Origin of the sequence: Nostoc sp. MS1, assembly GCF_019976755.1 — a bacterium.
Taxonomy (GTDB): Bacteria; Cyanobacteriota; Cyanobacteriia; order Cyanobacteriales; family Nostocaceae; genus Trichormus.
Window position 1 is genome coordinate 6,759,574 of sequence record NZ_AP023441.1, and the last position, 57,671, is coordinate 6,817,244.

The window sequence follows — 57,671 nt, forward strand, 5'->3', positions numbered from 1 at the left end:
ATTTTCAAAAGTTTGGGTAACTTCCACCCGCGAAATATTACCAGTAACTTTGGCTTGTACTTCTGTATGTTTGAGGGGAAAGGCGATTTGCTGTTGTTCCTGGGTTTGAACATACAAGCCAGCCGCTTGGAGTTCTTGGGTTGGAGTCATATTAGTAACCTCACGCTTTTTTCTATGTTTCTAGCGTAGGCGCGTTCACTTGGCAGATATGCTCAGTTTTGTGTTCAGTTCATGCTCAGTCATTTTTTAAAAAGAAAAAGATGACTATAAATTAATTTACCCCTAAATCTTACTTAAAAAATATTTTTTATACAGTGTACTATAAATTATAGTATTCTTGTACTTACATGCTTATTGTGTGTGAGCTTAAATCAGAGATATAAACCATCAAAGCTCATTCTATATTTTTTTGAATATAAAATTATGCATACACAATCAGGAAAGCCTTTATTAGAGCTAGCGACAGCATATAAGTCTTTGAGAGATTCTGGCTTCGATTTCTCAACTGCTGTTGGTGAACCAATTGATAACGCGATTCAAGCACAGGCAACTAAAATACGTGTAATTACAAAAACAATAGAAAGAGATAATCATAACTCTAAAAAGAAGTTACCTGTTATTCAACAGGTAGCTATTGTCGATAACGGTTATGGTATGAATGCAGACGTGCTTCATGGGTGTCTTCAGCTAGGTTATTCGACAAGATATAACGATAGAGAAGGTATTGGTCGTTTTGGTGTAGGAGCTACTCTCGCCGCCATTTCTCAGTGTAAGCGAATTACTATTTTTTCACGTAATAAATCTACAAGTAGTTTTCTTTCAACCTATATTGACATAGATGAAATCGCTACATAAGACCAGTCAGAAATACCGTATCCTACTACAAAGAAACCAGATAAACACTTAGATTCTCTACTAAATGAGAGTCCTGGAACAATGGTTATATGGGATAAATGTGATCGACTAGCAACCGATCCTAATGGAAGACCGATTAGTGCTGAAATACTTTTGAATGAACTTAAGGAGTGGATATCACGTGCATATAGATATTTTTTATGGGATAAAGTTGAAATTTACTTAAATGAAGAGAAAATAATTGCTCATGATCCACTTTATATCAATCCAAAAGGTACAAAATTTATAAATGATGAGCCAGCAAAGAAAGCATTTTCTCATTTTCTAGAGTGGCCAGTTCCAAGTAATCCTAATAAAACTTCTAAAATAGAAATTACTTTAACACTGCTACCAGAAAGTTTAAGACCCAGACGTTTTGTCGGTGGAGAACTTCCCGCCGTAGAACGCAGAATTGATAAAAATGAAGGTATTTCACTTCTCCGACATAGAAGAGAGGTAGCATTTGGTAACTTTTACCCAATGCTACCTAGTGTGATTGAAATAGATAGATGGTGGGGATGCGAAATTAATTTTGAGCCTGAGTTAGATGAATGCTGGGAAGTAAGAAATGTTAAGCGTGGCGCTCGCCCTATACCTGAACTCAGAGAAGCGATAAAAAGACTAAGTAAGTCGTGGAGAAAATTTATAAGTATGTAACAAAGAATTAAGCAGAAGAATAAGAGTTAAATTTTACACGTTGCGTACTGTAGTTTCCCTTTTCTCCTCTATTTTGAACTCCATCAATGACAGCATAGGCAAGGTCTAATTCATCCTCAAAACTTTGAGAAGCTAGTTCATTTTTTTTCAGGTGTTGCCACTCCAATTCAATTGGATTCATCTCTGAGCAATATTTAGGTAAAAAGAAGATGTACAAACCCATCTCTTCCCACTTTGTCCATAATTGCTGAACTTCTTTGCACCGATGTATCGGGCCGTTGTCCTGAACGATGACTCTGATACGACCTGCTTTTTGGGCTTCAAGTGCTTCAAGCTCCATCATTTGAATATAGGATTTGCGTGAAACGCCACCAATCACTAGACCGTACACAAAACTAATTAGGGGTTGAAGAAACCCAATAATACTTAACCTTCGACCCCGACGCTTACTCTGCTCCAGGCGTTTTTGCTGACCTCGGAAGTAGTAACTGTAACTGGGTTCACTCCAGGCACAAAACCCTGATTCATCCATATACTTTAAATCGATTTCTCCAGCAGCAGCAGATAATTCCAACATCTCTAAGTCTGCCTGTTTGATTTGCTGCAATACTTTGTCTTGCTTTCCTTTGTGGCTTTTTCTAGTTCGCTTCCAAATGACCCCCTTTTTTTGAGTACCTGCCTTAACCAGTCAGGACTCAATTTCACGGAGCGTTCTTGCTCTAATTTTTGGGCTAATTGAACACTATTATATGTACGTGGTTCTTGCTCCAAGCATTTTTCTAAGAACGCCATGTCAGCTTCTGCCCACCTTGATTTTCCTCCCCGCCCTGCTTTCTCCCACAGTCCTTCTAGACCTTGTTTTTCCCATCTATGCAAAACTTCTCTTACTGTTTGGGCAGTCCAGTCAAAGTGATCTGCTATCTTCTCTACGTACCAACCATGTGCGCTTAATCTGATCACTTCGGCTCGGTCTTTCACTTTCTGGGGTACATCTGCCGTTCTCAGGTTGAACAAAATTTTATCTTGCTTAGGAGTCAGAAATACCCTTAAACGGCTGCCCATATCCCTGTTACCTTGGTAGACACATTTATGTATTTACTTATCTTTACACACTTTGGTTTTTTCACCTTGTTCTACTTACTCAGTAAAAAAGTTCTTGATTTAAGGAAAGAAATTCAGGAATATTGGAAGAGAGTCGATGCTGCGAACGCTCAAGAAAAAGGCGTTCACACACCAGCAGAAGATATTGTTAAAGAAGTTGAAAAAACTGTTAAACCTGCTGTTCAGGCAGGAAAAGTTTTATCCCCAGAACAAAAGGAAGAGAAGCGAAGAGAAGTTATTGAAGATCCCGAAATTCCTGAATATGAGAGAACTGTATTGCGCCAAAAAGTTGTTGGGCCCACTCCCCTACCAATATCAATTAAATCAAAAGCAATGGCAGGTGCAGAGTTTATGGAAACAGATCATATAGGTAGTGGTCAAATTGTTCTTACTTTTAATAAGGAACATCCATTTTTTAGTGAAATTTATAGCAAGCTAGAAGAACTTGAGCAATCGGTTGATGAAAATACACAATCTACAGCTCTAGTTATTAGATATGCTATTGATTTACTACTTATGGCTTATGGACGAGCTGAAAGTATGATTGACCTAGATAATCCAACAATTAATGAAGTAATGACAGAGCTTAGAAGCTATTGGGGCGTTCAATTGAGGAAATATATTAAAAAGCTGGCTGATGATCAGTATCAGTAATGGAAAGAGCATATCAAATAGAGGCAAACATCCTACGGAGTTTAATTCCAAAGGATAAGATTGGTGTTTATGTACTAGGAAATATCAGTCTTAGCCGTTTTTATCCAATTTATATAGGTCGCTCTGATAAATGTTTACTGACTAGATTATTGACTCATAATTATAAAGATAAAGCAACTCATGTGGCTTGGCGGTTGACATCATCAATACGTCAAGCATTTTACCAAGAGTGTTGCTTATACCATACGTATGAGGAACAGGGTTTTCTAAATGACATTCATCCAGCAAGCCCCAAAGGTAGCAGGCTAATCTGTCCAGTATGTTCTTATACAAATATGGATATCCAAAGCCTTATAAGTAACTAAAGAAATATAATCCTAATAAGCAACTAATTTACTTAAACATGAACGTTAATAACTATACATTTTGATGTGCAATTACCAGTATAATAAGGACTATTGCGAAAAGCAACTGCTGTGTGTGAAGTTGTTAAACGTAAACTGATTGTACTGTATTAAAAATCCTTGAGGAATACTGTAGGGAAACCTCAAGGACAGAAATTGATGTTTTGAATGAGTTGATTAACGAGCTATCACATCAAGTTAAGCATCAATCATACCTGTTGTTTAACTATGAAAAGTTTTCTTATTGGAGAAATTCTGTTTTAAGATTTTTGGTAGCCAAAAAATATAATCATATACTTGTTGTGCTTGGCTATACATTGAGAATAGTTGTGCTTCACTGAATAAAGTATATGGTTGAACTGCTTTGAGAACTGCTGTAAATTTATCTGTTTTTTTAGATTGAACTGTACCACTCACAGTATAAGACTGTAAGTGTGGAGGCAAGTGCCAGTTAATTGTATGATCTGGTTGATGTATTACAGGCTCAACATTTCCCCGCCATGCAACACCCATAATCTGCATAGTTTGATAAACCATTGTCTGCCAACCTTTAGCTCTCAAATAGTCCAATCCTTGACCAACATCAGGCGAACTTAAATCATGAAATAAAATTAGCGCATCGTCTTCTGCGAGTTGTTCACAAATAATCGTATCATTGAGCGGTGCTGGTGCTTCGTGATGACCATCTATAAATATTAATGACCATTTACGTTGTAAATTATTAGCTATTTCTTCTACAGTTTGAGGGCTATATCCAGGAATAAGATTCACTGAATCTTTTACTCCCGCACGCTGTAATGAATCTGTAACACTTTCGTTAAATAATGGTTCAGATAACATAGGGTCGATAACATCTAGCTCTACCCCTCCTAGAGCTAAATGACAAGCAGACCAACCCATCCAACAACCTATTTCTAGAGCTTTTTTACCAGAAAATTTTAAAGCTGTGTTGTAGAGAATATGAGCTTCATCTCGGCTGACGAACCCAACATAAGATAGTCGTTTATCTACATACAAATTATGAGGAATATTTCGCCGCAAGTAAAGCCAAGAAGAATCATATCTATTTCCTAAAACCATATTCGGAAAACATAAATCTGGTTGCACAGTAAAAAATCCTGGTGAAACATAATCTCCCTTGGGAAATGAATTAGATTCAATCTCTTTAACCGTTACTTCGCTCATTTAGCACTCTACTTTAATATTTGAAATTATTGAGGCAGGCAACTCTTTTGAGCTTTAGGATTTCCAGCCAATATCTGAAAATCCTAAAGCTCAAAAATTCTTTACAATTAAAAACTCACGTTGCTATTCGTTAGTTTGTTGAATAATACGTGCTTATTACTCAAACTTAATTTTTAATTGACAATCCAGCTTACAATTTCCCTCAACATTAAACTAGGTAATTAAATGAATCTTAAAGGTTGGTAAATTTTGTTATTAATAGCTATTAATTTTAATTTTTACTTAGTCTCTCAATAGCTATAGAAATTTTGACAACTTGCCTTGGAGCTTTTATTTCTGTAAATAAATGAATTGCTTGCTGAAAATATCTTTGACCTTGATTATTATTTCCTAGCTTCTCATAAGTCAAGCCTAACTGGAAATAAGCTTCTGCTAAGTCACATTTAGCACCTATTTTATCTAATAAATCTATTGCCTGTGTCTGATGATATAGAGCTAATTGATAATTTGCTTGTTGACGCATGATTTCTGCTAAACCATTCAATGTTTTAGCTTTAACCTGCATATAATGACTCTCCTCAGCAAAGGACAAAGCTTGTTGAAACATTTCTTTTGCCTTAGTGAAATCTCCCAAGTTGACATAAGTTTGACCTAATATTTGGATGAAATAGGCAAAGCTGCCACTTTTGACTAGTTTCTCGTTTTGAATATTTTGATATGCTATATCTGCCAACGTATAGGAAGCGTCACAGAAACCTAAGTATGAATTTGTTAAAGCTAAACATACAGAAGCTTTTTCTGACCAGCGATGATGGTCTGTATTTTGTGCCAGATAAATTACTTCTTGAAATAACTTTGTAGCTGTTTCTAGTTCCCACAAATCTATTTTGTACAAACCAATACTTAGAAGTGAATCTACCTCTAACATTCTGAGATAATAGACTTTATGTTTATTCTCTGGCTGAGGTACGAGTGATTTAAGTGCCTGGGTTGCCTGAGTAATAGTCCTTTCTTGGCAAGCGATCGCCTGACCAATATCCCCAGTTATCCAATACAAATCACCCAAAATATTATATAATTCGATAATGTTTTGGTCTTGCTCAATATTATTAACAACTTGATTAATCGCAGTGAGAATTGGCTGAATTAACCCCATACGATACAATGTACTCCCAAGGGGTAAAAACTGTTGCCATTGATTATGACGACTTTTGAGAATAACCTTACCCGCTAACTCAAATTCATGAATTTCTATATAGTGATAATATGCTTCTAAAGCTTGCAAAGCATCTTTAAATGTTGCAATTTTAGGAACACTAGCTGTCCAGAACTCTGCTGCTTTATGGTTAGCAATTTCCCACTCATCACTATTGCGTAAACGAGCGATCGCCTCAGCACGAATCACTGGATGCAGCCAATATTCGCCTTGATAGCACTCTACCAAAGAGCGGTTTTTCAGGGAAGCGATAACTTGACGATGTTCAGCAGGCGGAACATCCCACAATAAACAAAGCAGTGCAGACGAAGGGATAGTGGCTATATCTTGATAACGATAGCAACCCAAACGACAAAGCAGGCCATAAGCTTGTGGGTCAAGGGTTTGCAGTCGGTTAATTTGACTGACTGCTAAATTTTTTAAATCCGTTGCGGCTAAAGGATCAGCGTGATTTTCTTGCCAATATAACGACATATCACCGCCAAAGTCCTCTTGCATCGCACCGCAGAGAATACCCATTGCCTTGGCATTACCGCCGTAGGTACGATGTATCTGTTGCAGTGCAGATAAATTGATAGTGACCCCACGATCGCTAAAATACCTCAGCCATGCCTTTTGATCCAAACCCGGCAGCCGATAATGATGTACATTTAACCCAGGTTCACACAAGCGATCGCGGCTGGTAATTAGCGTTACAGATTGCACCCTCGCATCAGCCAAAACCCGCAACAATTCTACATAACTGCGGTGTGACAGAATTATCTTTCCTTGTTGGTCTAAAGCTGGTTCAAGATTGTCAATTAATACCCCAATCCGCCGATTATGTAGTTGGCGCTTGAGTCTTCCCAATGTTACCCCAAACTCTACCCCTGGTTCTTCACCAAAGTCTTGTTTTAGCCATTCCTCTACTACCCGTTCCGCCGAGGTGATGTTCTGGGTTTCCTTCGCCATCAACAGTTCTAAAACTAATTCAAAACCTTGATGAAGATATTGCTGCGCCAGAGTAGTTTTACCTAAACCCCCCTCACCTTGGATAACAATCACCTTCGACCCTTGATTTACTAACGTATTCAGGTGTGCGATCGCATCTTCTCTACCCAAAAAATTGCTATCCTCTGGTTTGCTAGGGAAAGATTGAGCCAATTTTGGGTAATCAATCAGGACTGAAATAGCCGTAGTTTTCCTGAGAATCCGTTCTAAAGTGGCTCGACAATTATTTTTAGTAATTTTCTCCCGCAGTACCTCAGACAGCAACTTCCATAACTGTGACCCAACATCCTTAGCGTGTCCTTCCGTACAACCATAAGCATGGGCAATATCCAAGTATTTTCTACCCAACCAAACCTGCTGAAGAATAACTTTTTGCAAATCGCTCAACCGTTCCCCGGTCTGAGCAGGAATTATGGTATCTAACCATGCTAATGCTGCTTCAGCGTCCATGATGTAACGATGAGGGTAGTAAAATTTGAGAACTATAAATTAATCTACAATTCCTCTATGCCAATTTTCAGATAAGATTTTGTAAATCCGACTTTTTTCCCTACTTTTGTGACCAATAGTTCCTTGATGGTACAAGCCCCCCATTTCGCTATGGGGTCAAACAATTTTAGATTTTGGATTGACGATTTTGGATTGACTGCATCCCCTTGTGGGTGCAGCTTGGAGATTTTGGATTGACGAAGCAGCGCGATTTGTTCCGCCCACCAGGGGCAGGGCTTGAACCAAAAATAATCCAAAATTCAAAATTTAAAATCTAAAATTAGTACGGTCAATCCAAAATCTAAAATCTAAAATCCAAAATTGTTTGACCTCACAGCTATAACCATCGCTGTTGTTTAGCAAACGTAATACTACCAAACACAATTAATAAGATAATCACAATCACAGCCGGATAAGCCCAAGGTTGTTCTAGTTCTGGCATATGTTGAAAATTCATTCCATAAAAACCAGTAATAAAAGTGATTGGTAAAAATATACTTGAAAGGATAGTTAAACGATTAATACGCTCACTAGTTTTACTAGCAATATTATCACGTTGAATTTCCATTAACTCTGACATCCAAGCTCTCAAAGCTTGATATTCTTGCCAGAGATTATCAACTTTATAAACTAATTCTTGATTAAATAATGCCTTTACTGGCTGACTAATCCATTGAAAATCTTCATAGTTCATCCGAGCTACAAGAGACTTGATATTTTGAAAATTACGCCGACCAGAACGAGTGGATTGCCTCATGGCAGCAATTTTATGATAAGTTGTCTCATCAGCAGAATTAGCTAAAACTTCATCTTCTAAATCATCTAGTTGTCGAGAAATATAATCAAATATAGTATGGTAATTATTCAGAATATCTTTAAAAATTAAATATAGGATGTAATCAACTCCCCATTCCTGAATATCTATAATTCGCTTTTGAATATTATTGATTAATATAGTTAAAACTTTTATTTCTATGATTTCAAACGTTATAATAAAGTTTCTACCCAATACAATACTGCCACGAGCCACTTGAAACTCTCGGTTTTTTATTTGATGAGTTAAAATTTCATAACCATCAAATAAACAATCTTCAATATCTTCATCAACTCCTATAATGGAACGGTTGAAAATCATATCGGTACGAGATGGATCGAGTTGAAAGTAGTTGACAATTTTGGCAGTTCCAGTGCGATCGCGGAAGTTAATACAGCGCAACCAAATATTATGAGAATTATCGATTCTCTTCAAAACCGTATCAACATCTTTACATGAGAATAATTCAAGGTGATTTTGAGAAAATGTTAAAAGAATTAGCATATATCGATTTTAAATAAGCTAGCTTATCTGATACCCAATAGCTCACACAGTAAATGATTTCCGTCAACGACAATTACACGACCATATCAAAAAATAGCGACAACATTTCACTAATCTCAAAATACTGGTTACAGCAACAACTCTATTGATAACTTCTGGTTTCACATTGCTGTCAAAATAGTATCTCATATATTAATTTTGTTACTTATTCGCCTTTTATTTAAGTCATATTAGGAATATATTTAGATTTGGGTTGTAGATGTATAGACGCGCACATCAGACAAAACTGCCGACTTCAACCGACTGACAAACTAAAGTGCGATCGCTTAGGCTATGAGGTATAAATCATAGTATAAAAATTATGCTTCATACCACCAGCTTACAGAGAGAAGCATCGACAGCACAAAACTACTCCCAGACTAACTATTGGCAAACAAAGCGTCGGCTTCGTTCCCTAATAGATAACTATCTTGCTACTGAAAAACTACATGACCGCCTGCAAGATTTACTGATACAATTTACTAATCCTCAAGCTCGTCCTTGGCAGCCTATTGATTGGCAAGCCATTAACCGCAATCAAATTATTGGTATAGAACCAGAAATATTTTTATCTATCTTAATAGGTGCAATGGACACAGAAGCACCCATTCGTGATTACACCCAAACCAGTCGCCAGTATTTAGAGAAATTACATCCGCAGATGGCGCGGTTTGTTGGTGGAATAGTTAGTAAAAATGACGAACTTCAAGAAATTGGTTTGTGGGAGAAAGAAGAACGTCAACACACACCCGCGTTAATCAAAATTTACACCCAACTAACGGGTGAAAAAATTACCCCCAAACACCGCGTTGTCAGAGGCTACCTACCTACAGATGATCCTCATGAAGACTTATATCGCCACGGCTTACACCGCGTAGCCACAGAATACAGTGCAACCTGCCTTTACCTGTGGCTAATGGCTCATACAACAGGCGCACTCCAAGAAGTTCTCGAAGAACTAACTAAAGACGAAATCAACCACATGACCAAATTTTGGGGCTTTGGAGTTTGGGCTTACCCCGATACTGGACTAATACGAGTAACAAACACTCTCATCAAAACCCGTTCCCAAACCTATCAACGCAACAACCTCATCCGTACCCTCCGCCGCATGATGGGTACACTCAATTGGAATGCTTGGACTTACACCAACAAAGCCACCTTACTATACACCTTCACCTACACTATGCACCGCCTCTGGAAATGGCACAATAGCCTCACCCCAGAGTATCTCAACAGTATCCTGGGTTAGTTCAGTACTTTCGCCACCAAAAATTAAGGGTTTTGGCAAGAGTATAGCGCAAAGTTTGAAAGTACTCATTTATTAACTAGAATACTTACCTGTTAATTTTCTAGTCATCAACAAAGCGATCACCAATATCACTTCAATGGGAATAAATGAAAATTTCAGGCTACAGCATAACCAAAAGAAACCTACCAATAGCAAAACTACTTGCCATAGTTGATTAGTCATTTTAAGGCTAATCGCTACAAAAAATATAGCTAATCCTAGAGTGATGAACGCAGTCAAGAGCATGATTGTCCTACCTAGAGTAATTGTTTAGTTGATGTATCCTATAACAGAGAGCTTTTATCTCTGTAACACTGTGTGTTGGTTCGCGTCTTAATTAATTAAAAGAAAAGCGTAGATGGAAAGTGAAGCGAAAAATCCCATCTACGTTTATCGATTTCTAACCAATATCAAGCACAAATAAAACCATTACAAAGATTATACAACAACTTCTTCCCGATCTTGTTGTAGAGCCTTACGTAACCAAGGTGGAGGATTATCTTTTAAAGTTTGTAAGAGCTTATTCAAAAGATAAGTAATATCCTCCTTGTCTGAACGGGGTTTAACTGGCATTACACCTTTTTTAATCAACTTAGCAGCAGCAGTACCACCGATTGAAGCTACATACACAATTGTACAGTCAGATAAAGCCGCTATCTTTTGAGCCACTTTATCATTACTTTCGCCATCTTTGGCTTTCGGTTTTACAGCTTCTTCCTTTTTCGCTTTTTTACAATCACTCTTCCCGTGTTTGCACCCACTTTCTTTTTGCGTTGTATCTTCAGTAGGCTGAGAAACTTCTTGATTAAAGGAGAGAGTTTCGAGAAATTCATAACCACTCTCTGAAATTTCATAAACATCAATTTCCTGCGCCCAGCCAAAGTGAGCATTGACATTTATCCTGTCACTTGTAGCGAATGCTATTTTCATGTCTATTTCCTTTGTTCATCAGTCACAACTAATTTCTGAAGCGTTCTTTTGCTCAATTGGCAATAATTTTTCCGCCCATAAACAACACTTGCCAATACCTTGATAAGTAGCTATACTCGCTATCCAGAATAAGCTACTTAAACTTAGCTCTTATTATTTATCTTAGGCTTAATTAATTAATTGTGGTGATTAGTCATTAGTCCATAGTCATTAGTCATTAGTTCTTCTCCTCTCCTCCCCCACTCCCTCATCTCCCTCATCTCCCCCACTCCCTACTCCCCACTCCCCAATATTTAGGCGACAAATTGCACTCCTAACATGATATTGGTATTACAGCGACTTTTATCTCTATATGTCAGTTAACAAACATTGTGTGGTGTACAAATCTAGTCATTGCCTCTGGCGGCTAGGTTTGCCATCGCAGAGATAGCCAACAAGCTACAGGGACGCTGTAGTAATAGTGTTGTCTCGATTGAGATTGAGTCTTGTTTAATTAGCTGTGTTGAGCGTCAAAAACTTTAAGGGGAAACATGTTTAGAAGACTTATTGGCGTTGTTGTGGCTACCTTTTTACTGACTTTTGGGTTGATTGTTGGTAGCGCAACGGCTGTGGAACTGGACGAAGCTACCCGGACATTACCACTAAATGCTGATGGTGAAACTATCACTCTCAGCCTTAAACAAGTAAAAGAAGGCAAACGTTTATTTCAATACGCTTGCGCTCAATGTCATGCTGGTGGTGTTACCAAAACTAACCAGAACGTGGGACTTGAACCAGAAGCTCTGGCATTAGCTACACCCAACCGTAACAATATTGAAGGTTTGGTGGACTATATGAAGAATCCCACTACCTATGACGGTGAAGAGGAAATTTCCGAATTACACCCCAGCATCAAGAGTGCAGATATTTTTACAGAGATGAGAAATCTGACCGATGATGACCTAAAAGCGATCGCTGGTCATATTCTCCTACAGCCAAAAATTCTTGGCGACAAGTGGGGCGGCGGTAAAATCTACTACTAAAGCCAGTAATCTTGTATAAGTGCTGAGTTCTGGGTGCTGAGACTATGGAATCTATTGATTATCTTATTTTCCAGAGTATACAGGACTCAGAACACAGCACTCAGGATTTTTCTGATTTATACAGTTGTTAGCTTCATCATGCTACGTCAATTTTTCGCTCGGTTGCTGATTTTACCTATTTGTTTGATGGTCTATTGCAGCAGTAATTTACAAGCTAACGCCGCCACGATAGACCCTTATATAGTTAGATACTTACATATCACTGAACCAATCACTCTGGATGTTGACGAACAAGGTAATCAGCGTTTATTCTCACCCCAAGAATTATCTTTAGGTAAAAAACTTTTCGAGAGTAACTGTATCAATTGCCATGTTGGTGGTGCGACCTTGCCAGATCCTCAAGTATCTCTATCTCTGGAAAAACTCCAGGCGGCTAGTCCTCGTCGAGATTTGCTTGATAATCTGGTAGCTTTCATGCGCCAACCCATGACCTACGACGGTACTCAAGAAACCTATTGGTGTCGTCAATTGTCTCCCAGTTCCGTATCACAACAACAAGTGGAAAGTTTAGCTGCTTTCGTGCTGACAGCCGCACAAAAAGCTCCAGGGTGGGGTACAGACAGTTTTTAATATTATTAATTCTTCCTGCAATTTAGCAAAACTAAGAAAAATTACATTAAGAAAAACTAAAATTTTTTAAAAAATTGTGTAAGATTATCATTTTTCCTGTAAAATCACAGCTTCACGAAATTAAGCGTTTATCAAGCGATCGCCCAATATTTTTGTTTGATTTATAGCTTGCAAAAAATTTTTTTTTCTGATCTACGACAGATTGTCATATTTGGTGTTGATTTTATTTAAAATGAAATAGGAAAAATAAAAACTACTGGTTAGGAGAACGTGATGAAATTTATTGCGGCAAGCTTGCGGCGCTTTAGTCTAGCTGTATTAACCGTTCTTTTAGTTGTTAGCAGCTTTGCTGTGTTTACACCCTCTGCTGCGGCAGAAACACACACAATCAAACTAGGTAGCGATAAAGGTCTGTTAGTATTTGAACCTGCAAAATTGACAATCAAGGCAGGCGACACAGTGGAATTTGTAAATAACAAAGTTCCTCCACATAATGTTGTGTTTGATGCTGCTCTCAACCCATCTAAGAGTGCTGATTTAGCTAAGTCTTTATCTCACAAACAGTTGTTAATGAGTCCTGGTCAAAATGTAACCACCACCTTTCCATCAGATGCACCCGCAGGCGACTACACTTTCTACTGTGAACCTCACCGTGGCGCTGGTATGATTGGTAAAATCACCGTTGCAGGCTAAAAATAACAGTAGGCATGAGGAAGTTTCCTAGCCTTCTGTTACCACTGTTTTATTGTCAACTGCTAGAAATTTCTTAGCTCTGTGCTAAGTCAAAAGCCAAACCCCATCATTAATAATGGTGACGAGTCCTATCCAGCCAAGAGTGACAAATGCCATGTAGCGAAGTCAGGAATGGACTTGTCACCGTAAATTTTGGGTAAATTGTCACCCCATCATCAATCATAGAAATTAAAGTATATACTCTCCATAGAGTCTTAATTTCCAGAATCGACTACCCATAGCGGTATAGATAATTCTGGTGTTTCTGGCATCAGTTCCTAGAGACTGATTGAGAGGAAAATGCTTTGAGAATAATTTTATTAATATTACTGTTGGCGATCGCTATATTTAAACTTATATTCACTAATCCAGCTTTAGCCGCCGAACTTCCCACAGGAGCAAAAATTTTTGATAACAACTGTGCTTCCTGCCATATAGGTGGCGGAAACATCCTTATAGCTGAAAAAACCCTCAAAAAAGAAGCATTATCAAAGTACCTAGAGAACTATGATACAAGTTCCATCCAGGCCATTATCCACCAGGTACAATACGGCAAAAATGCCATGCCTGCTTTTAAAGACAAGCTAACCAACGAAGAAATTCTAGAAGTTGCAGCCTACGTTTTTCAAAAAGCAGAGCAAGATTGGCCTACCCCTGAGAAAGAGGGGTAGGGGAGATGGGGGAGATATAACTTTCCCTACTTCCTACTCAGTACGCGCTAAACGCGCCGCCACCGCTAACAGCACTCCCCTCTCATCACTCCCTATTTTTCTTGAGAATCTTGCCTTTGCTGTTGTTGTCTAGCTGCACGCAACTTTTCTAGAAGTGTTTTACTAGAGTCTGTTGTTGAAGATAGCTCATTTGTGTTAGTTGCAGGCTCAGGTGAAACCTCAACATTTGGTGTTTGTGTAGGCTGAACTTTTCTTAGTGGTAGCTGTGTTGAGGGCTGAGGAGTAGTTTGTCTTAGCTGTAGTTGGGGTAAAGGTCTGGGGGTCGCTTCTCTCAGTTGTAGTTGGGGTAAAGGTTTAGGAGCATTTACACTTTGATTGCCATTGCCCAACTGAGTAGAAACTGGTTTAGGAGTTACTACGTTAGGAGTTTTTTCTTCCGTCGTCGCCCCCGTTACATTGCTGTTCCCTCGGATACTTAAGCTAAATGGATAACGGCTGATTTGCTTGTCTCCCTTGGGAGCATTTTTCGTGAAATATTCCCTTGTCTTTAATTGCAATTCAGGGGAAATCGTTTTGTCTTGGAATTTGATATCTAAAACTTTGCCTTCTGTATCAACTACCAAGAAACCTAAAACTGTACCCTCAACGCCGGGTTTATCTGTAGCAACTGTGCTACGAATAACCGCTTTCTCTTGAGAATTTGGGTATTCTTGCTGAAGCGCTTTACGTAGGTCTTCGTAGGAGTTAATCTTAGCAATCAGTCCTGATTCTGGTCTTTGCTGAGTATTTTCTAAAGGTAAATCAGGTGTCCTGAGTGTAGAGCCTTGCTGCCATTTAGGAACACTCTCACCAGCAAAAGCTAAATCATCTCCTACTTTGGGAGTTTGAGCGATAGGAGCTACTTCACTTTGTTCTGGAGCTACTGTAGCTGCATTATTAATATCGCTTACTGGTGGAGTTGTATTGCTGGGAAGATTTGGCGGTAAATCATTAGGAAGTTTTGCCGCATTTAATTCTGGTAACTTGTCTACAGGCAGAGGCTTAGATGCTTCTGGTATTACTTCCTGATTATTAAAACTAGGAGGAGTTGTTGGTGTTAATTTATCCCCATCGACCTTAAAAGAGTTATTAAATCGGAAATCCCTTCTACTCAATTGCCGCAGAGGCTGAGTTTGAGGTAAAGAAGCAATTCTATAATTTCCAGGTGTTGTGTAAACGGGTGGTAGTGCGATTGGTGGGGTTATTGGTGGAGGTAAAGGTGGTAAGGTGGTTGACTGAGCGTTTAGGTTAGGTAAATTACCCAGTTGTGGCTGTTGTGGAAACTGTGATTGTAGAGGCAGTTGTGCTTGGAAACCAACTGGATTTGGATTTTGGCTTTGTGGCAGACGGCTTTGGTCTGCTTGACTAAGTTGTAAAACGCCAACAGATTTTTGTGATGATTGATTAGATTTATTAGAATCTACTGGCATCAATGGCACAATCAACGCAATAGCACCGTGGATACCAAGAGAGGCTATTGCTGCTATCCCAGTTGGCTGGACTAATATTTCTGGTATATTTTTTAGCAGGGAGACGTAAGACATAACAGTTATCGTTCACTCAGCTCAGTTGCAATTGAATAGCAGAAAAAATTTTTATCTCGAATGCAATAAATGCGCCCTTTTAAAAATGATAGCGGTCTACGTAGCTACTTAACGGATGATAATCGTCTCTTTGTTAATTTTTTATGTTTGACCTCAACAATATTAAATTGCCAAGGGATCTGCACAATCCGAGTTTACACATAAAGTAGTTACCTACTAGAGCCATCGCATCCATCTAAATGTATATACTTGGCAGAAGATACCCTAGCCGATAGTTTTTTATTTCTGATAAATTTTTGGCAAGCCGCGATATATTACTACATATAATTTCTGGAAAGTGTAGCCTGCTTTGCTTTAACTCTTTTTTCCCACTACTCAAACACCAGAAATTCTCGCTCAAAATGCCATTACCTACCATTATCATCCCTGGATATCTAGAAAGTGCGATCGCCTATCAGCAACTAGCAGCATTATTAGCAAAATCAGGCTTTCCCACAATTACAGTACCTCTAAGACGGCGGGACTGGTTTCCCTTAATTGGTGGTAGAACCGTCGCGCCCATTATACAGCAACTCAACCACACCGTCAAACAAGCTTTACAAGAACATAACGCTACTCAAGTTAACTTAATTGGTCACTCTGCCGGCGGTTGGATTTCGCGTATCTATCTTGGTGAAAAGCCTTATCCAGCAACGGGTAAGCTACAATCTCTCTGGAATGCCCATTCATCAGTTGCCACTCTCATTACCTTGGGTACACCCCACATCAGCCAAGAACGCTGGACACGCTGGAATCTTGATTTTGTCAACAACAACTACCCCGGAGCCTTTTACAAAAATGTGCGTTACGTTTGCGTAGCGGGGAAAACCATCTATGGTGAAAGGCGGCGCGGTAGTTGGTTAGCTTACAGCAGTTATCAGCAAACTTGCGGCATAGGTAATACTTGGGGCGACGGTATCACACCAATTACATCAGCTCATCTAGCAGGCGCAGAGAATTTAACTATTGAGGGTGTCAAACATTCCCCCAGAAGCCCCGGTATTTGGTACGGTTCACCAGAAGCTTTGAAAAACTGGGTGGAGTATTTAAGTTGAGGAACTGAGGAGTGAAGGAGCAGGGGAGAAAAACTAATGACTATGGACTAATGACTAATGCCTTTAAAAAACTAAATTATTTTTATGAGAAATACAAATATATTAATATTTCTTAAGTTAAAATTTAATAAAAGTACATACTAGCAAACGATAGGAGGGGTGAAATATGCAAACCACCCAGTTTGATAGGATTTTGCGGCGAATCGCCACGGTATTATCGGTTGTAATTCTTTCCCTGTGTCTGATTTATATATCTACAGGAATCTTATTATCGTTTTATTACGAACCAACAGCAGGCGGGGCGTATAGATCACTGAGAATGATCGATAACGAAGTAGCCTATGGTTGGTTGTTCCATCGGGCGCATGATATTTCTGGTAATTTCATGATTGCGATCGCTTTAGTGCAGATTGTCGTCATGTTCTTAGGACGGCAATTCCGTAACAGTTGGCTAACTGCTTGGATAAGTGGAATTTTCTTCACCTTGAGCGCGATCGGTCTAGATTGGACGGCGATGATTTTAGACTGGACTCAAGAAGGATATTGGCGGTTTAATATCGAATTGGGCAATATCGAAGCGATTCCCCTTGTTGGTACACTCTTGAGAGAAATCATTACAGGCGGTGGGGCTATTAGCAGTCTGACAGTTCTGCACCTCTACACACTGCACAATTATCTAATTTCCATTGCAGCCGTAATTTTTGCCGTGGTACATTTAGCGGCTTTATTGTGGCAAGAACGGCAAATGTATGCAGAAGTAACAGAAGAACCCATTCAACTGAGAGAAGCATCGCTAGTAGAAAGTTGAGGCACTTTTGTTAAAGGTACTTCTTCCACCTCTGGTAACTTTTCCAGAACCAGAGGTGTAGACTGACTAGCACCCGATAAGCGTTTTAATAGATTCGGTCTGGAATCATGTAGCAGGTAAATAATGCGATCGCCTACTTCCCACTCCTGATTTGCTGGGATAATCTGTAAGCGTTCTTCCCTTTCTACTAACAACGGAACCAAAACCCCATTCCGAATCTTGTCTTGAATATGCTCCTGCTGACTAGCAAAGTCAGATTCACTCAGAGTAGTCGTCCCTAACTTCACCCGGCCATCATTGAGATATTCATTCCAAGTCTTGATTTGCAAGTCAGAAACAAAAGCTTGGCTTACTTTATGATTAGCTGAACCATTTGCCGGATCGCGAGGAAACACAGCTAACACACGCGGCGGGTTAAATTCCTCAGCAGCCCTTTGCGCCAAGACAAAATTTACCTCACCATTACTAGTCATCGCTACAAAGGTTCCCATCGAGCCTAGTCCCGCCTCATCCAATACTTCACCATCCAAAGCACTGCTAGCAATCACTCGGATATTTTGCGCTTCAGCTTGGGCTAGACAGTCGGGATCAGTATCAATTAGGACGACATTTTCACCCCGTTCCTGAAAGAATCGAGCAATCAACAGACTCAAAGGATTACAACCCACAATCACCGCACCTGTTGCCTGCTCAGAAGTGATCCCTAAGAACTTTGCCACCCAACCAGCCGTTAGTCCTTGGCAAACCACCGTCATGATGATTGTCAGGAAAACTAGAGCCTTGATAGAATCGCCACCATTAATCCCACGTTGAGTTAGCAAAATCGCAAACAAAGACGCAACCGAGGCAGATACAATCCCTCTAGGCGCAACCCAGCTTAAAAATAACTTCTGCCGCCAGTTTAAGTTACTCTTCCAAGTGCAACACAGGATATTAACTGGACGAACAACGAACATTAACACCAAAACAGTAAATAAGCTACCCCAACCCAAAGCCAGCACACTGGCAATAGATAAATCAGCAGCTAACAGGATGAAGAGAACAGAAACGCTGAGAATCGTTAGTTGTCCTTTGAAACTGCGTAAAGAACGTTCCTCTGGGACTGAGGAGTTGGCAAATACCGCTCCTGCAACCACCGTTGTCATCACACCCGATTCACTACGAATCATTTGCGCCAGAGTAAACAAACTCCATAGCACCGCCAACACCACCAAGTTTTTCAACTCCGTTGACAGAACATTGGCGCGTTTGAAAATTAAACTCATGAAATAGCCACCAGCCGCACCAATCGCCCCACCAATCCCCAAACGCATCACTAGACCGACAATGGCGTTTACGGGGTCTGCATCGCCGTTAACGATGGTATCTAGCACCACGAAGGCTAAAATAGCCCCCACTGGGTCAATAAGAACGCCCTCACCTTCTAGGAGCGTCGCCACTTGCCGATCTACCTTAATTTGCTTGAGTAGGGGGCCGACTACCGTAGGCCCTGTGACCACAACGATAGAAGCATAGAGAAAAGCAATATTCCAAGGAAACTCACCCAACCAGTGAGCCGCCATACTGCCGCCAATGAGGGTGATAAGCGTTCCCAAGGTAACGAGTAATTGCAGGCTGAGGGAAACCTTACCCAATTCCCGTAAATCTAAATTTAATCCACCCTCAAACAGAATAATTGCCGTTGCTAGAGCAACAATCACTTCCAACCCTGTGCCAAGCACTTGGGGATGTAACAAACCCACCCCATCCCCACCCAGTAGAATGCCCAACAACAGCAATATGACGATGCTGGGTAAACGCAAGTAAGCCGCCAATACCTGAGCGCCAATGCCTGCAAAAACAGCGATCGCCATCTGTAGGGTGACTTCAAATGATGCTTCCATGTTTAAGATTTTGAGCGATTTCTTTCAAAATCATTTGTAAAGGAAAGTAAATACTATCTTTACAGGTTACAACATTAGACAGTTTGTGCCTTGTTAAATTTAGACCTTTTTTCATACTTAGTTGTTCGCATTACTACAGTTGTAACATTAGTCATTAGTCCATAGTCCATAGTCATTAGTGACAAGGGGCATAGTAGTAAACTACTCCCTCCTGCCTCCTGCCCCCTGCCCTTTATCTTCGCCCGTTCTTCTGCTGTTATCTGTCTCACTCCTGCCACCTGCCACCTGCCTCCAAAAAATTATTTTCTAAACCTATTGACATCACCTGAAAAACCCGTTAAATTATAAAAGGTCTGAGGTTGATGCCCCCATCGTCTAGAGGCCTAGGACACCTCCCTTTCACGGAGGTAACGGGGATTCGAATTCCCCTGGGGGTACTAAAAACTAAATACAACAAATACAATCTAACTAAGTGTAAACACTTAATCTAAATCCTTCAGATGAACTTCTGAAGGATTTTAAACTTATTAGAGATTTTGGTTAGCTAAGTGTTCTACTCTTTGGTAGATTGCTAGCAGATTAGACCTTAGATCATTACTCAGACGACGCTCAATAATTGTAATGGGCATAGTCAGCTTAGGCCAAACTTGAATGGTGTAGCAGAGTTCTGTGCCAATTGAATTACCAAGAGTATACGGCTGTAAACACCAATTACCAGAAAAGCCTTTAAAGTCGCCCTCTACCATTTGGAAATTTATTTCTTTGGGGAAATACTCTTCCAAATCCAAAACCACACGAGCGCAAAAGTTGAAATTGAGTAGACGCTGAGAACCAACTTGTTCAAGTCGAATACCGCCTTGGGGATGCTCTAGAAGACGACTTTTAGCAAGATTGGGGATAAAGTCAGCCAAGGCTTCATAATTCGTCAGTACCTTCCAGACTTGCTCTACTGGCTGAGGAATCTGTACTCTAGCTGTAATTTGCCGTTGGCGGTCGGCGATTTTCTCAACTTGGACTTCTACAGAGGGTAAATTATCCGCGTTTGCAAGTAATTCACCATCTAAATCGAGGTTAAGTTCCAAGTCTTCTTCGGTGTTGTATTGTTTAGTCACTGTCAGAATATGGTGTGCTTTCGTCAGAAAACTGGGGCAAGGTCAGGGTAAAGCAAATTTCGCTGAGTTGAGAATTGGGAATAGGGTTACTCTCAACCGCGATCGCCCCATTTAAGTGCTGCACTAAGGACTTAACCAAAGCCAGTCCTAAGCCAGTCCCTGGAGTCCAGCGACCTCCTCGACCACGACGGAACCTATCAAATATATAGGTCGCCTCTTCTTCGGAGATGCCACGCCCTATATTTGTCACTTTAATCATAACTTGATCAACAAGCTGATCAACTTGATGACTGGCGTGTAAGTGAATGATGGTATCACGCTCTGAGTATGTATAGGCGTTATTTAATAACTCTTGGAGGATGCGGTCAAAACTTTCTAATTCTGTTTGCAGTTTTAAAGGTTCTTTTGGTATATCTAACTTGATACTTAAGCCCTTACCTGCGAGTTTTTTAGTTAAAGAAGTACTTAAGTTTTTAATTCTGGTGTTTAAATCAATATTTTCTACCTGTGGCGGTTCTTGCTCAGACTCTAACTTTTGTAGAGTTAACAAGTCATTAATTAAATTGATTTCCTTAGCACATTCATTTTCCAGAATTTCTAAGTATTTCACTTGACGTTCTGGCGGGATTCCCGGTAGACGCAAGTTTTTGATGGACATCATCATATTCGTCAGGGGATAACGCAAGCGATCGCTGATGTTGCTCATAAACTCGTCTTTGAGCTGATTGAGTTCACGTAGTTGATCTACGTGTTGCCGCATTTTTTCGTGCAGTCTTGATTGCAACTCCAAGCTACTTTGGAGTTTCGCTGTGCGATCGTCTACTAAGGTCTGGACTTGGCGCAGGGTTTTTGATTGAATAATTGCATTGCTCACTTGAGCGCAGACCATTTCCACCAAATTCAACTCGGCTTGTTGCCAATTACGCGCTACAGACTGCTGTAAGACTAAAAAGCCTAATATTTTACCTTGGTTTTCCAAAGGCATTAACAGCACGGCTGGCAGTTCTTTAATGGCAAACAATGGAGCAGCACTGGTATTATCCTGTAGGTCTGTGTAGTCATTGATAATGACTGGTTTACCCGCATCTAGGAACACCTTTTGACATAACCCACAGTCAGACAGGGAAAAAGAACTAGAGATAGATTCTGTTTGAGTAGTCTTGTCCCTGCGCCATTCACTGACTACATCAGCTTTGGCTTGAGGAACTTGTTTTTTAACAGGAGTTCTAAATAATGGATCTGTATATTTCAGCAGAATCAACAAACCGCGATCCGCTTGTAAGCACTCAGCAGTAGATGCTATGGCTAGTTGGAGCATTTGATTCAACTCCAAATTGCTACGACTTAATATAGTTAATTGTTTAATTAAGCTTTGATGTTGATTACTTTTTTGCAGGTATTGCTGCTGAGAGGAAATTAACTGCGCTTGCTGTACTTGAGAGAAGGCGATCGCACAGGATGTTTCAACTGCCTTGAGAATATGTTTTTCTGACTCATGCCAATCATGAGCCTCAAACTTAATCAAAGCAATTACGCCATTATTTTTGCCACCAAAGCGCGTAGGAATTGCCAAAACTGCCTTGATTGGTAATGGCAAGTGTTGACATCCAATCGCCAAACTATTACGGATAATAGAAATCTCATCGATATTACGTGGTTCTACTGCACATTGCAAAACCGGTAATTCCATCAGGAATCGTTCTGTCGAGAACATCTCATCAGGAAGGGGCATTCCTAAAAATTCGTCAGAACACCAGTTAGCTGTTGTTTGGGTTGATTCTTCATCAGTTACTGTCACCAAACAGCAACAATCTGCATCTGTGGCAACCCCCACTAACTGGGCAATTTCTCGTAACATCATCGCCGTTGCTGGATAAGTGGCAACGATGTAGTTAATCTTTTGTGCTAATTCGTGGGCTGTTTCCTGATGTTGCATCAGTTTAACTGGGTAGGGTTGTCGCTCTTGTCCATCGGGGTACTTTGGCGGCAATAATAAACGCTTTTTCATTTCTAATATGCTCTGAGATTGTTACCCCATTTTTTTATGCACCCAACTTCTTGGCATATTATTCACCTTGAGTTATGTTGCTGCACCTGATGGATGGGAGATTTGTGAGGGAATTTTCTCTCATCTGTTATAGCCCCTTTCTATAGCAGATGATCAATTTATCCGTAAACTAAACGAATTTATACATAATCATGACAACCTGTAAGTATTACTGAATGTCTGATCAAGTTACTATTTGGTTTCTTGTCCAGTCCAAGTGGATGGCATGGACACAGGATATCTTGTTTATAACTATACATAAACCGTAATTTCTCTAGATTAAAACCCATACCATCATTTTGATTAACCGCATTAGTACTGTGGTGACTCAAATCACAATTTAAAGATAGTTGGCAAAATTCTAGCCATAATAACTTTATTGTTGATTTTTCAGAAACACAGACTCAGGCTCTAATTCTCCGCTTAAACACAAATACTTGTAAGCTTATCAAGAAAATTATAAGAAAAATTTATATATTATTTATGAGATTCTATATAGTTTTTCTTTTATCACACCAATAGCGCCGCTATGTCAAGCTAAGTGTGGAGGAGGTAAGGACGATGTGGTTCTCTTTCCCTCCGGGACGCTACGCAAACGTAGAGAAAGGCTACGAGGGAGTTTCAACTTCGCTCAACTCCCGCACAGTCGAAATTCAACTCCCACGCAGTCGAGAAGTAACCCACCCCTAACCCCTAAGAGCAGGGAAACAGGAAGTAGTGGAAGAAAAACTATGGACTGTTGACTAATAACTAAGGACTAATGACTAATGACCAACCATAAAAATGCAGCCTAATTACTCATGGGAGCAACTAGGCTGCATTGAGCGGAAATATAAGTTTAATCGGCTAAACTCTCTACACAGAGCGGAACCATATCGCCATTTCTGGTTAATCCTAATAACATGGGTTGTTGGGGTTGTATGAGTTGACCTGTAAGTACACACCGTTCCTCTTGTTGAGCTGTGGCGGCTATACTGGCTCGAATATCGGCTTTGGAAAATCTCGGTTTCCATTCGCCTGATTTCTGCTGCACATAATTCCACAGGATATCGCGGATCAGTGCTTGATATCCCTGATTGCCAGCTATTTCTTTGAGTTTTTCTTTTAGTTCTCGCTCTAGACGGATGCTGGTAACTTCCATATCGGTTGTTGGGGTGCGAGCGATTGTGTGCATGACTTTTTCTCCTAAAAGTATAGACAGGATAGTAATACAAGTGTAGTATGTTTAAAGAAATGTTCAATAGGTGAAATTTTCTGTGATATCCATTTACCCCATCTCTATCTCTACTTCCTTGCCTGCAACCAACTGCCGATTTAGTTGGGAATCAGGCTCTTTGGGAGTGGAGTATTTATTTATGGGCAATGGTAGCCGCGAACGCAGGCAAATCGCAGAGGGAAATCATGACTATATTTATGTCAGCATTGATGGGCTGAATGCTAAACCACAACTAGATACCAGAAGCGGGAGGTACAGACAGAGATATGCTGTACCAAAATAAGACCAAAAATCACGGTCTATTTCTCACCCCCGCTTCACCCAAACCAGAAGCGGGGGTTTTTTATTAAGGAGTGATCTGTGGCTATCACAATGCCAGTATTAGAGCAATCTGTGGTGGTATTTTCGCAAAATTACTTACCACTATGTCGGGTCAATATTAAAAGAGCGATCGCCCTGTTACTAACAAACAAGGCCGAACCATTAGTAGGTTATACAGGAAATGGGTGGCGAATTCATTCACCCAACTTGATTCTTGATGTTCCCAAACATATTCGCTTGAAGATAGCTTCTATTGAAAGGACATGGAAAGTTCCGCCTGTGAATCGGCGGGAAATTTTGCGACGAGATCATCACACTTGCCAATATTGCGGTAGCAAAAAGCGGCTGACTTTAGATCACGTAATTCCCCGTTCTAGGGGTGGTTCCCACAGTTGGGACAACGTGGTTGCAGCTTGTGAGCGATGTAACTCGCGGAAGGGCGATCGCACCCCAGTAGAAGCTGGTATGCAGTTGCGTACTCAGCCAAAAGCACCAATTCACCCAGCCGTGGCTTTTGGATTGAATGAAGGCGCTCAGTTTTGGAAAGATGTGCAAGCAAACCTGGAATAACAGGAGAGCATAAGGAATGCTGAAATTAACTTACACTGAAGACAGCTTTTATATGGAATGTCTCACCCTGTCCTTAGAGGAATGGGTGGCGCAACGAGTAATTTTTTCACTAAGAGTAGGTTATAGTCTGTGTGTACAACCTAGCACTGCCACCTTTTTGCTCCCCGTAGATTTACCAGGAGTAGAAGCATTGAAGACACAAGCTAGACGCGCTGATGACGGAATTATTGATTTAGCTACTTGTGATGCTGAGTATTTGGAAGTCACCTTGCGGGGTTCTTGGTTGTCAAATGGTTCTGAGGGGGCTGATGGTGTGTTTGTGACCACGATGAGCGATCGCACCGAGTTCTTTGTGCATAAACTCTGGCAAGAAGCCCAATCTTGTGCTTCTGTGATGAGTGAATAAAAGTAGTGCTAAGTGCTGAGTAATAATCTTGACTCAGCACTCATTAAACTAAGCGGAAAATAAAGGGGTAGCGATAGGGTAAATCCGGCTCATTAAGGATTTTGATAATGGCAATGATCGGTAGGATAAAACTGACTATTCCTAAAGCGATGAGTAATAAAATACCAATGCCAACTAAAACTAATAGTGCAGAAATAACCCCGTAGATGTAAAGATTTATGTGAAAGTTGAGTGATTCTCTGGCATTCTCTTTGACTACGGGGTCTTCATTGAGTAGCAAAATTGCAATGGGTATGCCAATAGAGACTATTGTAGAACTGAAAAATATCGCTCCATGACTGAGAGCGGATAATAATTTACGTTGCTCAAAGCTAATCATAGTTTAACCCTCTGATAACAACTCAAAATTAAGTATCTGTAGGGCGTTGCCTACTGTGACATGCTTTTAGTGGTCAGCACCCTACGTATATTTCACTAGATTTTGGGCGGGCAAGATGCCCACCCCAGAAGATAGATAGTTTAAATCCTCACACCTTAATGATAGTTTTCCAGTATTAATTACGAATTACGAATTTTCCCAAAACACTTAACCCCAACAACAAAGGTGTAAACCAATCACCCCAACGCACGTATAAAGTTTTTGTCTGGCGACGGTAGATAGTTTCTGCATGGGTTTCATAGGTGTTATATCCAGATATCCATAAGGTTTTGCCGTGGGGATCAACAAAGGCTGAATATCCTGTATTAGTTGCCCTGGCTGACCATCTATCATTCTCAATTGCCCGCATAATATCTTGGGCGTGATGTTGGAATGGCATAGGCGCACTGTAATGGGCATCGTTAGAAGAACTGAGGATAAATTGTCCACCCGCAGCAGTTTGACGGCGGAATACTTCAGGAAAGGCTGATTCGTAACAAATGCCTACAATTGCCCGTCCAAATGGTGTGTCAAAAATTTGATTGGGTAAGCCATGAACTTGATGTTCGTCTAGGGGTGATAAACGCTGAATTAAACCACCAATAATTTCTTCAAAGGGGATATATTCGCCTAAAGGTACTAATTTGGATTTATCGTAGCGGCTGGTAATTTCACCTTTGTTATTAACGGTGAATAGGCTGTTAGTGTAGCTACGTCCTCGTTCTCCAAAAGCACCTACCCACACAACTTTACCCTTTTCTCTGACTGCTGCTAATAGAGGAGTTGTAGGTAAGTCACGTTGGAAGAATGGTAATGCGCCTTCTGGGGTGAGAACTGCATCCACACCTTGATTTACTAGGGTTAAGTAACCTTCTGTGTACCCGGTAATAGCGCGTTGCAATCCTTGCGGAAGGAGTTTAATTTTGTTGGGAATATTGCCCTGAACAATACCTACTTTTATGGCTGTGTCTGGAGGTTGGGCGATGGGGGCGTTATATAAATAAAAGCCTATGAGATGTAGGGTAATTAATAATACTATGGCAGTTGCTAAATATTTACTTAACACCTCATGTTTGCGATTTATCCAGCCTTCAGCAATTAAGCCATTAACACTGACAATTGTGGCTGTAACAAGATTAGGACCGGAGAGTTGCCCCAAATGTAAAATTACGAGGTTGTGTGGTGATTGGGTGTATGCTAAAGAACTCCACCACAAAGACCCAGCACTCCACAGGCTTTCTAAGGCGCACCAGATTGCTGTAGCAATGAGGATGCGTAACCAAGATTTTTGTTCAGCAAGACGAGTTAAGCAAGCTGCCCAAATAGCAACCAGTACTCCTCCGTAGAGGCTGACGAATGACCAGCAAAAGGTCGTAATTGCCAAACTCGGCCACCAAGGCACACCCAACCAATCCATAGGATGGATGCCAGTAATCCAAAATAGGGCTACGCCGTGGTAGCCGATACCCCAGGCTAGGCCGAGTAGGGGAGGTGTGGTTCGGCTACGCTCACCAACCGGGGGAGATGAGGGAGATGGGGGGGAGTGGGATTTCTTTTTGCGTTTGGCAGAGACTACTAATACCCATAGGGGAATTAGGGCAATCCAAGCTAGAAACCAAGCGTTGAAAGGGGCTACGGTTAGCCCCATCAATACGCCGCTAGTTAAGGAAATTAGGAGAGGGAAGAGGGAGATTAGCCTCTCTCCCTGCTGTTTATTCAACTTCTGCGGCATCACCTGTATCGGGGGGAACGATGGCTACTCCGGTAATAGCATCATCTTCATCCAGGCGTTGGACTCTGACACCAGTAGCCGATCGCGATTGGATGGAAATGGCATTGACGGCTTGACGAATAATAATCCCACGATTTGTTACCATCATGATTTCGTTATCGTTGTTGACGATACCGAGAGTGGCTAGTTGGTCTTTGGTTTTGCGGTTCTTAAATTTGGTCGCCATCAAACCTTGTCCGGCACGATTTTGTAATCGGAATTGACCGACGGGAACGCGCTTGCCATATCCTCCCATTGTGATGACTAATACCCAAGGGCCGACGCTGGCGTTTTCTGGTACTTCTGCGGTTTCTTCGGCAATTTCGATATCTTCGGTTTCGATATCTTCGACTTCTTCTGTATTGAGGGTATCCAGAATTGCTGCGGGTAGAATATCCATCCCTACAAGTTCATCACCTGGTTTTAGTTTCATAGATTTCACCCCACGGGTTGCCCTACCTAGAGGACGCAGTTGTTCGTGGTTACATCTAAAGTGAATCGCCATACCTAAGCGAGAACCTACTATAACGCTGTCCTCGACTCTGGCGCGACGTACCCACCGCAGTTGATCGCCTTCTTCTAGGGAGATGGCGATTAAGCCGTTGGCGCGGATATTACTAAAGGCTGCTAATTCTGTTTTCTTGATGTTGCCGCCTTTGGTGAGCATGACGAGATATTCGTCACTGCTAAACTCATCTACGGGGACAATTGAGGTGATTTTTTCTTCTTTGGGAATGGGGAGGAGTTGGACGATGGGTGTACCGCGACTGGTGCGGGAACCGACGGGGATTTGATAGGCTTTGAGACAGTAGACGACACCGCGATCGCTAAAAAATAGTACGCTGTCATGGTCGCAACAAGTCAAGAAATGCTCTACAGTATCATCATCTTTAACTTTGGCGGCGGCTTTACCTCTGGTAGCACGGCTTTGGGCTTCAAAGGTATTGACGGGCATCCGCTTGATGTAGCCTTGTTCTGTTAAGAGAATGATCGCTTTTTCGTTGGCGATGAGGTCGCGATCATCGATTTCTCCTTCGGCGTGGGTGATGACTGTACGTCGGGGTGTGGCGAAGCGGGTTTTGATGTCGGTGATTTCGGTTTCGATGATTTCGAGGATACGTTCACGCTTTGCCAAAATATCTTGTAAGTCGGCAATTTGTGATTGTAAGTCCTCGTGTTCTTGCCGGATTTTGTCTGCTTCTAAGGCTGTTAACCGTCGCAACTGCATCTGCAAAATCGCATCGGCTTGGACTTCAGAAAGCATATAGGTGGTGATTAACTCACCTTTGGCTGTGGGTGTATCAGAAGCACCGCGAATTAATTGGATAATTGCATCCAAATGGGATAGGGCAATTAACAAGCCTTGCAGGAGATGATCCCGTTCTTCGGCTTTCCGCAGTTCGTAGCGGGTACGTCTGGTAATTGACTCGATGCGGAAGTCGAGGAAGACTTCGAGGAATTGCTTGAGGGTGAGGATTTGCGGTTCACCGTTCACCAACGCCAGCATATTTGCCCCAAAGTTGGCTTGTATGGGGGTTTGCTTGTAGAGGTTGTTGAGAACTACGCGGGGGTAAGCGTCGCGCTTGAGTTCGATAACGATTCTCATGCCGTCGCGATCGCTTTCATCTCGGATGTCTGCAATCCCTTCTATCCGCTTATCGTTTACCAACTCGGCTATTTTCTCAATCAACGCCGCTTTGTTGGTTTGATATGGTAATTCGGTAACAACAATAGCTTCTCTATCTGGTCTTCCCCGATGTTCGATGGTTTCTATGTTGGCAACACCGCGCATGGTGATAGAACCGCGTCCGGTGGTGTAGGCTTCCTTAATCGCCCCCATTCCCAGGATTTGCGCCCCTGTAGGGAAGTCTGGGCCTGGTATGTACTGCATTAACTGGAGGTCGGTGATTTCTGGGTTGTGAATGACTGCGACTAACCCATCAATCAATTCTCCCAAGTTATGGGGCGGGATGTTGGTAGCCATACCTACGGCGATCCCCGAAGAACCATTCAGGAGTAACTGGGGGATGCGGGATGGTAAAACTGTGGGTTCTTGTTGGGAACCATCGAAGTTATCGGCAAAATCTACGGTTTCCGATTCGATGTCTTGCAGTAAGGCGGCGCTGGTTAAGGCTTGCAAGCGACATTCTGTATAACGCATCGCCGCCGGGGGGTCGTTGTCTACAGAACCAAAGTTACCATGTCCGTTAATGAGGGGCGATCGCATGGAAAAATCCTGCGCCATCCGCACCAAGGCATCATACACGGCTGTATCGCCGTGGGGGTGATATTTACCCAACACTTCCCCCACTACACGGGCGCATTTTCTAAATGGGCGATCGTGCATTAACCCTAACTCGTGCATGGCGTAGAGGATGCGACGATGCACAGGTTTTAGACCATCCCTGGCATCTGGTAGCGCCCTACCCACTATCACACTCATGGCGTATTCCAGATAAGACCGGGACATTTCGTTCCGCAGATCCGTCGGGATAATCCTCTCCTGTGAGGTTGTCATAGCCTAAAAAACTCCAAAAAACTTAGATTTTAGCCTTTGCACTTAGTAGAGCGCAAAATTACGCAAAATTTCTTCTGAATAATTGCCATATTTTGATACAATTCTAACACAATATTCCAGGTGTCTGCCTGGGTGTGTAAGCCATAAGTATGGTCAAAAATCTTCTTGTTATTTAGTTAAGCAGCATTGTTTTATTACAAATAAAAATTAATTTCAATTTTCATTAGAAAAAATTATTCTAAAATTTCTTCAAGAGATTGCTGTATCTTGAGTTGAGATTCAATTAACGGTGCTTTTGGTGCTAGAAAAAAGCCGATTAAACTAGCAAAAAGAATTGGCGTAAATGGAGTAAAATTCGTCAATTTTGATAACAATAAAGTAGTACTGATTGGTGTGCGTGTCACGGCTGCATTAATAGCTGCCATTGTACAAATCATAGCCAGTGCGGGATTCAGACCGGGAACTAAAATTGCGACTGCTTTACCTATACAAGCGCCAGTGAAAAATAAGGGAATAATAAACCCACCCCGCCAGCCTCCTGTGACTGTGATGCTGATAGATGCCATCTTACCCAAGGCTAAAATCAACAGGAAAACCGCAGGAAAGTTAGTGCTTAAAACTGAATCTAATTCTTCATGTCCAAAATAGCGGGTTAGGGGTAAGAAAACTGCTAGCGTACCTAAACCCAATCCGGCTATTGTGGTGCGGATATATATGGGGCCGGGAAGCATGGTTAATAATCTGTTACAACCGCGAAAAATTGCCATGAAAATCCATGCGGCGATCGCCCCAATAATACCAAACAGAATGGCTAAAGCAAAGTCATCGATGTTATCTAGACGATACTGGGGAAAATGCCAAGTGGGCGCAATTCCTAAACGGGTGATGAAGGCAAATACTAGATAACTAGCGCAACTAGCAACAATAGCTGGCATCAAAGCTTCATAGTATTCCACGATATGCTGATGGTGGAGTATTTCTAGGGCAAACATCGCCCCGCCCAAAGGCGCACCAAATAAGGCAGTAAAGCCAGCCGCCATTGCTGCTAAACTCATGGATCTGAGGTCTTCGCCTTCGAGACGCAAGCGATCGCCTACCCAAGTCCCAAAAGAACCTGTAACCTGGACTAATGGGGCTTCCGGCCCTGCGCTACCGCCAGCCGCAATACTCACCAAAGAAGCGAGAATCATGGACGGATTTTTACGTGTGTCCAACCGTCCGCCACGAAAATGGATATTATCGACAATTACAGCAATTTCCCCTGGATTCCCTAAAAAATGGATGACTAAGCCAATAATTAACCCAGCTATTGGCATAACTATCAGCAGACTTATACCTGTAAACTTTTCTAGTTGATGAGTTAGCAGTTCTAGAATATTCCAGTACAACCCTGCAAACAAACCACATACAGTCCCTACCACTACCCAGCGTAAAACCCACCGCGAAATTACCAGAGGGTTACGCCTTGCTAGTCCAAAAAGTTGGAAAAACTTTCTGCGTGGAGATTGGTCTGTGCGATCGCGGTTATCAGGTAGCATTGAGCCAATGTGAGGGAATCTTGATATTGCTTATGGTAATGCTCTTTGGTGTTGATAGGGAATAGGAGTATGGGGAAGAAAAACTAATGACTTTTATAAGCCTCAAGACAGTGTATGCCTGACAGCATCAAAGTTTAAGCTAGTGCGTGTATGTTTAGAGCATAGAGTCATGAATAAAGAAACTGTTCCTAGCCAAGCTGAGAAAATGAATCCTGAAGGTGAGCCTTTAAGTCCAGAAGTGTTGGATATGATTAAGCATCCGCCAAAAATGGACGATGTGATTCGTGAACAATCACCAGATGAAAAGCGGGGAAATCAAGCTTTAGTTCCTGAAATGCTGGATGAACCAAGCGACGAAATGACTGGGTTCTCAAAAGATTAGAGTGCTGTTAGCGGTAGCGGCGCGTTTAGCGCGTGATGAGTGCTAAGTAGGTATATCAGTGAACAGTGAAAAACAACTGTCAACTGTCAATTGTCAATTGTCAACTGTCAACAGATACAATGGCATTCAGTATCTTCCAGCTACTCTGTCGCCATGTTCCCAGTTATCTATTCCGATGAGTTTCTAGACCATAAAACCGGAAATTACCACCCAGAAAAACCAGAACGGTTAAAAGCAATTGTTCAAGCTTTAAAGGATGCGGCTTTTGCTGAAAAAATCGCTTGGCGTGAACCTACACCAGCACTGGAAAACTCATCGGTAATGCAGCTTTTGGTTAACGTTCATAGTCCCGCTTACATCAATAAAATCAAAGAAATTGCGACTACTGGCGGCGGTTATCTGGATGGTGATACTCCTGTTTCTCCCCGTAGCTATGATGTGGCTTTATTGGCGGTGAGTGCTTGGTTGGATGGAATTAATACGGTACTTACTTCACAAAATCCGGCTTTTGTGCTGGCGCGTCCACCAGGACACCATGCAGAAAGTGATGCGGGGATGGGATTTTGTCTATTTTCTAATGCAGCGATCGCAGCTTATTATGCCTTAGAAATGCAGGGGATTAACCGCGTCGCTATCATTGATTGGGATGTACATCATGGTAATGGTACGCAGGCGATCGTCGAAACTAACCCGCAAATTGCCTATTGTTCTCTCCATCAATACCCCTGTTATCCAGGTACGGGTAGGGCTACAGAACGGGGTTTTCATGATAATGTGTTAAATCTGCCGATTCCACCCGGTAGTGATATTGGTGTATATCAGCCATTGTGGGAAAAAAAGGTAGTCCCGTTTTTAACTGAGTTTCAACCAGATTTTTTGATAGTTAGTGCGGGTTATGATGCTAATGCTGATGATCCTTTAGCTAGTGTGAATCTACAACCACAGGATTTTGGTTTATTTACTAACTATTGTTTAGGGATTACTCGCAAAATCTTATTTGGCTTAGAGGGTGGCTATGACTTGGATACGCTTTCTCAGTCTGTTGTAGCGACTATTAATAGTTGTTTGGTTTAAAGTCTTTGGCGTTGCGGAAATCTTGATTTGAAATTTGTAGCTTTTCAAAGTCAAGATTTTCAGTGTAATTATGAAACTGCGGATTTTAGAGCAAACGCCTAATTTATTAAAACTACAACTCCAACCACAAGCTATACTTTACTGGCTGTTTGGCAGTATATTTGCAGCAGGTGGCCTATTTTTGATGACAGCAATGGGCAAGACAACCAATTTTACTTGTAATCATGTTGACTCTGACCCAACTTGCCAATTAGTTACTCAAACTATTTTAAAATCTCAAGTTCAAAGTTGGAATATTCAAGAGATTAAAGAAGCTAAATTAGATACGACTACTACTGATGATTGGGGTAGCTATCCTCTCAAAGTTTTGACTAAGAATGGCTCTTTTAATATAAATTTAGTAAATGCAGATGCAGACCAAAAAGAAGCCTACGCAAAACAAATTAATACTTTTTTACAATCACCAGCTACTCAGTTTAATATCAAAGAAGATAGCCGACTTTGGGCTTATCCTTTAGGTATATTGTTGATTGGTTGTGGTGCTATTTGTGTTGTTTATGTATTAAGAAATGGTCAAATAATTTGCACGTTTGACAAAACTTTAGGTAAAGTAATGGTCAAACGTGATTCTTGGTTTGGTGATTCTGTTATTGAGGCTAAACTACGAGAAGTATTAGGTGTTGATATCGATGCAGTTAGGGTCAATAGGTCTACCAGTTACAATGTTGTCATTAAATTAGAATCAGAGGAAGATATTTACCTCAGTGCAGGGCCAATGTTTACGGCTGATAGTGCAGAAAAAACTTTTGAGGCGATCGCTAATTTTCTCCAACTAGAAAGCACAATCTAATTAGGCTCAGATTTATTAGGTTCACTGGGTACAACTTGAGGTTTTTCTAGGAGGCGTAACAAATCTTCTTGCTTTGGTACAACATCAGGATTCACTTTCAATACAGTCTCTTGGTTCTTTTGATTTCTTTGGATTAAAAGTTGAATCTCTCGCTCAAACTGATCTCTACCTTGTTGAAAAAAGTTCGGCTCTCTGGGAATCAACGCACCCCTTATCTGTGAATAGTCGTTAGCTGAGGCAGGTAAGCTTAATAGCAAAGCTACTACAGAAAGTCCTGCGGTTGTAGCTAACGTTAAGAATATTTTCTGCACAATATTTTTCATATTAGCCCCCTGTTAACAGGTAAAAACCCTGTTGAGATTTAAGGGCAATTTCTACTCAAAAAGCTTTATTGGTTTCTAAATTAGCTTTTTGGGAGTATTGCAGTTTCGTCAACTTTATAGACTTTCCTTTATTATACTAATTTCCGTTTAATTACTGACGATATGTCTGGTATATTTGACATTTTATTTAAGTTTCCCCAATCTCTACTCGCAAGCCAAAATAAGTTAGTACGAGTTCGGTTACACCATTGTTAATTACTTCGTGAGTTTCCCCTGGTTCTATGGCTACACAGTTACCTGGAAGTAAGGGGTAGTCTTGACCATTGATCCGAATTACTCCTGCGCCAGATTCGACGAAGAAGACTTCGCACATATCTTGGTGGGCGTGGGCTGCTGCGGTTTGTCCTGGGGCGAAGCTGGCTTGAGAAAAGTTGGTGAGGTGTGGTAAATCACCCAACCTCAACATAACTTTTTTCTTAATTTCTGGGTTGTGTGAAACAGGTTCTTCGGGTAGGTCATTTAGGGACGTAGTAATCATTCTGGTCTTAAATCGTTGGATAATTCCACAATACCCCTAGAGCCGTCAATTCTCACCCGTTGACCGTCTTGGAGAATCCATGTTGCACCTTTAACATCCATGACGGCAGGAATACCGTATTCTCTCGCAACGATCGCCCCGTGGGAAAGTCTACCTCCAGCTTCTGCAACTATTCCTCCGGCTCTTACCAACAGAGGGGCCCAGCCAGAATCGGTATAAGGTACTACTAAGATTGTATCTTTGTCGATGTCTGGTAGGTTTTGTAGGTTCCGCACCACTTTGATTCTGCCTTCGGCTTGTCCATGACTGGCGGGTATACCTTCTAGTATTTGGTCAGAGTATACTTCTGCTGCATCTGCGGGATGTGGCGGGATATTGCCGTAAACTACCAGGGGAACTTGCTCAATTAAACTATCTTGATGGAATTGCGATCGCCTAAATTTGATCTGTTCGGTTAAGTTAGCCTTCAATTCCTCATCTGCATCGGCTAATAAACGCCGCAATTCATCCAACTCCAAAAAGAAGATATCGCCAGCTTGCTTAAGTAAGCCAGATTTCAACAAAATCTTTTCTAAAGCTACGAATCTCCAGCGTAATTCTGCAAGTAAGCGTGAATAAACTTCGGTGACTCGTCCTTTAATATCTACCCGGCGTTGTACTGTCCCGCGTTTGCGCTTGGGTGGATGAGCTTTACTGGCTTCTAATTCGGCTTTTTCTGGTTCGCTGAGTTGAATTAACTGGACAAATAATTGCTTGATGGGTTGGGGGTCTTCTTTCCAAGTGGGAACGGCTATATTCGTGCCTACATCGCTTAAATAGCCATAATCTTCCAAAAGTTCGTTAAATTCATAAAGAATTTTCTCTCCTTCTGGAGTTTGTTTCAATTTATCAAAGACTTGTTCAGGTTCACATTCTGGTAATACCTGTTTCGCATCCACCGCTAAAGCTCTTAGGGAACGTAAGGCTGCTACTTCCGGGGTGACGCTGTTGTCAATTTGCTCGTCTTTGACGCGGAAAATTCCCTGTCTGATGGCGGCGCTCAAAGGAGCCAAAATACTATAATAAGTGCCACGACGCATCAAATCTAGGTTGAAATCAATCCCGGATAATAGTTCTGCTATTTCCTGTTCTTCTAAAGACGCATTCGCTAATTGGGACAACCCAGGAATAAATACGTTTTGGTAATCCTGTTTAAAGTCCTTTTCTAAGTTGAGTTCCTGTTTGAGTAACTTCAGCAGTCCTGGGAAATTTTGTATAGTTGACTGCAACGGCGGTTTACTTATTTTCGCGCCTCTAGTCAAAAACTCCAGGCTCTCTGGTGGTAATCCCATTCTCAAGAAGATATCTCCTAAGAGGGAGGCGTTAAAATAAGCTCTAGAGTAATGCAGAGTTGCTGTTTCTGTAAAATCTAAACCTGTAGCGCGATCGCCTAATACTATGGTGAATATATCACCCCAAACTCCACAAGTTAAGGGACGATTAATCGACCAAGTTAAGGGATGCACCACCCCAGGAATTACTTCTGCGGCAATCTTCCTTGTCCAAATTGGTAGTAGGGTGGTAATTGGTCTTGTTTGCAATAACCACAAGGTTTGTCCGTCGTAACTCCACTCGATATCCTGCGGTACTCCCAAGTAACGCTTTTCTAGGCGACGGGCTAGATATGCTACTTGTTTAATTAACGCCTGCGGTACTCGTCCCGTCCCTTCTAATTTCACTGAGGACAAGTTATCAGCCTCAACCACAAAAGCCCGGTACTGTTCGGGTGTAACTTTCCCAGATACTACTTGAGTGGGGCTACCAGGTAAAGCTTCGATAATTACCGCATCGCCTTGTTGGGTGATGGGATCTCGGCTAAAAGCTACGCCAGAATAGGCGCATTGGACTTGTTGCTGAATGAGAACTGACATGGCTGTGTCTGGTAAACCGCGATCGCGGCGATACTGCACAGCCGATGGATTATTATATGATTCTCTAACTTCTGTAATAGCTTGTTGTAGTTGCTGCTCGTTGGTAACGTGCAGCACTGTTAAATATTGCCCAGCCGCCGAAGCCTGTTCGGAGTCTTCCCCAATGGCGGAAGAACGGACTACCAAGGGCGATAATTCGGAAGGTTGTAGAAATTGTAATAATTGTTCTGGGTCATTACCAGGGACAAGTACCCAACCCTTGGGGACTTGATAACCCCAGCGTTTAATCTGGGATAAGGTAGCAGCCTTCTGTCCTACAATCGCTTGATTTAACTCATCATCAAGAGTGAGAATTGTGTCACTACCGCGTAAATACTCAAATACTGGTTGTGATTCTGAATCTGCTTCTTGAGACGATAAATCCAGGTCATCAGGAATCCGTTGATAAATCCACCATAGCAGTCCTGCTAGGGCTACAGCCGTGATAATTTTGGGAAAATCTTCGGCATGAAGCAGCACTATAAATATGGGAAACACAAATAGGACTCCATACTTTACTAGATTTCTCGACTGTAAAAGCGTGAAGCTGATAATTGCTAATAGAGTAACAAATATTGCTGCTAGAGGATCATGTACTAACATTCCCCAGACGACGTTGGTTGTTCCCGCCCCTCTCCCCATTAAGTACCTACCAAGTACCAAGGCGATGAGGGATAGTAGTTCCCAAAACGAACCTTCAGGGAAGAAAGCACGCGCAATGTAAACGGCTGCGATCCCTTTTAAGGCTTCTGAGACAACCGCTAAAACCCCTGCTAGTTTCCCACCGTGGTAAAAAGCGGCGGAAACACTGATATTCTTTGTACCAATTTGAGCCAAATGTCTCTTCTTGAGCGCGTAAGTAATCCAGGAAATTAACGGTAACGCGCCCAACAGGGGACAGATAATTAATATAACTAAGGCACCCCAAAGTTCTCTCATGCTAAATTTATAATTTGAGATTAATCTTGCACTTAAAATCTCAAATCTTCAATATCTAAAATTTTTTTGCTAATTTTAAATCATTATTTATGGGGCTGTTAGTTGCTAGATGAACCACAATTACTAGGATTAATGAAGGGTGTAGGGGTGTGAGGGTGTAGGGGAGCCGAACTGGCGTGTGTAATTTATGAGAAATTTTCCCTTATACCCTTATACCCCTAGAACTTTGCACCCTAATTCTAGTTGTCGGTGTCCTTCTAGGCTGCTTACACCTAGTTGAGTGCGTAGGCTGCTTGTAACGCCCAAATAACTAGACCGGCGATTGATCCCAACAGTAAGACTGTAGAGATGGTAACAACTTTAGGGGAATCTGCCCCGTCAAATTTCATAATTCCGCGATTTAAGTCGGACATAGCTTTGTATTCCTCCTTTTTTACTGGGACGATTTACCCGTTTCGATTTTAGTCTGTCTACTCGCTAATAAGGCGATATAACTAATAATATTTTGTTTAAGCTTTGCAACATTTTCATCACTAATTTTGTGTATTTCTATAGGCTGGTTGTTTAGTTTTATACGATGGAAGTTGACAGTTGACAGTTGACAGCGCTGCACTGAGCTTGTTGAAGTGTTGACAGTTGACAGTCGTGATTGCCTGCTGACTAAGGACTAATGACTAATGACTATTGACTATCGATTAATAATAATTTCGCTGATAACTATAGGGTTAATTGCGGTGGAAATAGGATTGCGATCGCTCTTTGGTTTTGGCAATCCCCTCATTTACATTGGTGATGAGCAAATTGGTTACTTACTGGCTCCTAACCAGCATACCCGCCGTTTTGGTAATCAGATTGACATCAATGAATATTCTATGCGGAGTGGGAGTATAGCTAAAATTCCTGCACCCGCTACTCTACGAGTGCTACTTTTGGGAGACTCGATTGTTAATGGTGGATGGTGGACTGATCAAAAGAATACAATCTCTAGCTTGCTGACTGCTTCTCTTAGTTCATCAACTCATGACAATTATCAACAAGTAGAGGTGTTAAATGCTTCGGCTAATTCTTGGGGGCCGAGAAATCAACTTGCATACTTACAACGGTTTGGTAATTTTCAATCCCAAGTAGTGGTATTAGTGATAAATACTGATGATTTATTTGCTACTGCGCCGACATCTTTACCAGTAGGACGCGATCGCAATTATCCAGACAAAAAGCCACCCCTAGCATTAATAGAAGTATGGCAGCGTTATATCCAAAAGTCACAGCCTGACCCAGAATTAGCCGCAGTACAGAAAGAAGCAGGCGATCGCGTCGGCATTAATCTAGTAGTCTGCCAAGGTAACTTTGCTAAGTAAAACCTCTAATTGGTAAAATAGCCAAAAACGGGGTGTAACATGGCGAAAAAGTACATTGTTGACTTGAATGAAGAGGAAGTTTCTCAGCTACAAGCAATAATTAAAAAAGGTAAACACAAAGCAAGAACCATAACCCGTGCAAACATTCTTCTAATGGCTTCTGAAGGAGAAACGGATCAAGCGATCGCTAGCATAGTTAGAGCGCATGTTGCAACAGTGCAACGAATACGAGAAAAATTTGTCATTGGGGGGTTAGATTTTGCTTTAAAGGATGAAGTTCATCCACCAAAACCTAAAAAGTTAGATGAAAAACAAGAAGCATTTTTAATTGCCACTGCTTGTTCCAATCCACCAGTTGGAAGAGTACGTTGGACAATGCAATTATTAGCGGATCATTTAGTGAACGTTGGTATCATAGATTCAATTTCGGACGAAACAGTGCGTCAAACTTTAAAAAAAATGAAATCAAACCGTGGTTAAAACAACAGTGGTGCATTCCTGAAGTTAACGCAGAATATGTTTTCCGAATGGAAGATGTGTTGGATTTATACAATGAGCCTTATGATCCTAAACGTCCTGTAGTCTGCTTTGATGAACGTCCCTACCAACTAGTAGAAGAAGTAAGACTTCCTTTGCCACCAGAGCCGGAGCAGCCTGAACGTTATGATTTCGAGTATAAACGTAACGGGACAGTAAATTTATTTGCGTGTTTTCAACCCTTGGCAGGTTGGCGGCATATCGAAGTTACAGAACGTCGAACTAAAGTCGATTTTGCTAAACAGATGAAAAATTTAGTAGATGTTTGCTACCAAGATGCTGATGTTATTCGTTTGGTAGTTGATAACCTGAATATTCATACTCCCAGCGCATTATATGAAGTTTTTCCACCAGAAGAAGCACGTCGAATTATTCAAAAATTAGAGTTTCACTATACTCCTAAGCACGCTTCTTGGTTGAATCAAGTAGAAATTGAATTATCTGTTTTATCCCGCCAATGTTTAGAACGGCGTATTCCTAATGCAGAAACATTAACTTCTGAGATTGCCGCTTGGGAGAAACAACGTAATCAGCAAAAAGCCAGTGTCTATTGGGGTTTCCAAACCAAAGATGCTCGCCGAAAAATGCAGCGTTTATATCCAACTCTAACCTAGCAAAGTTGTCTTGGCAGACTACTAGATGCTATCAGTAAAATTGCAGAATTTACTCGCCAAAACAACAGCAAATTTTTGTTAGTGATGACTCCCTTATTACGAGAACTAGGTGAACCAGGGCCCCGCGATTACGAAATCAAAGCACGCCAACGCCTCAAAGAATTTACCCAGTCCCAGCAAATGACTTATGTAGATTTTCTGCCTATATTCAACGCTACTAATGACTTTAAAGCCTTATACCAAGACCATATTCATCTAAACTTGCAAGGTAATCAAGTAGTCAACCAAAAACTTGAGCGATCGCTTTTACCACTTCTACAAAAGAGCTAAACTCTTAATTACCAATTACCAATTACCAATTACCAATTACCAATCACCAATTCCCAATTCCCAATTACTCCCTAATCCATAAAGCCAAGCCTCCCCCACGCCCACGGGCGGCGATAAAATCTTGTGTAACTATAAAGAATGCAAAAAATGCCTGTTTTGCTATAGGTTGGGTATAAAAATCTTCAGACTCAACCTTACCAGAACGAATTTTTTGTTGGTAAATAGTTCGACCAAATAAATTAAGATAAATTTGGGTAAAATCAAAAGCTAAGATATTTTTCTTTCCTATATATTTAGCTGGGCCTGTAAGTTTTAATAACAAAGACCCTAATTTTACTTGGTTAGCAACTTCACCTTTGCTGATGTCTTCCGTTGCAGAAGGACTAAAGGATATATAAATTTTTATCAATTGAGGTACATACCAACCTTTACCTAAAATAATTCCTCCTCGTTTTTGAGCTTTTTTGGTTCCTGTAGCAAAACACAGTTTCCACGTTCCAGCTAAAGCAGCAAAATCATAAGTTAGTCGATGCTGTTTAGCTGATTTTTCTGCTTGTAACAAAGCATTTACAATCGCTTCTGGCTGAGGACGGTTGTTGTTTTCTCCTCGATAGGCGACCGCAGCTTGGGTTAGAGTTTTAATAAAGTCACCTGTATTAGTTGTCAAATTAGTATTCATTATGTTGTAGATAACTTTAAGCTTTTATTTATTTTATAAGTAAAGATTTGTGTCTTTAACTAAAAATATTTTATCTCAATTTGTAAATGCTTAAATAAAAAGCGATCGCTTTAGATGTATCTGCGATCGCTTAAAGTTTTAGAGGAAATTATAAAGTTGACGTAACTACTATCAAAGCACTTAAAGTTCACCTTAGATGTAAAAGTTTGTTAGCTAATGAGGCGATGAACTTAAAGTTTTTGTAATTACATTGACTGGCCCAGAACAGTAAACACATAATTCATTGGCAATCTCTACAGCTTCTTTAGGACTTTTGTCTAAATACATAGCTGTTAAAGCAAAGTGCTGTCCTGCACCAATAGCACTAAACTCATTAATCTTTTCCACTAAATAGCTACTACTGACACGAAAAATTTCACCTTCAATGCCAATTAAATAACTATTCTTACGCCCGAAACTATCATCTTTCTTTTTCGCCCAAGCGTAAAACTCGACAATAAAATCGAGAACTGCTTCTACTGTAGTTGCAGCAGGCTTATGATTTCTGGCGAATCTTTGCATGAAGCTTAACTCCATGACATAGCCCACACTACCGATAATCATGTCATTAACTTCAAACAATTTTCCTTGTTCATCTCCCGTGACACGAGAAGTTTCTGTTAAGTATCCATTGACGCGAATGCTATCAGCAGCGAACTCTAATTTATCTGCATATCTTTTAGCAGCAACAACGCTCATAATTCTTGAAGTTAAGACTTAGTATGTTTATTTTATCTAAATTATAAAAATTATTTATAAAATCGATTTAAGTTTTTTGTAAATATGCAGACATTTTCAATCCAAAACCTAAAATTTAAAATCTCAAATTGTATTGCCTTGTAACCCGCCAGTGTGGATTAATAACAAGCGATCGCCACTACAAAAATATCCCTGCTTGAGCAAATCCATGACACCATAAAACATCTTAGCGGTGTATACGTAATCTAGAGGTATACCGTGGGTTTGCTGAAACTGCTGGCTAAATAATAACAACTCATCTTTCACCTTGGCATAACCTCCAAAATGATAATCACAAATCAATTCCCAAGGTACAGGAGAAGTATATGGTGTAGGTAATCCAGTTGCGAGATAATTCTGCACTAAGTTGTCGATATCCTGTGCTAAAAACCCACCACTTTTTAACACAGGAAAACCAAGCACACGCTGTTTAGAGTTAAGTGATAGAGTAATACCTGCTAAAGTTGTCGCAGTACCACAGGCTACACACACAGTATCAAATACTTGCATTGCCGCAGTTACTATTTCCAGACAACCGCGTACACCATTTAAGTTACTACCACCTTCAGGAATAATAAAAACTTCTCCAAAGCGTTTTTTAAAATCTGCGTGTAACTCAGCACTGTGCTTGTGTCGATAAGTTTGACGATCAACATAAACAAGCTGCATACCTTGTTGTAAAGCAAAACTCAATGTTGAGTTTAAAGGTAATGTTTCTTCTCCACGAATTACACCAATTGTTGCAAATCCCAGTAACTTACCTGCGGCGGCTGTGGCAAAGATGTGATTAGAATATGCACCACCAAAGGTAAGTAATTTTGTGTAACCTTTTTCTTTCGCTTCAGCCAAATTATATTTTAGCTTATACCACTTATTACCGTTTACCCACGGGTGCATTAAGTCAAGGCGTAATACATACACTTCCACACCTAAGCTACTAGCAATCTCACTATCAATTTTTTGCGTCGGTGGAGGAACAAAATTCAACGGCATAAAGACTTATTATTATTAAAAGATATATTATTTTTCTCTCTTTTCAAAAATCTTCTCAAACTAGCTGACAGAAACGGCATGGATGTGTAAAGTAGTTGATAACTGGTTAACACATTTAAACTTTGACACATCCATCTATGGATAGAAAAACTAAACGCCTCCTGCTGCTTGTGACTTCTTGTAGTGTAGCGGGTGTAATTTTAGGGGGAACCGCTAGTTGGGCTGAAAGTAATCTTTGCTTACAGTCCGATAAAGTTACAAGTGAGTGCCTGACTCAGAACCCTATACAAAAAACTGTGGAAGGCATGAGTACAGGCTTATTAGCTGGAGCAGGGGCAGCTTTTGGTGTAGCATGGAATGTCCGCCACGAAGATTAAAAACGATAATTGCGATCGCGTACCCATAAACTGACAGGTACAGCATTACCCTGCGGGTCTACCTTCACTTTCACAGTTAGCGATCGCAACTGTCCATCTCTAGTTTGACGAGCAGCGCGGAAAATGTCGTTATTCAACTGCCGACGTTGCTCGTCTGGAACATTATATGATTCCACACCATAGTTAATAGTCCCATCTTGGTAAACACCCCTCAAAGCTACCTGATTATCTCGTAAAGACATAGGTAAATTACTGCTCACACGCACAGGTCGCCAAGCTCTAGGAGTACCACGACCAAAAGATTGTTGTTCTTGCAAAATCACGTATAAGTTAGTTCCCTCAAGTAGTCTTCCACGCCTTCCCTCATTTCTGCTAACTACCTCCTCCCAGCCGGGAAGCCGCCGCAAATTAGAAATACGAGATATGTTGTAATCCAGATTGAGCGTATAGCCACGCAACACATTATCAGGATCGTTCGGTAAAGTTTGTAAGATTACTTCCCGACCTGCAAGGTTGGTGTACATTGCTTGAGTGGGAACAGATAAAATCAAACCTGTTTGCAACATCAGGGGTAAAATTAGCCGCCAAAAAGGCAAAGGCTGATTGTATTTTTGTTCAGTAGCAGTCAAATAATCCCGAAAAGTCAGTTTTTTAGAAAACTCAGCTTCAGGAGACAAAGTTTTATTCTTGCTAGATTCAGAAGTTTCTGCCATAAGCGTAGTCCTAATAATAGTTTTGGGGAGCGGACATAGGACTTACGCAGAGTAGGGAGTGGGGAGTGGGGAGTGGGGAGTAGGGGATAATAACTGTCAACTTGACTTCTTCCCCGAAGAACCAGTGAGACGATTCTCAAACCACATGCCGGCGCTGATTAATATCGAGCCGCACATTAAGAAAACCATTGACCTAAATAATAAGTCAGTGTCGTACTCTAACATCCGACTAATAACTAGTAAAGTTAACAATAGCATACCGCCCCAAAAAGAGCGTCGGTCGTTTAACTTCATTCCCTCTTGAATGAGTCCCCAAGACAAAACTGCTAAAAGCACGTTGAAAATAAAACTGCCCAAGTCGCCGATGCGATTGATAGCTTGATGCCAAAACGGTACTACAACGATAAATCCGAGGAAAATGGCAATTAGTCCCGTATTAAAAACGACTTCCCTCCGGGGAGGGTTGCTTCTTTGACGTAACAGAAACAACCATTGTAGGACGGCTAAACCACTAATAATCCCCAAGTCGATGACGGATACAGATAAGAAATTGCTACTGTTGTTGTTTGACCCAAAGGAATTATAGGAAGAACTTTGCCATTGCCAACGAAAGGAAAGGGCATAGAAGACTAAACCAAAAGCAATAAGGGCTAGGTTACGTGCAAGGGGTTGAAAGAGTCTGTAATTGATGGTGGGAAATAGTAGATCGTCGTAACTCCAGAAGATTGCCGGAGGTAGGGCTAAGGCAAAAGAAGCTACCCAAGGCGCAACATCAGAGAATTTGAGTAATGGTAAAGGATTGAGGTTGAATTGCAAGGAACTAGCAAAGAAGAACGCCGCCAAAAAGAAAATCCATCGTGAACGGCATAAGTAAGCTAAAGGTACAAATAATAACCATGATACAAGCGGCATATGGCGTACTGCTAACCGCGCCCAACTCAATTGGTCTGAGGAGTACCATAAATCTCCAAGTCCAGCCCAGTAGCCAATCATGACTAGGACAATGGACATGATTCCCAAGGAATTTAATGATAGTCCGTAAGCCATGAAAGAAACACCAAATCCCCAGGCGAGAAAAAATTCAGCAGTAGAACCAGTGATATTAAAAATCTGTGCCATGAGGATGAGGTTTGCCCCCAGAATAAAAGCGGCAAAAATCAGTAAAGCTTCTCCCAAGAAGCGTTTATTACGTTGTGACTTTTTCCCTTCTTTACTGTTGAGTGTTGGTTCTCTCCAAGTGTAAAAACCTGTAATACTAATAAAGAAAAATAAACTCATCATCAAGATGAATTTGACTTCCCGTGACCAAGACAACCAGTTAGCAGCAGCAAAGGTAAAGACACCTATAACCAGCAGAACACCGCCGATCGCGATCGCAATCATCATAAAGCGATCGCGTGCAGCCATATCTAGATTTTTAAATTGATAGCGATCGGCAATTTGCTGATATTGCGAAGCACTAATGATTCCTTCATCACGCCATAACTCCGCATCTCGCCGTAATCTTCGTTGAAAATTATCAAAAAACATGACCTCTCCACTGCGTTAGGCTAGTTTGGCAATCATTTTGGATTTACGCAGGGATTGTCAGTTGTCAATAGTCCATAGTCAACAGTCAACAGTCAACAGTCAATAGTCAATAGTTTATTATCTCACTCTCCCTCATCTCCCTCATCTCCCTCATCCCCCCATCTCCCTCCACACCTTACTCCCCAGTCCCTAGTATTATGAATCCAAGCCCCTTATAAGTATTGTTCCTCTGTAACAGTTTTACTAATGGAAAAACCATCGAATTTACTACTGAAACTCGCACGACGTTTGTTTGAAAATCCTGATAAACAAGAAGAATTTATTGATGCTTTAGTTGCTCCTCAACCTTTTAACCCTTGTATTCTTTGGTGTCAAAATAGACCAAATAATCTACCTTTTTTCATAGAATCTCCCATAAGTTGGCAACCCTCATTTGTTGACCGTCTGCCTTTAGGAGAAAAACCGGGTCAGCATAGCCTACATCATCAAGGATATTTCTATTGTTTAGATTTTTCCTCTGTATTTGCAGCGTCTATTTTATTAACAATTCCTCAATCAGTAAAGTTAGTTTTTGATATGTGCGCCGCTCCAGGCGGTAAAAGTATTTTTGCTTGGCAAGCCTTACACCCAGAATTAATTATTTGTAACGAAGTAATTGGTAAACGTTTAGGAATGTTAATTTCTAATTTAAAACGTTGTCATATTAGCCCTAGTTTTGTCGTTAATCGAGATTCTAGTATTTTTGCAGAACATATGCCCTTATCTAGTAACCTAGTCTTAGTAGATGCACCTTGCACCGGGCAATCTCTATTAGCTAAGGGGGAAAAAGCACCCGGATGTTTTCATCCTACTGCTATTAATAAGAGTGCTAATCGTCAAAAAAGAATCATAGCGAACTCTGCAAAGCTTGTTGCTCCGCAAGGTTATCTTGCATACATGACTTGTACCTATTCTCCCGAAGAAAATGAGCAAGTATGTGAATGGTTTTTATCACGCTTTCCTCAATTCCAAGCAATAAAAATCAACCATCTAGAAGAATATCAGTCACACTTAACTACTATTCCTTGTTATCGTTTGTTCCCACAAGATAGATTAGGCGCTGGTGCTTTTACTATACTTTTTCAGAATACAGATGAAGGGCAATTTAAGGAAATTGAACAAGATATTTTTCAGAACTTAGGTATTATACATAAATTATAGTTATTATAGTATTTTATTGCATATCAATTAAAAATTTATCCTCCCTAACACAACTGGTAAATATTACGTGATCGCTCCATAAAAATATAAAAGAACACATATAAATATGTGTCCTTTGAGGTTGATGGAAAGGTGTAAACTGTTAAATTTTTACTTGCTTGAAAGGAGTTAACAGAAAGCCTTGTCTATCTATTATCGTCACTAGCGCTTCTCTTAGCTGTGTCTGGATAAACAGAACCGAACTGTTTTACCGCTTCTCCAGATTCTTTGGCAATTCTTTTAGCTCTTTCACCAGGAGCATCTTCTGTTTGACGAGCTTCTCTATTCCATTCTCCGGTGGTTTTAGGTCTATCAGCATCATCCTGATGTACAACTTGATCCAATCTCTTAGTTACATTGTTGGTACTACGTCCAGAGTCAATGCTGGAGTTTAGGCTTGTTGTTAGTACCAAAAAACCAACTAAAGCAATAGCAAAAAAACGCTTTACTTGAAACTCTTGAAATAAAAACTTGATATGATTGACTACCTTAGAAAAGAAATTTGCCATCATCATACTCCATTAATTTCGCGTTGATATTTTTCACATTTTTGGCAATAATTTGTCAAGTTAAAACTTTGGTTAGTGATAAGATTTAATCACTAACTTATCCAATTTTGAACGTAATTATTTGCCACTCAGCACAATTTAAAGTTAACGATAAAAATCGGCTTATTCATCTAACAGAAGTTAGAAATTATTTATCAAACAGGAGGTTTTTTCTCATCCTTCTATATATTCAAGGGATGAAATCGTTGACTGCGTTATTGCGGGTGCAAGGTGTTGGGGATTCCATGCTGTACATTGGCAATCGACACGGCGAATTGCGGGGTTTTGGGTTAAAAGCCAGCAGTCGGATTTGAACCGACGACCTTCCGATTACAAGTCGGATGCACTACCACTGTGCTATGCTGGCAACTTGGCATTGGCTTTAAAGCACTCACCGATTCATAATTTTAGCACAACTAATTTATTTGTCTAGTTTTAGAGCGTATTAATTTGAGCAAGGAGATGGAAGTTAACTCCAGCCTGGAGATTCCTCGTTCTCGCTTGACACCGGAATCAGTTTAATCAGTGGAAGGAACTGTTTTTGGAATTTTCGGGCGCTCTCATCTTTCTAGGTCTGGCTCAAGAAGGTGGTTCGAGCAGACTTTCAAGCGAATTTATGGATAGAAATCGTGTCAGGATTGTCTATTTTTAATCGTTGCTCATAAATAATCTGCAAAACTTGTTCAAACAGTGGTTGAGCTTCGCTGTAACGTCCCTGTAAAGATTGTTAAGGGTGAAAGTTTAAATGTAGTGATGAATCTTTTCAGGGTCACGAAAACTTACCAGCTTTATCCAATAAAACTTCTGTTGTTTTTTCTAAGACTTTAGTAGCAACTATAGTTCCAACAGCGATCGCACTAGCAGTTAATGGCTCCATCTACTATCTCTTAAGCGCTGCACTATAATTTTACCCCTTAGTAGTACAAATGTATTTATAGGTTTTTGAGTATCTTTCTCTGTTGGGAACTACTGGGAATTATATTTATTAAGTTTTATAACGAAACGCATAATCTTTGAGTATGAAAATGAATGATAAACATGACTATGTACTACAACCAAATTTGAAAAATACTCAAAAAACTTGAGATAGATAATCAGGAGGATTAATTATTAGTTACTCATTTTCTACAGATTTTGTATCTATCCCGGCTGGAGAATTTGGCATGGGTTCAACATTAGCAGAAGTAGAGGCTTGTGTTGAATACTGGGGGTCAAAATTAGTTGATTCTACCTACAATAAATCTAAATTTTATCAATGGATACTGAAAGAATTTCCTAAGCATTCAGTCTGCTTACCAGCATTTAAAATTAATCGATTTCCAGTAGTGAATGGAGATTATTTTGAATTTGTCAAAGCTACGGATGCTAGGATACCAAAATCGATTTTGTTGGATGAACCCAGCAATCATCCAGTCTGGGGTGTTTCATTTGAAGAAGCACAAAGTTACGCTGATTGGTCAAGTCTCAAATTAGGATGGCAATGCCGATTACCAACTGAAGCTGAGTGGGAATATGCAGCGCGTGGAAATTCGGACAATGAATATCCATTCGGTCAAGAATTTGACGCTCAAAAGTGTAACACCATTGAAGCTGGTATTGGTCATACAACACCTGTTGACCTTTATACTAACGCCGCTTCTGAATTTGGTGTTTGTGACTTAGCTGGAAACGTTGAGGAATGGACTGTTGATTTTTATCAACCATATACAGGTGGTAAGTATATTGACGATGATTTAAGTATGGTATTGGGGCAATATCGGATACTTAGGGGTGGTTCTTTTGCCCGTGGTGGTGACTTAGCACGTAGTGCTAGAAGACACGGCCCGTTTCCGTCGGAAGTATTTCAATACACTGGTTTTCGACTTGTAATTCCAGAAGATGTTTAAATTAGTCTTGTTCACATCTGTTAATCTACATTCACTTACATGATAGAAAAAGAAAATGGAGGTTAAAAAGCAAAATAAACTATTTCGCCAGAAATCTCTGGATAGATTAGAAAAATTGTCTTCCCCTGAAGGCATTGATCATCTTGTACGTGTAGTTAGTCCTCAAAGTTGGTTACTCGGAATTTCGTTGAGTGTGCTAGGTTTACTAGCAATATCATGGGCATTTTTTGGGCGTATTCCTATTACTGTAGCTGGGCAAGGTGTACTGATTCATCCACGGAAAGTAGTTGATTTGCAATCTACAGCTAGTGGACAGGTGATAGAGATGAAAGTTCGTGTTGGTCAGGATGTGAAGCAAGGTGATCTACTCGCAATAGTTGACCAAACTGAATTAAAAAAACAGTTACAGCAACAACGCACCAAACTTTTAGAACTAACAGAACAAAATTTAGCTCAGAGTGAACTACAACAACGTCGTGCTAGTCAAGAACAACTGCTTGTACAACAAGAACGTCTAGGAATACAGCAAAAAATCGAGCAGTTACAAACAATCACACCTGCACTTGTTCAGCAAGAACTATTTGCTATTCATCAGCGACGGGTGTCGATAGAGCAGAATTTGAAATCCCTGCAAAACATTTCTCCTGAACTTCAGGAACGCTTAAATAAACGCCAGAGTTTACAAAATGCTGGAGCTATATCTGATGATTTGCTCTTAGAAGCGAAACAAACATATATAGATAATCTCAAGCAAATTTCGCAAATGCAGGCGGATTTAAAAGACCTAGATGTTCGCCAATTGACAATTCAAAAATCTCTAAAAGAAAATGCTAATCAAATTTTGGATTTGCAAACGCGCTCTAGAGCATTAGATACTAGAACTACGCAATTGCAGCAACAAGATTTAGAAACAGCAACAACTAGATTAAATAAATTGCAAGATGTGAAGCGGGAGATAGCCCGATTAGAATTACAACTACAAGGCAAAAGCGAAATCCGCAGCAAATATAATGGACGGGTGTTAGAACTAGCGACATCAGCTGGGCAAGTTCTCAATCCAGGTGTGCGTTTAGGTTCTATTGATGTTGCCGATGCCAATAGTAAGATATTAGCTTTAGTTTATTTACCAATTCAAGAAGGTAAAAAAGTCAAACCTGGGATGTCTATAGAGGTCACACCAGATACCGTACAACGCGCCCGTTTTGGTGGCATTGTAGGTAGAGTGAGTCAGGTTTCACCATTTCCCGATAGTAGACAAGGCGCAATTAGTTTAGTAGGTAATGCAGAGATTGTAGATAAATTATTGCGTGGACAAACTGCATTGGGAATGTTTGTGGAATTGCAGAAAGACTCCACTACTTTTAGTGGTTATCGTTGGTCGTCTTCGTCAGGGCCACAATTACAAATAACACCAGGAACAACAGTCAATGGACGCATCACGGTCGAAGAACGCGCACCCATTACATTTATTTTACCTAGTTTGAAGTCTACAACGGGACTGGACTAAGATGAGCGATCGCACCAAATTTTACCGGAAAGTGAAAACACCACTGGTTCTGCAAATGGAATCTGTAGAATGTGGTGCAGCTGCTTTAGGGATTATTCTCGCCTACTTCGGTCGCATTGTCCCATTGGCAGAACTACGCCAAGCTTGTGGAGTCTCCCGTGATGGTAGCGGCGCATTAGATATTGTCAAAGCAGCTCGACAGTATGGTTTAGTAGCAAAGATATTTAAAAAAGGCATTGCTGCACTCATACAACAACGTCCTCCCTATATTGTATTTTGGAACTTTAACCATTTTGTCGTCGTAGAAGGGTTCTCTGGTGATGCTTTTTCTGAAAAAACCCGACACAAAAGCCACGTTTGGATTAATGACCCAGCAATTGGTCAGCGTCGCGTTTCCTTTCCAGAATTTGATGATGCTTACACAGGCGTAGTCCTGGTTCTAGAACCTGGGCCTGACTTCATCAAAGGTGGGAGTAAACCTAGTGTAATTCAAAATTTAGCGACCAGACTCCAAGGCTCATACAGCACACTGGCTTACTGTGTATTAATTAGTTTCTTACTAATCATTCCCAGTATTACCATACCTGTATGTACTCAAATCTTTGTGGATGAAGTTCTCTTACAAGGACGAGAACATTGGTTGCGGCCTTTAATTTTAGGAATGCTAGTGGTCATTCTGTTTGAAGGTACTCTAGCTTGGTTACGTTTATTACATTTGCGGCGATTTCGCGTGGTGCTGTCCGTTAAAATGTCTAGTAACTTTCTGTGGCATATATTACACTTGCCCATCAATTTTTATAGCCAACGATACGCAGGCGAAGTTGCTAGCCGCCAAATGTTAAATAACAGAGTCGCGCAAGTGCTTTCAGGACAACTAGCGACAACTTTGATCGATGCAGTATTGCTGATCATTTATTCATTTATCATGTATCAATATGATACAGTATTAGCCACAACAACAGTATTTTTAGCTATAGCTAATTTTGTAGTTTTAAAAGGTTTATCACAAAAAAGAATAGCTGCCAGTATTCAACTATCACAGGTACATGGGATGATGACTGGTGTCGGGGTGGGCGGGCTAAAAAGAATCGAAATGCTCAAAGCCTCTGGATTAGAGTCTGATTTTTTTGCTCGTTGGGCTGGACATCAAGCCAAAGTCATTAATATCCAACAAGAAGTAGGTATTCCCACCAGATTATTGCAAGTATTACCGATTTTTCTATCTAGCATCGCTTTCATGAGTTTAATTGTCCTTGGTGGCTGGCGAGTCATGAATGGTTATCTCAGCATTGGGACATTAATTGCCTTCCAAAGCTTGATGATTAGGTTTATGCAGCCAATTAATGGTTTAGTCGAAATGGGTAGTACATTGCAAGAATTAGTTGGTGATATTGATCGCTTAGAAGATGTTTTGAGTAATCCTATGGATCAGAATTGTCAGCTAAGTCACAAAGAGCAAGTGCGAGAATTTGCCGACTCAATAGATTTCTTGACCGATATCGAGTTAGAAAACATTACTTTTGGTTATAACAAAGCAGCCGCGCCTTTAATTGAAAATTTTAATTTATCGCTGACACCTGGTAAAACTGTAGCGATTGTTGGTGCTAGTGGTTCGGGAAAATCTACTGTGGCTCGTTTAGTTGCTGGTTTATACGAACCTTGGGATGGTCAAGTCTTAATTAACGGACGATCGCGGCACTCTATCCCCAAGTATGTATTATATGAAGATTTAACAATGGTGGAGCAGGAGATTTTCTTATTTACAGGTACAGTGCGGGATAATTTGACCTTATGGAATCACACTGTTGACCAGGAAACCTTAGCTTCTGCCTGCCAAGACGCAGAAATCGCAGATACTATATTGGCTCTACCGGGTGGCTACAATGCCGAAATTTTAGAAGGGGGATTAAACCTGAGTGGTGGCGAACGCCAGCGATTGGAGATTGCGCGATCGCTTGTTAGTGAACCAAAGATTTTAATTCTCGATGAAGCAACAAGTGCGCTTGATCCACAAACTGAACGCAGAGTCATGGAGAACTTGCGCCATCGGGGTTGTGCTTGTTTAATTGTCGCCCATCGTCTCAGTGCAATTCGGGATTGTGATGAGATTATTGTATTACAAGCAGGTCAAGTGGTGGAACGAGGCACTCATCCCGAATTATGGCAACAGCAAGGGGTTTATGCCGCATTAATTAGAAGTGAGGGAGATTCTCTCTAGGAGGAGCAGTGTTAGAAGGGTTACATAGAAAACAAAAACAGGCTAAAAAATCACGCCAGCAACGCTTAGAAAAACTTAATCAACAAGTTCTCCAAACAGCTTGGCAAGAATTAGCTGCGCCTCTGGAATCTCCATCTAATTTTTATCCTATTACTAATGTTGAGTGTGATGACCCTTTATTAGTAGCTGCACAGGTGGTAGGAAAAAGCATGGGTTTAGAAATTGTCCAGCCGCCACCCTCAGAAGATACCAGTCACCTCAAAGAACCGTTGAGTGCGATCGCACGAGCTTCTAGATTACGCACCAGGACAGTAATTTTACGTGATAATTGGTGGATGGGGAATTGCCAAGCTTTAGTGGCTTTTGAAGATGATCACCCTGTAGCCTTAATTCCCAACTCTAGCGATCGCTATGTACTTTTTGACCCCCAAACTGGCACAAGTGAACCTGTGACAGAAGATGTCGCTATGGGCTTGTCTCCACAAGCTTATATGTTTTACAAGCCATTACCAGACCAACTGTTGACAGCAATTGATATCCTCAAATTTAGTTTTCGTGACGCAGGTAAAGATATATTAGCCGTGTTTGTGATTGGTGTGGCTATTTCCTTGTTGGGGATGTTTACATCCTTAGCGATGGGTATTCTCATCGACCAAGTGATTTTAAACAGTAATCGCAATTTATTATGGCAATTAGGTTTAGGACTTTTGGCTGCTGCTTTGGGGGTAGGTACTTTACAATTAGTGCAGAATTTTACCCTAATTAAAATAGAAAGCAAAGCAGACTTCTCAACTCAATCTGCTGTTTGGGATCGCGTTTTAAGGCTGAAAATACCTTTTTTCCGACAATACACGGCTGGAGATTTACATTCACGGGTATCAGTCATTAGCACCATCAGGCGGACTGTGGGTGGTGCAACTATCAGTAGTATATTAAATGCTAGTTTTAGTCTGCTTAACTTGGGCATCCTCATCTACTATAGTCTGCCACTGGGCTTGCTGGCTGGCGCAATAGGGGTTTCCATCTTCATAGTGACAATTACTGTTGGTAATCGTAAGCTCAGTCAATTACGTTTTTTGGAGGACTTGAGAGGGAAAAATTTTGGTTTAACGATTCAACTAATTAATGGCATTTCCAAATTACGTGTAGCTGGCGCAGAAACTAGAGCTTTTGCTTATTGGAGCCGCAAATATTCACAGCAGCAACGTTTAGAAATTAGTACCCAGACTATCGAAAATAACTTAGCAGTGTTCAATCAGGTATTAATACCCTTGAGTTTAGCAATCATATACTGCTTTGTCATAGCTGTTTTGCGATCGCAAAGTGATTACTCTTTAGGTCGATTTTTAGCTTTTAATGCCGCTTACGCAACTTTTATAGCTGGCATCATTAATTTAAGTAATATTACTAACAGAATTTTAGACATCGTACCTCAATGGGAACGTGCTAAGGGTATTCTGAGAACTGAACTTGAGGTCATTCCCAACCAAGCTATTGATCCAGGGAAACTATCTGGCAGACTAGCATTAGATCGAGTTAGTTTTCGTTACCGTCAAGAAGGAACTTTAACACTCAACGCTGTTTCTATTCACGCTGAACCTGGTGAATTTATCGCCATAGTTGGCCCTTCTGGTAGCGGTAAATCTACTTTATTTAGACTTTTATTAGGTTTTGAATCTCCCATGTCTGGGAAGGTTTATTACGATAACCAAGATTTGGCAACCCTTGATATTGAGAGAGTACGCCGTCAGCTAGGAGTAGTATTACAAAATAGTAGTCCCGAAGCCGCTTCTTTGTATGAAAATATTGCTGGTAGTGCTTTAGTTAGTTTAAACGAAGCTTGGGAAGCAGCAGAAAATGCCGGGTTAGCTGATGATATCGATGCCATGCCGATGGGGATGAATACTGTTGTTAGTGAGGGAGGTTTGACCCTTTCCGGTGGTCAGCGTCAGCGATTAATGATTGCCCGTGCTTTAGTTTTGAAACCACAAATTATTCTCTTTGATGAAGCGACCAGTGCCTTAGACAATCATACACAGGCTATTGTCAGTGCTAGTTTAGAAAAACTTGCCGTAACTAGGATTGTCATTGCTCACCGTCTCAATACAATTCGTAATGCTGACCGAATTTATGTTTTAGAACATGGTCGTATAGTTCAACAAGGTACGTTTACAGAATTAGTTAATCAAGAAGGTTTATTTGCTGAACTTGCTGCTAGACAGATGATTTGATTCTGGGTATTGTAGTAAAAAAACACAGAATTAGACCACAATTTATATTGAAAATTATTTCTCGGCTGGGGTAAGTTTAGACATCCTAAGAAGCCGGGTAGATGGATAGCTAGAAAATATCGGCACATCCAAAAACATAAAATTTTTTATGAATAAGTAGAGACGTTACATATAACGCAATACGGTTCAGTTAAGCTTTTGATCCCCCCTAGCCCCCCTTAAAAAGGGGGGAACAAGAATCTAAATCCCCCTTTTTAAGGGGGATTTAGGGGTATCTAGAAGAATTGGGTTCTACTAACTGAACCGTATTGACATATAACGTCTTTACATGGTTTTGGGTTTTACACTTGTACCTCATCTACCCAAAATCTGCTGTATCTTTTTACTAAATCTCAACCCTAGCGATCGCTGCTTCTATGTCTAGCGATATAAGTTTGCTTAATTTTGAAATATTAAAGTGGAATATTAATCCAGATAGAAACTTATGGCAACCGAGCAAGAGCTTAAATCTCTTTTTAACAACTTAGATCGCGATCAAGACGGAAAAGTCTCCATTAATGAGCTTTTTTTAAGTCCTGGCTTAAGTGCAGTCATCTCATCAGAAACAAATACCAATAGTCCGCAAGAATTACTAGCACAGTATGATACAGACGATGATGGTAATATTATTTATGAAGAGTTAAAGCAAGCAGTTAAGAAAGCCAGTAATTTAACGTAGCACTCAGAAAACCCAATACCAAATCCACAACAGCTAAAATCCCTCTCTAAACCACGCTAGGAGGGATTTTATTCTGAATCAGCGATCGCCTATATTTTTTAAATTATACCAATTAAGCAGGTAATTCTTGCCTGGGCTTGTTTATGAAAGGATCAGCTTTCGGGTGACGTTTTGGAGACAGATAGTTTGCAGTTTTTCTATGGAAGATTGAGACAAATATTCAACTGCAATATCTTCGCCCAATCTATTATAGGCAAAAGGATACATCCGCCAGCCTCTACCATATTCTGCGGGAATTTCTAAGCGATTTTCCCTACCACCACCAATAGTTGGTGCAGTAAATGTATGAGCTATATCAATCATGGCATTTTTAAAGAATAAGGATAGCAACCTGGGGCCGCCTTCAATCATCACACTTTGTATACAGCGTCCTACCATTGCTGTTACCTGTTGAGATGCCAAAACTTCAGCTAACCAAGTAGTCGGTTCTACAGCCGCAGGCATAGGCAGAATATGAACATGAGATAATTTCTGAATCTGTTGCACAATAACTGTGTCTACTTGATCTAAAACTGTCTGTTCTATAATCAACAGCACAGGAGCTAAATTAGAGAAAGTATTTTTGTAAAAATCATCAGAGATACTGGTGAAAGATTGGAAAATCCGACCACGGGGGTCAAAAATTACTCTGACTGGATGGCGATTGTGAGGTAAGGCACAATTACGTACTGTTAAAGATGGTTTATCAGCGATCGCAGTTCCTGCACCTACCATAATTGCATCATACTTTTGCCGCAGCCAGTGAGTATAAGCACGGGATTCATCACCAGAAATCCACTTGGACTGACCATTATCGTAAGCCAGTTGACCATCTAATGTCTGCGCCCATTTACCAATAAAAATAGTCCGTTGTAACAATTGGGAAAGTAGAAAAGGTGTATGCCAAGCTAAAAGTTCATTTTCCAACACGCCTGTAATTACATCCACGCCAGATGCTTGCAATAAGCGGATACCATTACCATTAACTAAGGGATTAGGATCAGCAATCCCAATAACGCATTTTTCAAAACCACATGATTTCACGAGATGGACGCATGGTGGCTGCTTACCAAAATGAGAACAAGGTTCTAAGGTGATGTAAATGGTTGCACCTTGGAGTAAACTGCGATCGCTCACACTTTCAATTGCTACTCTTTCTGCATGACGATTACCGTAGCTTTCTGTCGCGCCTTGAGCAATTAACTGATTATTTTTGACAATCACACAACCCACAGCCGGATTAGGACTGGTGATCCCAATACTTTGCATAGCGCATTGCAATGCTCTTTGCATCCAGTATTCATGGCTGTTGACTCCAGATACAACAGGTAGATGTATTTGATGAGCTAAATCATCAGTTAGAGTGTGTCTGATAATCCCACCACTGCCAAAACCAGCCGCCAAAGTGATCATTGCAAAATGCTCCAAAATTCAAAATTAACAATTGCCTCATCTTCCTCATCTCCTCTGCGCTCCAGCTACACCTTCACTCCGCAGAAATAACGTATAATTTACCGTCGTAAGAGCTAGCTATAAAAGTATGAGGTTTTGCACCTGCGGTAATTGCAGAAATACCTGCGGCTGTAGGACGAACGACGCGAATCCAAGTTTTTTGTGCTACATCAAAGATAGCGACTGTACCTGTGTAGTTACCTGTAGCGATATATGCACCATCTGGTGAACTCGCTATACATTTAATCGAGTTTTTATGAGGTGTGGCAAATATTTCTACCTGATTTCCATTCCATAGTCGTAGTTTGAGGTCACGGCTAATACTAGCAAAACAATTTGCACCTATAGCCGTACAACCATTA

54 protein-coding genes, 2 tRNA genes and 2 pseudogenes (2 of these 58 only partly in view) are annotated in these 57,671 nt (G+C 40.8%); 28 read left to right on the plus strand and 30 right to left on the minus strand.

Annotation, left to right across the window (positions count from 1 at the left end):
* Positions 1-150: the start of a VIT domain-containing protein gene (locus NSMS1_RS29260; RefSeq protein ID WP_224088371.1), read on the minus strand. It extends 2,232 nt beyond the left edge of the window; only the first 150 of its 2,382 coding nucleotides appear in the window; it begins with the start codon at positions 148-150; its stop codon lies beyond the left edge, outside the window.
* A gap of 273 nt (positions 151-423) precedes the next feature.
* Here NSMS1_RS29260 and NSMS1_RS29265 point away from each other — a divergent pair, with 273 nt between their 5' ends.
* Together NSMS1_RS29265 and NSMS1_RS29270 are read left to right on the plus strand one after the other, a co-directional pair.
* Positions 424-855 carry an ATP-binding protein gene (locus NSMS1_RS29265; RefSeq protein ID WP_224088373.1) on the plus strand — a complete coding sequence of 144 codons (432 nt, stop codon included), beginning with the start codon at positions 424-426 and terminating at the stop codon, positions 853-855.
* A gap of 81 nt (positions 856-936) precedes the next feature.
* Positions 937-1,551 carry a hypothetical protein gene (locus NSMS1_RS29270; RefSeq protein ID WP_224088375.1) on the plus strand — a complete coding sequence of 205 codons (615 nt, stop codon included), beginning with the start codon at positions 937-939 and terminating at the stop codon, positions 1,549-1,551.
* 7 nt (positions 1,552-1,558) lie between these two features.
* Here NSMS1_RS29270 and NSMS1_RS29275 read toward each other — a convergent pair.
* Positions 1,559-2,613, minus strand: a protein-coding gene (locus NSMS1_RS29275) for an IS630 family transposase (RefSeq protein ID WP_224085966.1) whose coding sequence is annotated in 2 segments (ribosomal slippage) — positions 1,559-2,218 and positions 2,221-2,613 — 1,053 coding nt in all. Because the reading frame shifts where the segments join, the coding sequence is not laid out codon by codon here.
* A gap of 27 nt (positions 2,614-2,640) precedes the next feature.
* Between NSMS1_RS29275 and NSMS1_RS29280 the strand changes: the two genes are divergently transcribed.
* Positions 2,641-3,306 (plus strand): hypothetical protein, encoded by a 666-nt coding sequence (locus NSMS1_RS29280; RefSeq protein ID WP_224088377.1) that lies wholly within the window; start codon positions 2,641-2,643, stop codon positions 3,304-3,306.
* A gap of 626 nt (positions 3,307-3,932) precedes the next feature.
* On the opposite strand, the gene NSMS1_RS29285 is transcribed toward NSMS1_RS29280, so the two are convergent.
* From NSMS1_RS29285 to NSMS1_RS29300, 4 genes are all read right to left on the minus strand, one after another.
* Positions 3,933-4,895 carry a class I SAM-dependent methyltransferase gene (locus NSMS1_RS29285; protein ID WP_224088379.1) on the minus strand — a complete coding sequence of 321 codons (963 nt, stop codon included), beginning with the start codon at positions 4,893-4,895 and terminating at the stop codon, positions 3,933-3,935.
* 271 nt (positions 4,896-5,166) lie between these two features.
* Complete coding sequence (locus NSMS1_RS29290) at positions 5,167-7,551, minus strand: tetratricopeptide repeat protein (RefSeq protein WP_224088381.1); 2,385 nt, start codon at positions 7,549-7,551, stop codon at positions 5,167-5,169.
* A 44-nt stretch (positions 7,552-7,595) separates the two neighbouring features.
* Entirely contained in the window at positions 7,596-7,847 is a 252-nt protein-coding gene (locus NSMS1_RS29295; protein WP_224088383.1) for a hypothetical protein, read from the minus strand.
* A gap of 80 nt (positions 7,848-7,927) precedes the next feature.
* A complete protein-coding gene (locus tag NSMS1_RS29300; protein ID WP_224088385.1) occupies positions 7,928-8,908 on the minus strand; it encodes a magnesium transporter CorA family protein in 981 nt (326 codons plus the stop codon).
* A gap of 361 nt (positions 8,909-9,269) precedes the next feature.
* Between NSMS1_RS29300 and NSMS1_RS29305 the strand changes: the two genes are divergently transcribed.
* Entirely contained in the window at positions 9,270-10,199 is a 930-nt protein-coding gene (locus NSMS1_RS29305) for a ferritin-like domain-containing protein (protein ID WP_224088394.1), read from the plus strand.
* A 72-nt stretch (positions 10,200-10,271) separates the two neighbouring features.
* Here the strand turns inward: NSMS1_RS29305 and NSMS1_RS29310 are convergent, their stop codons facing one another.
* Complete coding sequence (locus tag NSMS1_RS29310) at positions 10,272-10,484, minus strand: hypothetical protein (protein WP_224088403.1); 213 nt, start codon at positions 10,482-10,484, stop codon at positions 10,272-10,274.
* A gap of 192 nt (positions 10,485-10,676) precedes the next feature.
* On the minus strand, positions 10,677-11,168 hold the full coding sequence (locus NSMS1_RS29315) for a NifB/NifX family molybdenum-iron cluster-binding protein (RefSeq protein ID WP_224088405.1): 492 nt from the start codon (positions 11,166-11,168) through the stop codon (positions 10,677-10,679).
* Between the two features lie 530 nt (positions 11,169-11,698).
* Here NSMS1_RS29315 and psbV point away from each other — a divergent pair.
* The 4 genes from psbV to petJ all read left to right on the plus strand — a co-directional run bounded on the left by psbV (position 11,699) and on the right by petJ (position 14,223).
* The gene (psbV, locus tag NSMS1_RS29320) at positions 11,699-12,190 is read left to right on the plus strand and encodes a photosystem II cytochrome c-550 (protein ID WP_224088407.1); all 492 of its coding nucleotides are present in this window, start codon (positions 11,699-11,701) and stop codon (positions 12,188-12,190) included.
* 138 nt (positions 12,191-12,328) lie between these two features.
* Positions 12,329-12,820: a photosystem II cytochrome PsbV2 gene (gene psbV2, locus NSMS1_RS29325; protein ID WP_224088410.1), complete on the plus strand. Its 492-nt coding sequence runs from the start codon at positions 12,329-12,331 to the stop codon at positions 12,818-12,820.
* Positions 12,821-13,093: 273 nt separating this feature from the next.
* Positions 13,094-13,513 (plus strand): plastocyanin, encoded by a 420-nt coding sequence (gene petE / locus NSMS1_RS29330; protein WP_224088412.1) that lies wholly within the window; start codon positions 13,094-13,096, stop codon positions 13,511-13,513.
* A 344-nt stretch (positions 13,514-13,857) separates the two neighbouring features.
* Positions 13,858-14,223, plus strand: coding sequence for a cytochrome c6 PetJ (gene petJ / locus NSMS1_RS29335; RefSeq protein WP_224088413.1), 366 nt, complete (start codon positions 13,858-13,860; stop codon positions 14,221-14,223).
* A gap of 92 nt (positions 14,224-14,315) precedes the next feature.
* Here the strand turns inward: petJ and NSMS1_RS29340 are convergent, their stop codons facing one another.
* Positions 14,316-15,806 (minus strand): hypothetical protein, encoded by a 1,491-nt coding sequence (locus NSMS1_RS29340; protein ID WP_224088416.1) that lies wholly within the window; start codon positions 15,804-15,806, stop codon positions 14,316-14,318.
* Positions 15,807-16,207: 401 nt separating this feature from the next.
* On the opposite strand from NSMS1_RS29340, the gene NSMS1_RS29345 reads away from it, so the two are divergent.
* Both NSMS1_RS29345 and NSMS1_RS29350 read left to right on the plus strand, forming a co-directional pair.
* Complete coding sequence (locus NSMS1_RS29345) at positions 16,208-16,900, plus strand: esterase/lipase family protein (RefSeq protein WP_224088426.1); 693 nt, start codon at positions 16,208-16,210, stop codon at positions 16,898-16,900.
* A gap of 166 nt (positions 16,901-17,066) precedes the next feature.
* Positions 17,067-17,708 carry a cytochrome b N-terminal domain-containing protein gene (locus tag NSMS1_RS29350; protein WP_224088428.1) on the plus strand — a complete coding sequence of 214 codons (642 nt, stop codon included), beginning with the start codon at positions 17,067-17,069 and terminating at the stop codon, positions 17,706-17,708.
* On the opposite strand, the gene NSMS1_RS29355 is transcribed toward NSMS1_RS29350, so the two are convergent.
* A complete protein-coding gene (locus NSMS1_RS29355) occupies positions 17,675-19,591 on the minus strand; it encodes a cation:proton antiporter (protein WP_224088437.1) in 1,917 nt (638 codons plus the stop codon). The genes NSMS1_RS29350 and NSMS1_RS29355 overlap by 34 nt on opposite strands.
* 364 nt (positions 19,592-19,955) lie before the next feature.
* Here NSMS1_RS29355 and NSMS1_RS29360 point away from each other — a divergent pair.
* Positions 19,956-20,028: transfer RNA gene (locus NSMS1_RS29360), tRNA-Glu, on the plus strand.
* Positions 20,029-20,118: 90 nt separating this feature from the next.
* Here the strand turns inward: NSMS1_RS29360 and NSMS1_RS29365 are convergent.
* Together NSMS1_RS29365 and NSMS1_RS29370 are read right to left on the minus strand one after the other, a co-directional pair.
* Positions 20,119-20,703: an SRPBCC family protein gene (locus tag NSMS1_RS29365; RefSeq protein WP_224088439.1), complete on the minus strand. Its 585-nt coding sequence runs from the start codon at positions 20,701-20,703 to the stop codon at positions 20,119-20,121.
* Positions 20,696-22,711 carry a GAF domain-containing sensor histidine kinase gene (locus tag NSMS1_RS29370; protein ID WP_224088441.1) on the minus strand — a complete coding sequence of 672 codons (2,016 nt, stop codon included), beginning with the start codon at positions 22,709-22,711 and terminating at the stop codon, positions 20,696-20,698. Before NSMS1_RS29370 ends, NSMS1_RS29365 begins: the two co-directional genes overlap by 8 nt.
* Positions 22,712-23,311: 600 nt before the next feature.
* On the opposite strand from NSMS1_RS29370, the gene NSMS1_RS35205 reads away from it, so the two are divergent.
* Entirely contained in the window at positions 23,312-23,440 is a 129-nt protein-coding gene (locus tag NSMS1_RS35205) for a hypothetical protein (protein WP_263432547.1), read from the plus strand.
* Between the two features lie 148 nt (positions 23,441-23,588).
* Here the strand turns inward: NSMS1_RS35205 and NSMS1_RS29375 are convergent, their stop codons facing one another.
* Entirely contained in the window at positions 23,589-23,924 is a 336-nt protein-coding gene (locus NSMS1_RS29375) for a ribbon-helix-helix domain-containing protein (RefSeq protein ID WP_224088457.1), read from the minus strand.
* Between the two features lie 70 nt (positions 23,925-23,994).
* Between NSMS1_RS29375 and NSMS1_RS29380 the strand changes: the two genes are divergently transcribed.
* From NSMS1_RS29380 to NSMS1_RS29390, 3 genes are all read left to right on the plus strand, one after another.
* Positions 23,995-24,249, plus strand: coding sequence for a hypothetical protein (locus NSMS1_RS29380; protein ID WP_224088459.1), 255 nt, complete (start codon positions 23,995-23,997; stop codon positions 24,247-24,249).
* Between the two features lie 89 nt (positions 24,250-24,338).
* Positions 24,339-24,857, plus strand: coding sequence for an HNH endonuclease (locus tag NSMS1_RS29385; protein ID WP_411908699.1), 519 nt, complete (start codon positions 24,339-24,341; stop codon positions 24,855-24,857).
* A gap of 16 nt (positions 24,858-24,873) precedes the next feature.
* Positions 24,874-25,263 (plus strand): alr0857 family protein, encoded by a 390-nt coding sequence (locus tag NSMS1_RS29390; RefSeq protein ID WP_224088463.1) that lies wholly within the window; start codon positions 24,874-24,876, stop codon positions 25,261-25,263.
* A gap of 43 nt (positions 25,264-25,306) precedes the next feature.
* Here NSMS1_RS29390 and NSMS1_RS29395 read toward each other — a convergent pair whose 3' ends face one another.
* The 4 genes from NSMS1_RS29395 to NSMS1_RS29410 all read right to left on the minus strand — a co-directional run bounded on the left by NSMS1_RS29395 (position 25,307) and on the right by NSMS1_RS29410 (position 31,508).
* Positions 25,307-25,642, minus strand: a complete 336-nt coding sequence (locus NSMS1_RS29395; protein ID WP_224088464.1) for a DUF4870 domain-containing protein — start codon at positions 25,640-25,642, stop codon at positions 25,307-25,309.
* Positions 25,643-25,817: 175 nt separating this feature from the next.
* On the minus strand, positions 25,818-27,413 hold the full coding sequence (gene lnt, locus NSMS1_RS29400; protein ID WP_224088466.1) for an apolipoprotein N-acyltransferase: 1,596 nt from the start codon (positions 27,411-27,413) through the stop codon (positions 25,818-25,820).
* Entirely contained in the window at positions 27,394-29,970 is a 2,577-nt protein-coding gene (gene gyrA, locus NSMS1_RS29405; RefSeq protein WP_224088468.1) for a DNA topoisomerase (ATP-hydrolyzing) subunit A, read from the minus strand. The genes lnt and gyrA overlap by 20 nt, the downstream gene beginning before the upstream one ends.
* Positions 29,971-30,203: 233 nt before the next feature.
* Positions 30,204-31,508 carry a chloride channel protein gene (locus NSMS1_RS29410; RefSeq protein WP_224088470.1) on the minus strand — a complete coding sequence of 435 codons (1,305 nt, stop codon included), beginning with the start codon at positions 31,506-31,508 and terminating at the stop codon, positions 30,204-30,206.
* A 169-nt stretch (positions 31,509-31,677) separates the two neighbouring features.
* Here NSMS1_RS29410 and NSMS1_RS29415 point away from each other — a divergent pair, with 169 nt between their 5' ends.
* The 3 genes from NSMS1_RS29415 (at position 31,678) to NSMS1_RS29425 (ending at position 33,814) form a co-directional block, all read left to right on the plus strand.
* Positions 31,678-31,890 (plus strand): hypothetical protein, encoded by a 213-nt coding sequence (locus tag NSMS1_RS29415; RefSeq protein WP_224095387.1) that lies wholly within the window; start codon positions 31,678-31,680, stop codon positions 31,888-31,890.
* A 153-nt stretch (positions 31,891-32,043) separates the two neighbouring features.
* Positions 32,044-32,964, plus strand: a complete 921-nt coding sequence (locus NSMS1_RS29420) for a histone deacetylase (RefSeq protein ID WP_224095388.1) — start codon at positions 32,044-32,046, stop codon at positions 32,962-32,964.
* A gap of 70 nt (positions 32,965-33,034) precedes the next feature.
* Positions 33,035-33,814, plus strand: coding sequence for a hypothetical protein (locus NSMS1_RS29425; RefSeq protein WP_224088472.1), 780 nt, complete (start codon positions 33,035-33,037; stop codon positions 33,812-33,814).
* On the opposite strand, the gene NSMS1_RS29430 is transcribed toward NSMS1_RS29425, so the two are convergent.
* The 4 genes from NSMS1_RS29430 to NSMS1_RS29445 form a co-directional block, all read right to left on the minus strand.
* The gene (locus NSMS1_RS29430) at positions 33,811-34,137 is read right to left on the minus strand and encodes a hypothetical protein (RefSeq protein WP_224088474.1); all 327 of its coding nucleotides are present in this window, start codon (positions 34,135-34,137) and stop codon (positions 33,811-33,813) included. The genes NSMS1_RS29425 and NSMS1_RS29430 overlap by 4 nt on opposite strands.
* A 187-nt stretch (positions 34,138-34,324) precedes the next feature.
* On the minus strand, positions 34,325-34,675 hold the full coding sequence (locus tag NSMS1_RS29435) for a cupin domain-containing protein (protein ID WP_224088476.1): 351 nt from the start codon (positions 34,673-34,675) through the stop codon (positions 34,325-34,327).
* Entirely contained in the window at positions 34,672-37,563 is a 2,892-nt protein-coding gene (locus tag NSMS1_RS29440) for a glycerol-3-phosphate acyltransferase (RefSeq protein ID WP_224088479.1), read from the minus strand. Before NSMS1_RS29440 ends, NSMS1_RS29435 begins: the two co-directional genes overlap by 4 nt.
* A 272-nt stretch (positions 37,564-37,835) precedes the next feature.
* A complete protein-coding gene (locus NSMS1_RS29445; RefSeq protein WP_224088481.1) occupies positions 37,836-37,976 on the minus strand; it encodes a hypothetical protein in 141 nt (46 codons plus the stop codon).
* Positions 37,977-38,240: 264 nt separating this feature from the next.
* Between NSMS1_RS29445 and NSMS1_RS29450 the strand changes: the two are divergent.
* From NSMS1_RS29450 to NSMS1_RS29460, 3 genes and pseudogenes are all read left to right on the plus strand, one after another.
* A pseudogene (locus NSMS1_RS29450) lies at positions 38,241-38,891 on the plus strand (SGNH/GDSL hydrolase family protein); the annotation flags it as partial.
* A 69-nt stretch (positions 38,892-38,960) separates the two neighbouring features.
* Positions 38,961-40,072 (plus strand): IS630 family transposase gene (locus NSMS1_RS29455; protein WP_411908649.1). Its coding sequence is split into 2 segments (ribosomal slippage): positions 38,961-39,381 and positions 39,381-40,072, totalling 1,113 coding nucleotides; the frame shifts between segments, so codons are not numbered across the junction.
* 9 nt (positions 40,073-40,081) lie between these two features.
* Positions 40,082-40,402: pseudogene (locus NSMS1_RS29460) on the plus strand (SGNH/GDSL hydrolase family protein); the annotation flags it as partial.
* 64 nt (positions 40,403-40,466) lie between these two features.
* Here NSMS1_RS29460 and NSMS1_RS29465 read toward each other — a convergent pair.
* The 3 genes from NSMS1_RS29465 to NSMS1_RS29475 form a co-directional block, all read right to left on the minus strand.
* Complete coding sequence (locus NSMS1_RS29465; protein WP_224088483.1) at positions 40,467-41,081, minus strand: hypothetical protein; 615 nt, start codon at positions 41,079-41,081, stop codon at positions 40,467-40,469.
* Between the two features lie 213 nt (positions 41,082-41,294).
* Positions 41,295-41,819 (minus strand): hypothetical protein, encoded by a 525-nt coding sequence (locus tag NSMS1_RS29470; RefSeq protein ID WP_224088485.1) that lies wholly within the window; start codon positions 41,817-41,819, stop codon positions 41,295-41,297.
* A gap of 123 nt (positions 41,820-41,942) precedes the next feature.
* Positions 41,943-42,851: a 1-aminocyclopropane-1-carboxylate deaminase/D-cysteine desulfhydrase gene (locus NSMS1_RS29475; RefSeq protein WP_224088487.1), complete on the minus strand. Its 909-nt coding sequence runs from the start codon at positions 42,849-42,851 to the stop codon at positions 41,943-41,945.
* Between the two features lie 137 nt (positions 42,852-42,988).
* Between NSMS1_RS29475 and NSMS1_RS29480 the strand changes: the two genes are divergently transcribed.
* On the plus strand, positions 42,989-43,228 hold the full coding sequence (locus NSMS1_RS29480; protein ID WP_224088489.1) for a hypothetical protein: 240 nt from the start codon (positions 42,989-42,991) through the stop codon (positions 43,226-43,228).
* On the opposite strand, the gene NSMS1_RS29485 is transcribed toward NSMS1_RS29480, so the two are convergent.
* Together NSMS1_RS29485 and NSMS1_RS29490 are read right to left on the minus strand one after the other, a co-directional pair.
* Positions 43,225-43,941, minus strand: coding sequence for a GDYXXLXY domain-containing protein (locus NSMS1_RS29485; protein ID WP_224088491.1), 717 nt, complete (start codon positions 43,939-43,941; stop codon positions 43,225-43,227). The genes NSMS1_RS29480 and NSMS1_RS29485 overlap by 4 nt on opposite strands.
* A 96-nt stretch (positions 43,942-44,037) precedes the next feature.
* Positions 44,038-45,471, minus strand: a complete 1,434-nt coding sequence (locus NSMS1_RS29490; protein WP_224088493.1) for a DUF2157 domain-containing protein — start codon at positions 45,469-45,471, stop codon at positions 44,038-44,040.
* Positions 45,472-45,717: 246 nt separating this feature from the next.
* Between NSMS1_RS29490 and NSMS1_RS29495 the strand changes: the two genes are divergently transcribed.
* Positions 45,718-46,671, plus strand: a complete 954-nt coding sequence (locus NSMS1_RS29495) for an RsmB/NOP family class I SAM-dependent RNA methyltransferase (protein ID WP_224088495.1) — start codon at positions 45,718-45,720, stop codon at positions 46,669-46,671.
* A gap of 185 nt (positions 46,672-46,856) precedes the next feature.
* Here NSMS1_RS29495 and NSMS1_RS29500 read toward each other — a convergent pair whose 3' ends face one another.
* Together NSMS1_RS29500 and NSMS1_RS29505 are read right to left on the minus strand one after the other, a co-directional pair.
* Positions 46,857-47,219, minus strand: a complete 363-nt coding sequence (locus NSMS1_RS29500) for a hypothetical protein (protein ID WP_224095389.1) — start codon at positions 47,217-47,219, stop codon at positions 46,857-46,859.
* Between the two features lie 334 nt (positions 47,220-47,553).
* Positions 47,554-47,625, minus strand: a tRNA-Thr gene (locus NSMS1_RS29505).
* Between the two features lie 742 nt (positions 47,626-48,367).
* On the opposite strand from NSMS1_RS29505, the gene NSMS1_RS29510 reads away from it, so the two are divergent.
* The 5 genes from NSMS1_RS29510 to NSMS1_RS29530 all read left to right on the plus strand — a co-directional run bounded on the left by NSMS1_RS29510 (position 48,368) and on the right by NSMS1_RS29530 (position 55,818).
* Positions 48,368-49,144 carry a formylglycine-generating enzyme family protein gene (locus tag NSMS1_RS29510; RefSeq protein WP_263432595.1) on the plus strand — a complete coding sequence of 259 codons (777 nt, stop codon included), beginning with the start codon at positions 48,368-48,370 and terminating at the stop codon, positions 49,142-49,144.
* Between the two features lie 55 nt (positions 49,145-49,199).
* A complete protein-coding gene (locus NSMS1_RS29515; protein WP_224088497.1) occupies positions 49,200-50,651 on the plus strand; it encodes an NHLP bacteriocin system secretion protein in 1,452 nt (483 codons plus the stop codon).
* A 1-nt stretch (position 50,652) separates the two neighbouring features.
* Positions 50,653-52,869: an NHLP family bacteriocin export ABC transporter peptidase/permease/ATPase subunit gene (locus NSMS1_RS29520; RefSeq protein ID WP_224088500.1), complete on the plus strand. Its 2,217-nt coding sequence runs from the start codon at positions 50,653-50,655 to the stop codon at positions 52,867-52,869.
* A gap of 8 nt (positions 52,870-52,877) precedes the next feature.
* Positions 52,878-55,100 carry an NHLP bacteriocin export ABC transporter permease/ATPase subunit gene (locus NSMS1_RS29525; RefSeq protein ID WP_224088502.1) on the plus strand — a complete coding sequence of 741 codons (2,223 nt, stop codon included), beginning with the start codon at positions 52,878-52,880 and terminating at the stop codon, positions 55,098-55,100.
* Positions 55,101-55,584: 484 nt separating this feature from the next.
* A complete protein-coding gene (locus NSMS1_RS29530; protein ID WP_224088504.1) occupies positions 55,585-55,818 on the plus strand; it encodes an EF-hand domain-containing protein in 234 nt (77 codons plus the stop codon).
* Positions 55,819-55,959: 141 nt separating this feature from the next.
* On the opposite strand, the gene ribD is transcribed toward NSMS1_RS29530, so the two are convergent.
* Together ribD and NSMS1_RS29540 are read right to left on the minus strand one after the other, a co-directional pair.
* The gene (gene ribD, locus NSMS1_RS29535; RefSeq protein WP_224088506.1) at positions 55,960-57,270 is read right to left on the minus strand and encodes a bifunctional diaminohydroxyphosphoribosylaminopyrimidine deaminase/5-amino-6-(5-phosphoribosylamino)uracil reductase RibD; all 1,311 of its coding nucleotides are present in this window, start codon (positions 57,268-57,270) and stop codon (positions 55,960-55,962) included.
* Between the two features lie 73 nt (positions 57,271-57,343).
* Positions 57,344-57,671, minus strand: the end of a protein-coding gene (locus NSMS1_RS29540) for a WD40 repeat domain-containing protein (RefSeq protein WP_224088508.1). It continues 1,358 nt past the right edge of the window; the window shows 328 of its 1,686 coding nt (coding positions 1,359-1,686); its start codon lies beyond the right edge, outside the window — the gene reads right to left on this strand; its stop codon occupies positions 57,344-57,346.

Excerpts from the sequence above, each read along its gene's own strand:
- NSMS1_RS29410 (WP_224088470.1), bottom strand. The coding sequence starts at position 31,508 with ATGCTACCTGATAACCGCGATCGCACAGACCAATCTCCACGCAGAAAG.
- NSMS1_RS29285 (WP_224088379.1), bottom strand. The coding sequence starts at position 4,895 with ATGAGCGAAGTAACGGTTAAAGAGATTGAATCTAATTCATTTCCCAAG.
- NSMS1_RS29385 (WP_411908699.1), top strand. The coding sequence starts at position 24,339 with ATGCCAGTATTAGAGCAATCTGTGGTGGTATTTTCGCAAAATTACTTA.
- NSMS1_RS29355 (WP_224088437.1), bottom strand. The coding sequence starts at position 19,591 with ATGGAAGCATCATTTGAAGTCACCCTACAGATGGCGATCGCTGTTTTT.
- NSMS1_RS29490 (WP_224088493.1), bottom strand. The coding sequence starts at position 45,471 with ATGTTTTTTGATAATTTTCAACGAAGATTACGGCGAGATGCGGAGTTA.
- NSMS1_RS29430 (WP_224088474.1), bottom strand. The coding sequence starts at position 34,137 with ATGAAAAATATTGTGCAGAAAATATTCTTAACGTTAGCTACAACCGCA.
- NSMS1_RS29425 (WP_224088472.1), top strand. The coding sequence starts at position 33,035 with ATGAAACTGCGGATTTTAGAGCAAACGCCTAATTTATTAAAACTACAA.
- NSMS1_RS29270 (WP_224088375.1), top strand. The coding sequence starts at position 937 with ATGGTTATATGGGATAAATGTGATCGACTAGCAACCGATCCTAATGGA.
- NSMS1_RS29375 (WP_224088457.1), bottom strand. The coding sequence starts at position 23,924 with ATGCACACAATCGCTCGCACCCCAACAACCGATATGGAAGTTACCAGC.
- NSMS1_RS29340 (WP_224088416.1), bottom strand. The coding sequence starts at position 15,806 with ATGTCTTACGTCTCCCTGCTAAAAAATATACCAGAAATATTAGTCCAG.
- NSMS1_RS29465 (WP_224088483.1), bottom strand. The coding sequence starts at position 41,081 with ATGAATACTAATTTGACAACTAATACAGGTGACTTTATTAAAACTCTA.
- NSMS1_RS29290 (WP_224088381.1), bottom strand. The coding sequence starts at position 7,551 with ATGGACGCTGAAGCAGCATTAGCATGGTTAGATACCATAATTCCTGCT.
- NSMS1_RS29495 (WP_224088495.1), top strand. The coding sequence starts at position 45,718 with ATGGAAAAACCATCGAATTTACTACTGAAACTCGCACGACGTTTGTTT.
- psbV (WP_224088407.1), top strand. The coding sequence starts at position 11,699 with ATGTTTAGAAGACTTATTGGCGTTGTTGTGGCTACCTTTTTACTGACT.
- gyrA (WP_224088468.1), bottom strand. The coding sequence starts at position 29,970 with ATGACAACCTCACAGGAGAGGATTATCCCGACGGATCTGCGGAACGAA.
- NSMS1_RS29500 (WP_224095389.1), bottom strand. The coding sequence starts at position 47,219 with ATGGCAAATTTCTTTTCTAAGGTAGTCAATCATATCAAGTTTTTATTT.
- NSMS1_RS29475 (WP_224088487.1), bottom strand. The coding sequence starts at position 42,851 with ATGCCGTTGAATTTTGTTCCTCCACCGACGCAAAAAATTGATAGTGAG.
- NSMS1_RS29515 (WP_224088497.1), top strand. The coding sequence starts at position 49,200 with ATGGAGGTTAAAAAGCAAAATAAACTATTTCGCCAGAAATCTCTGGAT.
- NSMS1_RS29470 (WP_224088485.1), bottom strand. The coding sequence starts at position 41,819 with ATGAGCGTTGTTGCTGCTAAAAGATATGCAGATAAATTAGAGTTCGCT.
- NSMS1_RS29345 (WP_224088426.1), top strand. The coding sequence starts at position 16,208 with ATGCCATTACCTACCATTATCATCCCTGGATATCTAGAAAGTGCGATC.
- NSMS1_RS29520 (WP_224088500.1), top strand. The coding sequence starts at position 50,653 with ATGAGCGATCGCACCAAATTTTACCGGAAAGTGAAAACACCACTGGTT.
- NSMS1_RS29435 (WP_224088476.1), bottom strand. The coding sequence starts at position 34,675 with ATGATTACTACGTCCCTAAATGACCTACCCGAAGAACCTGTTTCACAC.
- NSMS1_RS29305 (WP_224088394.1), top strand. The coding sequence starts at position 9,270 with ATGCTTCATACCACCAGCTTACAGAGAGAAGCATCGACAGCACAAAAC.
- NSMS1_RS29440 (WP_224088479.1), bottom strand. The coding sequence starts at position 37,563 with ATGAGAGAACTTTGGGGTGCCTTAGTTATATTAATTATCTGTCCCCTG.
- NSMS1_RS29485 (WP_224088491.1), bottom strand. The coding sequence starts at position 43,941 with ATGGCAGAAACTTCTGAATCTAGCAAGAATAAAACTTTGTCTCCTGAA.
- psbV2 (WP_224088410.1), top strand. The coding sequence starts at position 12,329 with ATGCTACGTCAATTTTTCGCTCGGTTGCTGATTTTACCTATTTGTTTG.
- NSMS1_RS29530 (WP_224088504.1), top strand. The coding sequence starts at position 55,585 with ATGGCAACCGAGCAAGAGCTTAAATCTCTTTTTAACAACTTAGATCGC.
- NSMS1_RS29445 (WP_224088481.1), bottom strand. The coding sequence starts at position 37,976 with ATGTCCGACTTAAATCGCGGAATTATGAAATTTGACGGGGCAGATTCC.
- NSMS1_RS29265 (WP_224088373.1), top strand. The coding sequence starts at position 424 with ATGCATACACAATCAGGAAAGCCTTTATTAGAGCTAGCGACAGCATAT.
- NSMS1_RS29415 (WP_224095387.1), top strand. The coding sequence starts at position 31,678 with ATGAATAAAGAAACTGTTCCTAGCCAAGCTGAGAAAATGAATCCTGAA.
- NSMS1_RS35205 (WP_263432547.1), top strand. The coding sequence starts at position 23,312 with ATGTGGTTCTCTTTCCCTCCGGGACGCTACGCAAACGTAGAGAAAGGC.
- NSMS1_RS29280 (WP_224088377.1), top strand. The coding sequence starts at position 2,641 with ATGTATTTACTTATCTTTACACACTTTGGTTTTTTCACCTTGTTCTAC.
- NSMS1_RS29420 (WP_224095388.1), top strand. The coding sequence starts at position 32,044 with ATGTTCCCAGTTATCTATTCCGATGAGTTTCTAGACCATAAAACCGGA.
- NSMS1_RS29480 (WP_224088489.1), top strand. The coding sequence starts at position 42,989 with ATGGATAGAAAAACTAAACGCCTCCTGCTGCTTGTGACTTCTTGTAGT.
- NSMS1_RS29390 (WP_224088463.1), top strand. The coding sequence starts at position 24,874 with ATGCTGAAATTAACTTACACTGAAGACAGCTTTTATATGGAATGTCTC.
- NSMS1_RS29370 (WP_224088441.1), bottom strand. The coding sequence starts at position 22,711 with ATGAAAAAGCGTTTATTATTGCCGCCAAAGTACCCCGATGGACAAGAG.
- petE (WP_224088412.1), top strand. The coding sequence starts at position 13,094 with ATGAAATTTATTGCGGCAAGCTTGCGGCGCTTTAGTCTAGCTGTATTA.
- NSMS1_RS29350 (WP_224088428.1), top strand. The coding sequence starts at position 17,067 with ATGCAAACCACCCAGTTTGATAGGATTTTGCGGCGAATCGCCACGGTA.
- NSMS1_RS29310 (WP_224088403.1), bottom strand. The coding sequence starts at position 10,484 with ATGCTCTTGACTGCGTTCATCACTCTAGGATTAGCTATATTTTTTGTA.
- lnt (WP_224088466.1), bottom strand. The coding sequence starts at position 27,413 with ATGCCGCAGAAGTTGAATAAACAGCAGGGAGAGAGGCTAATCTCCCTC.
- NSMS1_RS29300 (WP_224088385.1), bottom strand. The coding sequence starts at position 8,908 with ATGCTAATTCTTTTAACATTTTCTCAAAATCACCTTGAATTATTCTCA.
- NSMS1_RS29315 (WP_224088405.1), bottom strand. The coding sequence starts at position 11,168 with ATGAAAATAGCATTCGCTACAAGTGACAGGATAAATGTCAATGCTCAC.
- ribD (WP_224088506.1), bottom strand. The coding sequence starts at position 57,270 with ATGATCACTTTGGCGGCTGGTTTTGGCAGTGGTGGGATTATCAGACAC.
- NSMS1_RS29395 (WP_224088464.1), bottom strand. The coding sequence starts at position 25,642 with ATGATTAGCTTTGAGCAACGTAAATTATTATCCGCTCTCAGTCATGGA.